The 57,671-nt window shown below is 50.2% G+C and carries 50 protein-coding genes (2 of these 50 running past the window's edge); 30 read left to right on the forward strand and 20 right to left on the reverse strand.

Annotation, left to right across the window (positions count from 1 at the left end; all coding sequences use genetic code 11):
* The 3 genes in view from INP78_RS11385 to hemA are tightly spaced (at most 47 nt apart) and all read right to left on the reverse strand, a layout consistent with a single transcriptional unit that may run on beyond the window.
* Positions 1-383 carry the 5' portion of a hypothetical protein gene (locus INP78_RS11385; protein ID WP_194742314.1) on the reverse strand. Its footprint begins 277 nt before the window's first position, so 383 of the gene's 660 nt are visible here — the first part of the coding sequence; its start codon is at positions 381-383; its stop codon lies off the left edge, out of view.
* Positions 384-397: 14 nt separating this feature from the next.
* Positions 398-1,480, reverse strand: coding sequence for a peptide chain release factor 1 (gene prfA, locus INP78_RS11390; RefSeq protein ID WP_194742315.1), 1,083 nt, complete (start codon positions 1,478-1,480; stop codon positions 398-400).
* Positions 1,481-1,527: 47 nt separating this feature from the next.
* Positions 1,528-2,787 (reverse strand): glutamyl-tRNA reductase, encoded by a 1,260-nt coding sequence (gene hemA, locus INP78_RS11395; protein ID WP_194742316.1) that lies wholly within the window; start codon positions 2,785-2,787, stop codon positions 1,528-1,530.
* 226 nt (positions 2,788-3,013) lie between these two features.
* Between hemA and rpe the strand changes: the two genes are divergently transcribed.
* From rpe to hemB, 8 genes are all read left to right on the forward strand, one after another.
* Positions 3,014-3,721, forward strand: a complete 708-nt coding sequence (rpe, locus tag INP78_RS11400; protein ID WP_194742317.1) for a ribulose-phosphate 3-epimerase — start codon at positions 3,014-3,016, stop codon at positions 3,719-3,721.
* A 149-nt stretch (positions 3,722-3,870) separates the two neighbouring features.
* On the forward strand, positions 3,871-4,584 hold the full coding sequence (locus INP78_RS11405; RefSeq protein ID WP_194742318.1) for a phosphoglycolate phosphatase: 714 nt from the start codon (positions 3,871-3,873) through the stop codon (positions 4,582-4,584).
* A gap of 157 nt (positions 4,585-4,741) precedes the next feature.
* Positions 4,742-6,250 carry an anthranilate synthase component I gene (trpE, locus tag INP78_RS11410; RefSeq protein WP_194742319.1) on the forward strand — a complete coding sequence of 503 codons (1,509 nt, stop codon included), beginning with the start codon at positions 4,742-4,744 and terminating at the stop codon, positions 6,248-6,250.
* 1 nt (position 6,251) lies between these two features.
* Positions 6,252-6,818 (forward strand): aminodeoxychorismate/anthranilate synthase component II, encoded by a 567-nt coding sequence (locus tag INP78_RS11415; RefSeq protein WP_194742320.1) that lies wholly within the window; start codon positions 6,252-6,254, stop codon positions 6,816-6,818.
* Entirely contained in the window at positions 6,818-7,843 is a 1,026-nt protein-coding gene (trpD, locus tag INP78_RS11420; RefSeq protein WP_194742321.1) for an anthranilate phosphoribosyltransferase, read from the forward strand. Before INP78_RS11415 ends, trpD begins: the two co-directional genes overlap by 1 nt.
* A complete protein-coding gene (locus INP78_RS11425) occupies positions 7,840-8,343 on the forward strand; it encodes a DUF3465 domain-containing protein (RefSeq protein ID WP_194742322.1) in 504 nt (167 codons plus the stop codon). The genes trpD and INP78_RS11425 overlap by 4 nt, the downstream gene beginning before the upstream one ends.
* 50 nt (positions 8,344-8,393) lie before the next feature.
* The gene (gene trpC, locus INP78_RS11430; RefSeq protein ID WP_194742323.1) at positions 8,394-9,182 is read left to right on the forward strand and encodes an indole-3-glycerol phosphate synthase TrpC; all 789 of its coding nucleotides are present in this window, start codon (positions 8,394-8,396) and stop codon (positions 9,180-9,182) included.
* Between the two features lie 12 nt (positions 9,183-9,194).
* A complete protein-coding gene (gene hemB, locus INP78_RS11435; RefSeq protein WP_194742324.1) occupies positions 9,195-10,190 on the forward strand; it encodes a porphobilinogen synthase in 996 nt (331 codons plus the stop codon).
* Positions 10,191-11,064: 874 nt separating this feature from the next.
* On the opposite strand, the gene INP78_RS11440 is transcribed toward hemB, so the two are convergent.
* Entirely contained in the window at positions 11,065-12,075 is a 1,011-nt protein-coding gene (locus INP78_RS11440; RefSeq protein ID WP_194742325.1) for a CDP-6-deoxy-delta-3,4-glucoseen reductase, read from the reverse strand.
* Between the two features lie 20 nt (positions 12,076-12,095).
* Positions 12,096-12,548, reverse strand: a complete 453-nt coding sequence (locus INP78_RS11445) for an FxsA family protein (RefSeq protein WP_194742326.1) — start codon at positions 12,546-12,548, stop codon at positions 12,096-12,098.
* A gap of 29 nt (positions 12,549-12,577) precedes the next feature.
* On the opposite strand from INP78_RS11445, the gene cutA reads away from it, so the two are divergent.
* The 8 genes from cutA to INP78_RS11485 all read left to right on the forward strand — a co-directional run bounded on the left by cutA (position 12,578) and on the right by INP78_RS11485 (position 19,619).
* Complete coding sequence (gene cutA / locus INP78_RS11450; protein ID WP_194742327.1) at positions 12,578-12,913, forward strand: divalent-cation tolerance protein CutA; 336 nt, start codon at positions 12,578-12,580, stop codon at positions 12,911-12,913.
* Between the two features lie 34 nt (positions 12,914-12,947).
* A complete protein-coding gene (gene dsbD / locus INP78_RS11455) occupies positions 12,948-14,744 on the forward strand; it encodes a protein-disulfide reductase DsbD (RefSeq protein WP_194742389.1) in 1,797 nt (598 codons plus the stop codon).
* On the forward strand, positions 14,737-15,270 hold the full coding sequence (locus INP78_RS11460; protein ID WP_194742328.1) for a TlpA disulfide reductase family protein: 534 nt from the start codon (positions 14,737-14,739) through the stop codon (positions 15,268-15,270). The genes dsbD and INP78_RS11460 overlap by 8 nt, the downstream gene beginning before the upstream one ends.
* Positions 15,271-15,464: 194 nt before the next feature.
* On the forward strand, positions 15,465-15,902 hold the full coding sequence (aroQ, locus tag INP78_RS11465; protein ID WP_194742329.1) for a type II 3-dehydroquinate dehydratase: 438 nt from the start codon (positions 15,465-15,467) through the stop codon (positions 15,900-15,902).
* A gap of 31 nt (positions 15,903-15,933) precedes the next feature.
* Entirely contained in the window at positions 15,934-16,395 is a 462-nt protein-coding gene (gene accB / locus INP78_RS11470) for an acetyl-CoA carboxylase biotin carboxyl carrier protein (RefSeq protein WP_194742330.1), read from the forward strand.
* Positions 16,396-16,519: 124 nt separating this feature from the next.
* Positions 16,520-17,869: an acetyl-CoA carboxylase biotin carboxylase subunit gene (accC, locus tag INP78_RS11475; RefSeq protein WP_194742331.1), complete on the forward strand. Its 1,350-nt coding sequence runs from the start codon at positions 16,520-16,522 to the stop codon at positions 17,867-17,869.
* 2 nt (positions 17,870-17,871) lie between these two features.
* Positions 17,872-18,774, forward strand: a complete 903-nt coding sequence (gene prmA / locus INP78_RS11480; RefSeq protein WP_194742390.1) for a 50S ribosomal protein L11 methyltransferase — start codon at positions 17,872-17,874, stop codon at positions 18,772-18,774.
* Positions 18,765-19,619, forward strand: a complete 855-nt coding sequence (locus INP78_RS11485; protein WP_194742332.1) for a DUF3426 domain-containing protein — start codon at positions 18,765-18,767, stop codon at positions 19,617-19,619. The genes prmA and INP78_RS11485 overlap by 10 nt, the downstream gene beginning before the upstream one ends.
* A gap of 11 nt (positions 19,620-19,630) precedes the next feature.
* On the opposite strand, the gene INP78_RS11490 is transcribed toward INP78_RS11485, so the two are convergent.
* Positions 19,631-20,536 carry a hydrogen peroxide-inducible genes activator gene (locus INP78_RS11490; protein WP_194742333.1) on the reverse strand — a complete coding sequence of 302 codons (906 nt, stop codon included), beginning with the start codon at positions 20,534-20,536 and terminating at the stop codon, positions 19,631-19,633.
* A 331-nt stretch (positions 20,537-20,867) separates the two neighbouring features.
* Here INP78_RS11490 and katG point away from each other — a divergent pair, with 331 nt between their 5' ends.
* The 4 genes from katG (at position 20,868) to mutY (ending at position 28,529) form a co-directional block, all read left to right on the forward strand.
* A complete protein-coding gene (gene katG, locus INP78_RS11495; RefSeq protein WP_194742334.1) occupies positions 20,868-23,054 on the forward strand; it encodes a catalase/peroxidase HPI in 2,187 nt (728 codons plus the stop codon).
* A 921-nt stretch (positions 23,055-23,975) separates the two neighbouring features.
* On the forward strand, positions 23,976-24,779 hold the full coding sequence (locus tag INP78_RS11500) for an undecaprenyl-diphosphate phosphatase (RefSeq protein WP_194742335.1): 804 nt from the start codon (positions 23,976-23,978) through the stop codon (positions 24,777-24,779).
* Positions 24,780-24,798: 19 nt separating this feature from the next.
* Complete coding sequence (locus INP78_RS11505; RefSeq protein ID WP_194742336.1) at positions 24,799-27,489, forward strand: AsmA family protein; 2,691 nt, start codon at positions 24,799-24,801, stop codon at positions 27,487-27,489.
* Positions 27,490-27,491: 2 nt separating this feature from the next.
* The gene (gene mutY / locus INP78_RS11510) at positions 27,492-28,529 is read left to right on the forward strand and encodes an A/G-specific adenine glycosylase (RefSeq protein ID WP_194742337.1); all 1,038 of its coding nucleotides are present in this window, start codon (positions 27,492-27,494) and stop codon (positions 28,527-28,529) included.
* A 10-nt stretch (positions 28,530-28,539) separates the two neighbouring features.
* On the opposite strand, the gene INP78_RS11515 is transcribed toward mutY, so the two are convergent.
* The gene (locus INP78_RS11515; protein WP_368667990.1) at positions 28,540-28,962 is read right to left on the reverse strand and encodes a hypothetical protein; all 423 of its coding nucleotides are present in this window, start codon (positions 28,960-28,962) and stop codon (positions 28,540-28,542) included.
* A 434-nt stretch (positions 28,963-29,396) separates the two neighbouring features.
* Between INP78_RS11515 and INP78_RS11520 the strand changes: the two genes are divergently transcribed.
* Together INP78_RS11520 and INP78_RS11525 are read left to right on the forward strand one after the other, a co-directional pair.
* A complete protein-coding gene (locus INP78_RS11520; RefSeq protein ID WP_194742339.1) occupies positions 29,397-30,629 on the forward strand; it encodes a porin in 1,233 nt (410 codons plus the stop codon).
* A 108-nt stretch (positions 30,630-30,737) separates the two neighbouring features.
* The gene (locus tag INP78_RS11525; RefSeq protein ID WP_194742340.1) at positions 30,738-31,412 is read left to right on the forward strand and encodes a DUF6445 family protein; all 675 of its coding nucleotides are present in this window, start codon (positions 30,738-30,740) and stop codon (positions 31,410-31,412) included.
* A 35-nt stretch (positions 31,413-31,447) separates the two neighbouring features.
* Here INP78_RS11525 and ntrC read toward each other — a convergent pair whose 3' ends face one another.
* The 4 genes from ntrC to glnA all read right to left on the reverse strand — a co-directional run bounded on the left by ntrC (position 31,448) and on the right by glnA (position 36,094).
* Positions 31,448-32,839, reverse strand: a complete 1,392-nt coding sequence (gene ntrC / locus INP78_RS11530; RefSeq protein ID WP_194742341.1) for a nitrogen regulation protein NR(I) — start codon at positions 32,837-32,839, stop codon at positions 31,448-31,450.
* A gap of 19 nt (positions 32,840-32,858) precedes the next feature.
* Positions 32,859-33,959, reverse strand: coding sequence for a nitrogen regulation protein NR(II) (gene glnL, locus INP78_RS11535; RefSeq protein WP_194742342.1), 1,101 nt, complete (start codon positions 33,957-33,959; stop codon positions 32,859-32,861).
* Positions 33,960-34,068: 109 nt separating this feature from the next.
* Positions 34,069-34,560: a DUF4124 domain-containing protein gene (locus tag INP78_RS11540; protein ID WP_194742343.1), complete on the reverse strand. Its 492-nt coding sequence runs from the start codon at positions 34,558-34,560 to the stop codon at positions 34,069-34,071.
* 124 nt (positions 34,561-34,684) lie between these two features.
* Positions 34,685-36,094 (reverse strand): type I glutamate--ammonia ligase, encoded by a 1,410-nt coding sequence (gene glnA / locus INP78_RS11545; protein ID WP_024930129.1) that lies wholly within the window; start codon positions 36,092-36,094, stop codon positions 34,685-34,687.
* A gap of 350 nt (positions 36,095-36,444) precedes the next feature.
* Between glnA and INP78_RS11550 the strand changes: the two genes are divergently transcribed.
* The 3 genes from INP78_RS11550 to mtgA are packed head-to-tail and all read left to right on the forward strand — an operon-like array spanning position 36,445 to position 38,457.
* Positions 36,445-36,894: a rhodanese-like domain-containing protein gene (locus INP78_RS11550; RefSeq protein ID WP_194742344.1), complete on the forward strand. Its 450-nt coding sequence runs from the start codon at positions 36,445-36,447 to the stop codon at positions 36,892-36,894.
* A gap of 42 nt (positions 36,895-36,936) precedes the next feature.
* Entirely contained in the window at positions 36,937-37,761 is an 825-nt protein-coding gene (gene aroE / locus INP78_RS11555; RefSeq protein ID WP_194742345.1) for a shikimate dehydrogenase, read from the forward strand.
* A 9-nt stretch (positions 37,762-37,770) separates the two neighbouring features.
* Positions 37,771-38,457, forward strand: a complete 687-nt coding sequence (gene mtgA / locus INP78_RS11560) for a monofunctional biosynthetic peptidoglycan transglycosylase (protein WP_194742346.1) — start codon at positions 37,771-37,773, stop codon at positions 38,455-38,457.
* A gap of 140 nt (positions 38,458-38,597) precedes the next feature.
* On the opposite strand, the gene uvrA is transcribed toward mtgA, so the two are convergent.
* Entirely contained in the window at positions 38,598-41,432 is a 2,835-nt protein-coding gene (uvrA, locus tag INP78_RS11565) for an excinuclease ABC subunit UvrA (RefSeq protein ID WP_194742347.1), read from the reverse strand.
* 77 nt (positions 41,433-41,509) lie between these two features.
* Between uvrA and INP78_RS11570 the strand changes: the two genes are divergently transcribed.
* Both INP78_RS11570 and INP78_RS11575 read left to right on the forward strand, forming a co-directional pair.
* Complete coding sequence (locus INP78_RS11570; RefSeq protein ID WP_194742348.1) at positions 41,510-42,901, forward strand: MFS transporter; 1,392 nt, start codon at positions 41,510-41,512, stop codon at positions 42,899-42,901.
* A 7-nt stretch (positions 42,902-42,908) separates the two neighbouring features.
* Complete coding sequence (locus INP78_RS11575) at positions 42,909-43,439, forward strand: single-stranded DNA-binding protein (RefSeq protein WP_194742349.1); 531 nt, start codon at positions 42,909-42,911, stop codon at positions 43,437-43,439.
* A 1,072-nt stretch (positions 43,440-44,511) separates the two neighbouring features.
* Here the strand turns inward: INP78_RS11575 and INP78_RS11580 are convergent.
* From INP78_RS11580 to INP78_RS11615, 8 genes are all read right to left on the reverse strand, one after another.
* Complete coding sequence (locus INP78_RS11580) at positions 44,512-46,032, reverse strand: thymidine phosphorylase family protein (RefSeq protein ID WP_194742350.1); 1,521 nt, start codon at positions 46,030-46,032, stop codon at positions 44,512-44,514.
* The gene (locus tag INP78_RS11585) at positions 46,029-47,387 is read right to left on the reverse strand and encodes an MBL fold metallo-hydrolase RNA specificity domain-containing protein (RefSeq protein ID WP_194742351.1); all 1,359 of its coding nucleotides are present in this window, start codon (positions 47,385-47,387) and stop codon (positions 46,029-46,031) included. Before INP78_RS11585 ends, INP78_RS11580 begins: the two co-directional genes overlap by 4 nt.
* A 29-nt stretch (positions 47,388-47,416) precedes the next feature.
* Positions 47,417-48,304 (reverse strand): ribose-phosphate pyrophosphokinase, encoded by an 888-nt coding sequence (locus INP78_RS11590; protein ID WP_194742352.1) that lies wholly within the window; start codon positions 48,302-48,304, stop codon positions 47,417-47,419.
* 23 nt (positions 48,305-48,327) lie between these two features.
* The gene (locus INP78_RS11595) at positions 48,328-49,341 is read right to left on the reverse strand and encodes a lipid A deacylase LpxR family protein (RefSeq protein WP_228522844.1); all 1,014 of its coding nucleotides are present in this window, start codon (positions 49,339-49,341) and stop codon (positions 48,328-48,330) included.
* Positions 49,342-49,404: 63 nt separating this feature from the next.
* Positions 49,405-50,535, reverse strand: coding sequence for an ABC transporter permease (locus INP78_RS11600; protein WP_194742354.1), 1,131 nt, complete (start codon positions 50,533-50,535; stop codon positions 49,405-49,407).
* A 1-nt stretch (position 50,536) separates the two neighbouring features.
* Positions 50,537-53,287, reverse strand: coding sequence for a ribosome-associated ATPase/putative transporter RbbA (gene rbbA / locus INP78_RS11605; RefSeq protein WP_194742355.1), 2,751 nt, complete (start codon positions 53,285-53,287; stop codon positions 50,537-50,539).
* A 3-nt stretch (positions 53,288-53,290) separates the two neighbouring features.
* Positions 53,291-54,385, reverse strand: a complete 1,095-nt coding sequence (locus INP78_RS11610) for an HlyD family secretion protein (RefSeq protein ID WP_228522845.1) — start codon at positions 54,383-54,385, stop codon at positions 53,291-53,293.
* Positions 54,386-54,395: 10 nt separating this feature from the next.
* On the reverse strand, positions 54,396-55,937 hold the full coding sequence (locus INP78_RS11615) for an efflux transporter outer membrane subunit (RefSeq protein ID WP_228522846.1): 1,542 nt from the start codon (positions 55,935-55,937) through the stop codon (positions 54,396-54,398).
* A 175-nt stretch (positions 55,938-56,112) separates the two neighbouring features.
* Between INP78_RS11615 and INP78_RS11620 the strand changes: the two genes are divergently transcribed.
* The 3 genes in view from INP78_RS11620 to gltS are tightly spaced (at most 37 nt apart) and all read left to right on the forward strand, a layout consistent with a single transcriptional unit that may run on beyond the window.
* The gene (locus INP78_RS11620; protein WP_194742357.1) at positions 56,113-56,484 is read left to right on the forward strand and encodes a TetR/AcrR family transcriptional regulator; all 372 of its coding nucleotides are present in this window, start codon (positions 56,113-56,115) and stop codon (positions 56,482-56,484) included.
* A 9-nt stretch (positions 56,485-56,493) separates the two neighbouring features.
* Positions 56,494-56,796: a hypothetical protein gene (locus INP78_RS11625; RefSeq protein WP_194742358.1), complete on the forward strand. Its 303-nt coding sequence runs from the start codon at positions 56,494-56,496 to the stop codon at positions 56,794-56,796.
* A gap of 37 nt (positions 56,797-56,833) precedes the next feature.
* On the forward strand, positions 56,834-57,671 hold the 5' portion of the coding sequence (gene gltS / locus INP78_RS11630) for a sodium/glutamate symporter (RefSeq protein ID WP_194742359.1). 401 nt of this gene lie beyond the right edge of the window; 838 of the gene's 1,239 nt are visible here — the first part of the coding sequence; it begins with the start codon at positions 56,834-56,836; the stop codon falls past the right edge of the window.

Below are 57,671 nucleotides of genomic sequence, written 5' to 3' on the forward strand. Positions count from 1 at the left end.
GTATGGAATTCTGCAGCTATGCCATGAGCAATTTTATTACGATAGCTGGAAGCTTTTGCATAATGCTTCATTAATTCATTGAATTGACCTAATTGGAAGTTGCGATGCCTATCGTGATAAATTTCTGCTGCTTTCTCCAGCGCCTCGCGTCTGCCATTTGTAGTTGATATAACTCCATATGCTCTTTGAGCCGCAGAGCTATTTGACTCAACAAGGTGGGCGAACACCATGCTTAGATTGGTTTCTGTTATCTCCCATGTGCTACATACTCGGCCAACACTGAGAAAAATTAACTCGCGATTTGGGCTGCCATGGTCTTTGAATTTGAAGATTGGATTAGGCCAGAATTCATCAATTAGTGGAATGTTAGGCGTGTCCATCATTGTCGCTCTCAAGGCTAGTTATCTTCACCCAGGCTCGCCAGCAAATCCGCTTGATACTCAGTCGCCAGCGCATTAATCAACTCGTCCATATCGCCTTCGGTGATGGCTTCAATCTTATAGAGCGTCAGGTTGATGCGATGGTCGGTAATGCGGCCTTGTGGGTAGTTGTAGGTGCGGATGCGTTCTGAGCGGTCACCGGAGCCAATCAGGTTGCGGCGCTCGGAGGCGATTTTGCTTTGTTGTTCGTCGACTTGTTTGGCCTTGATGCGCGCGGCCAGCACTTGCATGGCTTGCGCTTTGTTGGCGTGCTGGCTGCGGCCATCCTGGCATTCGACCACGATGCCGGTTGGCGCATGGGTAATACGCACGGCGGAGTCGGTTTTGTTGATGTGCTGACCACCAGCGCCAGAGGCGCGGAAGGTGTCAATCCGGATATCGGCCGGGTTGATTTCAACGTCACCCACTTCTTCTACCTCTGGCAAAATCGCGACCGTACAGGCTGAGGTGTGGATACGGCCCTGGGTTTCAGTATCTGGCACGCGTTGTACGCGGTGACCGCCAGATTCGAATTTGAGTTTTGAGTAAGCGCCATAACCAATGATTTTGGCAATGACTTCTTTATAGCCACCTACTTCGCCTTCGTTGGCAGAAACGACTTCCACTTTCCAGCCCTGGCGGTCGGCAAAGCGGGAGTACATGCGGAACAAGTCGCCAGCGAACAGGCCGGATTCGTCACCGCCGGTACCGGCGCGGATTTCCAGGAAGATGTTTTTATCGTCGTTAGGGTCTTTGGGCAACAACAGTTTCTGCAGTGTCAGCGCGACTTCTTCCAGGCGTTTTTTGCCAGTGTCGATTTCTTCCTGGGCAAACTCTTTCATCTCAGGGTCGGCCAGCATGGCATGCGCTTCTTTAATGTCAGACTCGGTTTGCGCATAGATGTGGTACTGCTCAACAATGGGGGTAATTTCCGTATGTTCCTGCATGATCTTACGGTAGTTATCCATGTTGTCAGTCACGCCTTCGCTACTGAGCAGGCGGTTGAGTTCTTCGAGGCGCTCGCTGAGGTTAGCGAGCTTTTGTAACATACTTGGTTTCATGTGGTTACCTAATCTTCAAAGCGTGCGCGGATGCCAAGCCTGAAAAGTTATTCTTTGATTTGAAAAAGTTGTTTCACGAGGTGCTCCATATGCGCATGTGCATCGCCGTGAGAGTTGTTGAGCGCATGGCTGGGACCATGCAAAAATTTATTGGTGAGTGCATTGCTCAGGGCTTCGAGGACTTTTTCCGGCGACTCGCCTTTTTGCAGTAATTTGAGTGCTTTTTCCAGCTCGGCTTTGCGCACAGCATCTACCTGGTCGCGCAGCGCTTTAATCGTCGGCACCGCTTCGCGCTGTTTGAGCCACTGCATAAAGTGCTCTACGCGCGAGTTAACGATGAGCTCGGCATTCACCGCCGCTTCCTGGCGGTTGCCCAGGCCTTCGGTCACCACTTGCGCCAGATCGTCGACCGAGTATAAAAACACATCGTCCAGCGCCGACACTTCGGGCTCAATGTCACGCGGCACGGCGAGGTCGACCATAAACATCGGCCGGTGTTTACGTGCTTTAATCGCGCGCTCTACCATGCCCAGGCCGACAATTGGCAATTGGCTGGCGGTGCTGGTGATGACGATATCAAATTCTTGAAAGCGCTCGGGCAGGTCGTTGAGCAAAATAGCTTGTACGTTTAAGCCCTGGCCGCGGATTTTTTCTGCCAGTTGTTCGCCGCGCTCCAGTGTGCGGTTGGCGACGGTGATTTTTTTTGGTTTTTGCGCGGCAAAGTGGTCGGCGCACAGCTCTATCATTTCACCAGCGCCAATAAACAGCACGCTTTGTGCGCTCAGGTCACCAAAAATACGCTGCGCCAGCTTAACTGCTGCTGCGGCCATCGAAATGGAACTGCCGCCAATGTCAGTATTGGTACGTACTTCTTTGGCTACTTCAAACGTGCGTTGGAACAATTTGTGCAGCATGGTGCCCAATGTGCCCGAGTCTTGCGCAATTTTGACCGACTGTTTGAACTGCCCCAAGATTTGCGCCTCGCCTAACACCATGCTGTCCAGGCCGCTGGCGACGCGGAACGCATGCTTGACTGCCTCGTGGCTGCTTAAGGTGTAGGTGTAAGGCAGGAGTTTGTCGGCTTCGAGGCGGTGATAGGCCGCCAGCCAGTCAATCACCACTTCGGGGCGGATAGACTGCACATAAATTTCGGTGCGGTTGCAGGTCGATAAAATCGCCACTTCTGCCACGTTGTGACGTGCCAGATCCGCCAGCGCATGCGGCAAGGTGTCGTTGTTAAACGCAACGTTCTCGCGGATGGCAATGGGGGCGGTGGTGTGGTTGACACCAATGGTATACAGTTGCATGGCGCTATTTTACCTGCGGGACAGGGTCAAAAGATAAACAAATCGGCGCTTGCAAACAGTTCATGAGCGTTTGGATGGAAATCCATGTCTAAAGTGCCGACATTTTCTTATATTCACGCGACACAAGCAAGAATCCTGTCAATTTGACACAAATTGGCGGTAAAATATTGGTTTTGCTAAATTTTTATTAGATTAATTCACGGAACTCAAGATACGGAACACCAGCATGGACAAAACTTTTCGCATTGCCCCAAGTATTCTTTCTGCCAACTTTGCCAAATTAGGCCAAGAAATCGAAAACGTCATTAAATCCGGCACCGACATCGTTCACTTTGACGTGATGGATAACCATTACGTGCCTAACCTGACCATTGGTCCATTGGTGTGTGATGCCATTCGTGATTTGTCTCACAATGCTGGCGCGCTGATTGACGTGCATCTGATGGTGAAACCAGTGGATCGTATCATTCCTGACTTTGCCAAAGCCGGTGCTGACATCATCACTTTCCACCCGGAAGCGTCTGACCATATCGACCGCAGCCTGGCTTTGATCCGTGACAGCGGTTGTAAGTCTGGCCTGGTATTCAACCCAGCCACACCATTGCACTACCTGGACTACGTGATGGACAAAGTCGACATGATTTTGCTGATGTCTGTGAACCCGGGCTTTGGTGGCCAGAAGTTTATTCCAGCGACATTGGACAAGCTGAAACAAGCACGTGCCCGTATTGATGCTTACTACGAACAAACTGGCCGTCAAATCTGGCTGGAAGTAGATGGCGGCGTGAATGCGAATAACATTGCAGAAATCGCGAAAGCTGGTGCTGATACGTTTGTGGCAGGTAGCGCGATTTTTGGTGCGCCTAAAGATACCGATCCTAACCGTTATGACACGGTTGTAGCGGCCATGCGTGCGTCTTTAGCCACTGTTTAAAAACAACATAATCCGTCACGATGCTTCGTTGCTGCTTAAAAAATCAGGACTTACCTACTACTTGTAGGCTGCGTCCTGCTTTTTTGCGCGCGACCAAGCTTCCAAATCGTGGCCTCGTTTAGGCTATGTTGTTTTTTGAGGTTTAAGTGATGCGGTTTCAAGTCAAAGTCGTGATGTTCGATCTGGACGGCACCCTGCTTGATACCGCGCCGCAAATTGCCGAAGCCGCCAACCGTATGCTGGCGGCTTTAGGCAAACCAATGTTGCCGCAAGCGCAAATCACTACTTATATTGGCGAAGGGGTGCAAAACCTGATCAAACGTTGTTTGGTTGGTAGTATGCATGGCGAACCTGATGCACAGGAATTTGCCCGTGCGCAACCGCTGTATCATGGTTTTTATGAGGCGAATGCGACCGACAGCCAGGCCTTTGCTGGCGTGTTGCCTGCGTTGCAACAATTGAAAAAACAAGGCTATCGTTTAGCCTGTGTCACCAACAAGCCAGAAAAATTCACCTTGCCTTTATTGCAGCATGCCGGATTGGCGGATTTTTTTGAAATCGTCGTCTCCGGCGACACCTTGCCTAAAAAGAAACCAGACCCGTTGCCGCTGTTGCATATTTGCCAAAAGCTAGGCACTTTGCCAGCCGAGGCACTGCTGGTAGGCGACTCTGAAACCGATATTCAGGCGGCACATGCTGCGGGGTGCTTTGTGGTGACTGTGCCTTATGGGTATAATCAAGGGCGTGCCATTGATGTGGCAACCGTGGATGCCACGGTGCAGCAACTCACCGAGGTGGTGAACTTGCTGGAGTTACCTGCTCTCTTAAGCGGGGATAACAAGAAATTTGTTCAGATATCATGATGTTTTGTGCTCATCATTCTTCCAGTTGGCCAGTATTAAGCTGGCGTCGTTCGTGGCGGGGCTAGTCCTACTCCCCGGCGCTGGTGCACGCCATTTGCACTGATCTGTCGTGAGGCTTGCCCACGACACATTCGACGATCAACCTGGAAAAAGCATCATGTTAAGCACCTTAAGCAAGACCGAATTTGACGCGCTGGCGGCGCAAGGCTACAACCGTATTCCGCTAGTGATGGAAACCTTTGCCGATTTAGATACGCCGCTGTCGTTGTATTTAAAACTGGCTAACCAACCCTACTCTTACCTGCTGGAAAGCGTACAAGGCGGCGAACGCTTTGGCCGTTATTCCATTATTGGCTTGCCAGCGACGACCCGCATTGTGGTGCGTGATGAGGCACTGCAAGTGATTCAAGGCGATCAGGTTTTAGAGTCGCACAATGACCAAAATCCGCTCGATTTTATCAAAGCCTACCAGGCGCGTTTTAAAACGCCACCCTACGATGGCTTGCCGCGATTCACCGGCGGTTTGGCGGGCTATTTCGGCTACGAGACCATTCAATATATTGAAAAGCGCCTGGGCAAAAACAAAAAACCGGACGCGATTGGCACACCAGACATCCTGCTGATGGTGTCGGAAGAAATTGCGGTGGTCGATAACTTGTCTGCCAAATTGTATTTTATTGTCTACGCCGACCCGACACAGCCAAACGCCTATGAAACGGCTTGTGCCCGCATGCACGCCTTGCTGGCAAAATTGCGCACACAAGTAGACATTCCTGCCGCGCTGCCGACCAGTAAAACGCAGGCATTGTCAGAGTTTGGCGAAGAAAACTTCAAAACGGCAGTGAAAAAAGCGCAGCAATATATTCTTGAAGGCGACATCATGCAGGTGGTGCTAAGCCAACGCATGACGCAAGACTTTGAAGCGTCGCCACTCAGTCTGTACCGCGCTTTGCGTAGTCTCAACCCATCACCCTATATGTTCTATTACGATATGGATGACCACCACGTGGTTGGCGCGTCGCCAGAAATTCTGGTGCGCCTCGAAGATACTACGGTCACCTCGCGCCCTATTGCGGGCACGCGTCCGCGCGGCAAAAACCGCGATCATGATTTAGCACTTGAAGCTGAGTTGCTGGCTGACCCGAAAGAGCGTGCTGAGCACGTACAATTGATGGATTTGGGCCGTAACGATGTCGGTCGTGTGGCGCTCACCGGCACTGTCAAGGTTACTGACAATATGACCATAGAGCGTTACTCGCACGTGATGCATATCGTCAGCAATGTAGAAGGCCAGCTCAAGCCCGGACTCGATGCGATTGATGTGCTTAAAGCCACCTTTACTGCAGGTACGGTGTCTGGTGCACCAAAAGTGCGGGCCATGGAAATCATTGAAGAGTTGGAACCGTCCAAGCGAGGTATCTACGCTGGTGCGGTGGGCTATTTAGGCTTTAACGGTGACATGGACGTGGCGATTGCGATTCGTACCGCTGTGATTAAAGACAAAAAACTCTATGTGCAAGCCGGGGCAGGGATTGTCGCCGACTCTGTGCCGCAAAGCGAATGGGACGAAACCCAGAATAAAGCCAAAGCCGTGATCCGCGCCGCTGAGCTGGTGCAAGCAGGCCTGGACAGCGAAGCCCAATCAAATACAGGAAAAGGAGCCTGATATGTTGTTGATGATTGATAACTACGACTCTTTTACCTACAACCTCGTGCAGTATTTTGGCGAGCTGGGGCAAGACGTCCATGTGCACAGAAATGATGAAATCACACTGGAACAAATTAAGGCAATGCAGCCGGAAAAAATCGTGATTTCTCCTGGGCCTTGTACGCCCAATGAAGCAGGCATTTCCGTACCGCTGATTCACGCGTTCGCTGGCAAGATTCCTTTGCTGGGCGTGTGTTTGGGTCACCAGAGCATAGGCCAGGCATTTGGTGGCAACATCATCAAGGCCAAAACGCTGATGCACGGTAAAACGTCATTGATACACCACACCAATACCGGCGTGTTCAGAAATCTGCCTAACCCTTATACCGCCACGCGTTACCACTCACTGGTGATCGAGCGCGAAACCATCCCGGATTGTCTGGAGATCACCGCCTGGACCGAAGATGGCGAGATTATGGGCGTTAAGCATAAAACATTGGCCGTCGAAGGCGTGCAGTTTCACCCGGAGTCGATTCTGACCGAGTATGGGCATGAGCTGCTGGACAACTTCCTGAAAGGCTATTGATGGCCATCATGCCCAAAATTGCGCTGCAAAGGCTGATTGATCACACCGATTTTACGCATGAAGAAATGCTGGAAATCATGCAGCAGATCATGAGCGGCGAGTTTACCCAGATCCAGATTGCGGGCTTTTTGTCCGCCTTGCGTGTTAAAGGTGAAACCGTCACTGAAATTGCCGCCGCTGCGCAGGTGATGCGTGAGCTCTCTAGCAAAGTGGTCATTGATGATACGCGTCATTTGATTGATACCTGTGGCACGGGCGGTGCGCCTAACAAGGTATTTAATGTCTCAACCGCGTCAGCCTTTGTTGCCGCAGGGGCAGGCGCAAAAATCGCCAAACATGGTGGCCGTGCAGCGTCTTCAAAAAGCGGCTCTGCCGATGTGCTCGAAGCCCTGGGTGTGAATATCGTATTGACGCCGGAGCAAGTGGTGCGTTGCGTGAACGAAGCGGGCATTGGCTTTATGTTTGCGCCTAACCACCATGCGGCTATGAAGTATGCTGCGCCTGTGCGCCGCGAGCTGGGTGTGCGTACCATGTTCAACCTATTAGGCCCGATGACCAACCCGGCGGGTGCCAAGCGCCAGGTGATGGGCGTGTTTCATCGCGACCTGGTGCCATTGCTGGCGCAAACCTTGCAGCAGCTGGGCAGCGAGCATGTGATGGTGGTGCATAGTGCCGATGAAATGGATGAAATCTCTTTCTCTGCCGACACCTATGTGGCGGAGCTTAAAAGCGGTCAAGTCAGTGAATACACCTTGAACCCGGCCCAGTTTGGCATGCCATTGCATGACATCAACAGTATCCGGGTTGAAAGCGCGCAGCATTCCAGTGAGATTATTCTGGGTTTGCTGTCGGGTGAAAAAGGCCCGGCCCGCGATATCGTCTTGCTCAACGCCGGTGCGGCCATTTATGTGTCTGGCCTGGCCAGTGATTTGCCATCGGGCATTGCGCAAGCGGCGCAGTCCATTGATTCAGGCGCGGCCTTGAATAAACTGCAACAACTCAAGGCCTTGAGCCAGGCGGCATGAAACGCTATGCATTGATGGCACTGTTCGGTTTGCTGGCGGCGTGCCAGCAGGCGTCGCAACAGAGTGTCAGCGGTGATGGTGCAAGCAATCGGCCACAGTCAACGGTTGAAGTTAAATCACAGGTTCAGACGCTGAGTCTTCAATCACTTTCTTCTGGGCTGTCATCGGAAGATAATGCAGCAGTCAAGCAGGCGTTTGCGCAAAAGCAAAGCCATGTCTGGCTAGAAGGTCACGGCGTAGTTAAAAAGCTGTTGCCTGACGATAATAAAGGTGCCCGGCACCAGCGTTTTTTAGTGAGTGTTTCGGCTGAGCAAACCTTGTTATTTGCGCATAATATTGACCTGGCACCACGGGTGGAAAATCTGCGTGTGGGCGATGAGGTGACATTTAAAGGGGAATATATTTACAACCCCAAAGGTGGCATCATGCATTGGACGCACCACGATCCGCAAGGGCGCCAGAGCGGCTGGATTAAACATCAAGAGCATACTTACCAGTAAGCGCGCATGCGCGCAGCCAGTAAGTGAAACGATAAACATGCGAGTACATTATGTCTGATATTTTAAATAAAATTTTAGCCACCAAGCGCGAAGAAATCGCCAAGGCACAAGCGCTCAAATCGCTGGATGCCATGCGTGAAGAAGCGCTGGACCAGCCAGATTGTCGTGACTTTATTGGCAATATTGTCGACAAAGTGGATGCCGATAAACCGGCGGTGATTGCTGAAATTAAAAAAGCCAGCCCGTCCAAAGGCATCATTCGTGCGGATTTTAACCCGGCCGAGATCGCCAAAAGCTATGAAAAAGGCGGTGCAGCCTGTTTGTCCGTACTGACCGATGAACAGTATTTCCAAGGCTCTGCCGCGTATTTAAAGAAAGCCCGTGCCGCTTGTAAACTGCCGGTGCTGCGCAAAGATTTCATGATCGATCCTTATCAGGTCTATGAAGCGCGCGCCATGGGCGCTGACTGCATTTTGCTGATTGTCGCCGCGCTGGAACTGGCGCAAATGCGCGAGTTGGAACTCACTGCCCACAATCTGGGCATGGCGGTGCTGGTAGAAGTGCATGACGCCGACGAACTGGAACTGGCCCTGCAGTTGGAAACACCTTTATTGGGCATTAATAACCGCAACCTTCGTACCTTCGATGTCACTTTGCAAACCACACTCGATCTGCTCGAAAAAACACCTGAAGACCGCTTTGTGGTCACTGAGTCAGGCATTTTCACGCCCGAAGATGTCGCCTTGATGCGCAGCCACAACGTTAACGGCTTTTTGGTCGGTGAAGCTTTTATGCGCCAGGATGATCCAGGCGCTGAACTGGCCAGAGTATTTGGCTAAAAAGGACTGACCATGAGTAATCAATTTCTCGCGATTCGCCCGCGTCGTATGCGTAAAGATGACTTTTCGCGCCGTTTGATGCGCGAAAATGTGCTGACCACTAACGACCTGATTTACCCGGTATTTGTACTGGAAGGCGAAGGGCAGATCGAGTCCGTCAGCTCCATGCCTGGCGTGCAACGTCAAAGCATTGATGTATTACTGAAAACCGCCGAAGAGTGCGTCAAACTGGGTATTCCGGCGCTGGCCTTATTCCCGGTTGTACCACAGCAATATAAAAGCCTGGATGCCAAAGAAGCCTACAACCCGGATGGCCTAGTGCCGCGCACGGTGCGTGCCCTCAAAAAAGCCTTCCCTGAGCTGGGCGTGATTACTGATGTTGCGCTAGATCCATACACCACGCACGGCCAGGATGGCCTCATTGACGATAGCGGCTATGTGCTTAATGATGAAACCGTTGAGGTGTTGGTTAAACAGGCTCTCTGCCACGCCGAAGCCGGTGCTGACATAGTCGCCCCGTCTGACATGATGGATGGCCGTATTGGCGCCATCCGCGATGCGCTGGAAGAGCAAGGCTATATTTACACACGCATACTCGCCTACTCCGCCAAATATGCTTCTGCGTTTTATGGCCCGTTCCGTGATGCGGTGGGTTCTGCAGGCAATTTGGGTAAGAGCAACAAATACAATTACCAAATGGACCCTGCCAACTCCGACGAAGCGTTGAAAGAAGTCGCGCTGGATCTGGAAGAAGGCGCCGATATGGTCATGGTGAAACCAGGCATGCCGTATCTGGACATCGTTCGTCGCGTTAAAGACGAGTTTGGCGTACCGACGTATGCTTATCATGTGAGCGGTGAATACGCCATGCTCAAGGCCGCTGCGCAGAATGGCTGGCTGGATGAGAGGGCTTGCGTGTTAGAGGCGATGCTTGGGTTTAAACGCGCAGGGGCGGATGGCGTGTTGACGTATTATGCGATGGATATTGCTAGGTGGTTGAAGGGCTAGTTTTAATTCGACTCTTTCTTGCCAGTTTTTCTGTGTCATTCCTGCGTCGGTCGGAATCCAGGCGTGGTGAGATAGAAATAAAAGGTTATTCTTTAGATTGGTCGTCTTACTCGTAGGGTGGGCATGCATGCCCACACGGTTGTGGTTGTTTGTGCTGTTTCTTTTCGCTTTTATAGCGAGTTACTTTTCTTTGCTTGCACAAAGAATAAGTAACCAAAAGAAATGCACCCTAGCTTCCGCTTTTATCCTGCGTTGCTCACCAAAACAAGCGGTCACGAAACTCGACCTGGCAGCTCACAAGATACGTGAGCTGCTGCGGGACTCGAACAGTCGCTCCCTTCATCCTTGTTTTGGCTGCGCTACTCGGCGCGGCAGATAGGGGCCCATAAAACCACACGCTTTTAATGCGGTGAGATTCTTTGCATTGCTTCCCGTGCGATCACCCTGAAAAAAGAAAATGGTTTTTAGTTACAGCTTTGAAGTGAAAAGCTTTCTAGCGCCCTGAATTTAATATCCCCCAACGAACGTAGCATCGTGGTGGGGGTTAACGGGCCCCTATCTGACGCGCCGAGTAGCGCAATCAGCGTGGGAGTATTCGGCCATTGGCTGTTTGAGTTCCGCAACAAGCCACGAAGTGTGTGGCTTTTCAGGGCGAGTTTCAATGGACGCCCACGCTGATGAGCAACGCAGGGAACAAGCGGAAGCTAGGGTGTCTTGTTCTTTGCCTTCTTTCTTATGGACAAGCATAAGAAAGAACGGTCGCCCAAAGACGAAAGAAATACTTTCATTAATCATCCGCCAAACATTCAAGATTGAAGACAGTCTTCGCAAGCAAAAATTACCTACACAGCCAAGAATGTGCTGAGCTAATCATTCACTTAGGCGCAAACGTAAACGCATCACTATAAAACTCTTCCTCCGGCAAACCTTGGGCCACAAACGTCTGTTTGGCAACGTCCACCATGCCCGGAGCGCCGCAGACATACACTTCAAATCCACTCAAGTCGGCATGATCTTCCAGCACGGCCTGATGCACCAGTCCGCGACGTCCATCCCAATCATCGCTATCATTGCCATCTGAAATCACCGGGATATATTGAATATTCGGCATAAACTGCGCCCAGCGCTGGCAGAGGTCGTCCATATACAAATCACCTGCCTGGCGCGCGCCACGGTAGAGGTACACCGGCCGGGTAATTTGATTGAAAATCATGTGTTCTATCATGCCTTTCACCGGGGCAAAACCCGTGCCACCGGCGACCATGATGATGGGTTTTTCATTTTGTTCACGTAGGAAAAAACTGCCTAAAGGCGCTTCGATACGCAGAATGGTTTTTACCGGCATTTCGTTAAAGACTTGCTCGGTGAAGTGACCGCCAGCAATCTTGCGGATGTGCAGTTCAATAAAGCCTTTTTCGTGCGGTGCATTGGCGATGGAGAAGGCGCGGCGGCGACCGTCTTTGAGCAGAAATTCGATATATTGCCCGGCCATAAAGGTGAGTTGCTCGGTGCCTGGTAATTGCAAATGCAGCACCATCACGTCATCGCCCAGTTGTTCTTTGTTTTGAACGCGTACAGGCAAAATGCGCGGCTTGATGCCCTGCACCATGTCGATCTGGCGGCATTCGATCACCAGGTCTTCCAGTGGTCTGGCGCAGCAAAATAGCGCCATGCCTGCGGCAAGTTCGGCGTCCGTTAAGGCGCTGCCCTGGTAGTCGTCATGCATGACCTTGCCGGTGAGTACTTTGCCCTTGCAGGCACCGCAGGCGCCGTTGCGGCAGCCATAAGGCAGGTTGATGCCGGCTTCGATGGCGGCTTCCAGCACGGTTTGGCTAGGGCGCACGTCAAAAGTGTGGCCGCTGTTTTCAATCAAGACATGGTTCATGATGTACGGTTTTCTATCGCTTAGTCTTTGCGTGGCAAATGCACCACATTGTCTGCTGGCCTGGGGTCTATGACCTCGGTAAACTCGCCTTCAATGACCTCATCGTTGGCGCTGGCATGGTAGTGCGCCTGCGTATGGCCAGCTTGACCCCGGCCAGCCTTGCCAGTGGGGATCAGCAGTAATAGCACAGCAAGCGCATCGCTGATCACCCCGGGGATAAGTAACAACACCCCGGCAAACATATTTCTGGCAGTTGAAAACATCGCCGAAACGGGATTGCCACTCGCGCCCATTTGCTGGAACATGCGCGCAGCAATCAGGTCTTTTTCGCTGCGGATAAGTTTCAGGCCCAGGTAGCCAATCGTGACCAAATAGACCAGCACCCACCAGCCATAGCGCTGACTGAGTTCGATCAGGACGGCTATCTCCAGAAACGGAAAAGCCAGTAGAATAGCAAAAATGAGAAAACGCATGTCAGAATCCTGTCTGTGAGTCAGCGCCCATGACGCCAAAAGAGGAAATTATAATCGTGTTTACGCATGTGCCGAACAGGACATGTGCCGAGCATATCGCGCAGACGCTGGTTACAGAGAAGTTGGCGGCATGTGTCAATATTTCAAGCCCCGTCACGTCTATCTACCACTGGCAGGGGCAAGTTGAGCGCGCTGAAGAGATAGGCCTGACCATCAAAACCACTCGTAAGGGATACGCTGCTTGCGAGACTAAGCTACGGATGCTGCATCCTTATGAACTTCCAGAGATTGTTGGCATCCATGTGAACGAGGGCTTGCCGGAATATCTGGCATGGGTGGCAACAGAAACAATGGGGCGGGAGTAAGTCGTTGATCAAGATTTGGTTAAGAAACTGGGCGATGCTGGCGGTATTACTGCTTGCGATGTCTCCTGTGCATGCGGCGTCACAGTTCTCAAAACTGTTTACTGAGGATAGTAGCGAGGACTTTTTGCCTGTGGATCAGGCCTTTAAGGTCGAGGCCGGGATGGTGGACGCCAGCCATGCACAGCTCAAGTTTGTGGTAGCGCCCGGGCATTATTTGTATCGCGAACGCATACAACTGGTATTGCCCGCTGGCGACACTGCAACCATTGCGCTGCCTGCTGGCGAAACCAAAAATGATCCTAACTTTGGTGAGCAGCAGGTGTTTCACCATGACACCCTGGCTGAGGTCACGTTTACTGGCACGGCGCCTGCTACCGTGCAGGTGCGCTATCAGGGCTGTAGTGAAAAGGGCTTGTGTTATCCGCCGCAAACCAAATCGTTGCCATTGGCCGCCGACTCTCCCATCGCTAATCAGCCGCTAGCAGCGCAGACGACGACTGATACCGGCGATGAGTTCTCAGGCAAGTTATTGTCTTCTGGCCGCTGGTGGCAGATTGTTGCTGGCTTTTTCGGGGCCGGTTTGTTGCTGGCATTGACCCCTTGTGTGTTCCCCATGATTCCTATTTTGTCAGGCATTATTGTTGGCAAAAATGCGCATGTGTCGCGTGGCAAGGCCTTTACCTTGTCATTGGCTTACACCTTGGGCATGTGTCTGACCTATACGCTGGCAGGTGTTGCGGCTGGTTTGTCCGGGCAGTTATTGAGTAGCGCCTTGCAAACCCCAGCCGCCCTGATTGCTGGTGCGCTGATTTTTGTGGTGCTGTCTTTTTCAATGTTTGGTTTTTATGAGTTGAAATTGCCTAGCGCGGTTGAGAATTACTTTTTTAACTGGAGCAACCGCTTTAAAGGCGGTCATTTGCTCAGTGACTTTCTCATGGGCGCTATTTCCGCGCTGATTATCAGCCCTTGTGTGGCCGCACCGTTAGCGGGTGCGCTGCTGTATATCAGCCAGACCCATGATGTCGCGCTGGGTGCGATGGCGTTGTTCTCACTGTCCTTGGGGATGGGTGTGCCATTATTATTGATTGGAGCCTCTGCGGGCACATTGCTGCCTAAAGCCGGTGAGTGGATGAATACAGTGCGGCGTCTGTTTGGTGTGCTGATGCTGGGCGTGGCGATTTGGGTGATCAGCCCGATTCTACCGGTGGCAGTACAATTGGTGCTATGGGCAGCGCTTTGCATTGTGCCTGCGATTTATTGGCGGGCAATCGATCCGCTACCGGCGATAGCGACCACCGCGCAGCGAGTGGGCAAAGGGTTTGCGGTCATTTTGCTGCTATACGGGATTGCTTTGCTCGCAGGTGCCTGGTCAGGGGCGCGCTCGCCGCTGCAGCCATTACAAAACCTGATGGCAAGTTCGTCCGCCAAGGTGCAGCCATTGGCATTCGAGCGCGTGCAGAGTGTGCAAGCCCTTGAGCAACGCCTAAAGGCCGCTAATGGCCAGCCAGTGATGCTGGATTTTTATGCCGACTGGTGTGTTTCCTGCAAGGAATACGAGCAGTTTGTATTTAGTGACCCCGCCGTCCGGGCTGAGTTGCAAGGCGTCTTGCTGTTGCAGGCTGATGTGACTGACAATCGTGCTGAAGATGCTGCGTTATTAAAACAATTTGCTTTGTTCGGGCCGCCAGGCATGGTCTTTTTCAATGCGCAGGGCAAGGCCATGCAGCCGGTTATCAAGGGTTACCAGGACGCTGAGCGTTTTGCGCGCACCGTCCGCGCACTTAAATTAAAGCCAGAATTAAAGCCCATGGAGGCATCACCACATGCGTAATGTTGCCCGTGTGGTCATGACGGTTTTATTGATGGTGGTGCTGGGCAGCGGCTTTCGCTGGCTGTATCTCAACCGCGATCAATGGATGGCAAGCGACTCGGCTTTGCCGAGTGCGGCGCAGATTGCCCCCTTATGGGCCGCCACGCTGTTTGATCACAGCGGCAAAGCCTACCCTTTAGCGCAATATCAGGGCAAGCCAGTGATATTGAACTTTTGGGCCACCTGGTGTGAGCCTTGCCGCGAAGAAATGCCGGAAATTTCTGCCCTCGCCAAGGCGCACCCTGAGATTGTTGTCCTGGGGTTGGCGATTGATGAAGCGGCGGCGGTGCACGAGTTTACTGAAAGCTCCCCGGTCAGCTACCCACTACTGATTGCCGAAAATGAAGGCATGCCTTTGGCAGAAACTTTGGGCAATCATAAGGGAGTATTACCTTATACGGTGATCATCTCCGCGCAAGGCGAGGTGACGCAGATTTTCTTTGGCCGTGTCAATCGCGAGATGCTGCAAAAAGCCCTCAATTTGTAGTGTGTTGGCGGCTTTTTTGGTGCCCGTACAATCTGTCAATCCCCGCTTGTTCGCGACATAACCACTTCAATTGTCTACTCAATTAGCGACTTTCAATTTTCTTTAAACTGCGAATTCCGCTGGACAAAATGCAATAACTTCGGCAAACTTCGACGCCATGAAGGTTGTATTTTTCTCCCTGAGAGGCATGTGAAATGGGCACCAAATCTATCCTGGTGATTCACGGACCCAATTTAAATATGCTGGGCACCCGTGAGCCGCAGCATTATGGCAGCCAAACGCTTGCAGACATTAATCAACGTTTGCAAGACTTGGCGCGCGCCGATCAGGTGCGCCTGGATACTTTTCAAAGTAATTCCGAAGCTGAGATTATCGAGAAAATACACGCACTTTCCGTGAACCACGTTGATTATGTCATCATTAATCCAGCCGCGTTCACACATACTTCCGTTGCCATTCGTGATGCTTTATCTGCGGTCAAGGTGCCGTTTATCGAAGTCCATTTATCGAACGTGCATGCGCGGGAGTCATTCCGGCACCACTCTTATTTCAGTGATATTGCGACCGCCGTCATCTGCGGCTTGGGCGCAGAGGGCTACTACGCCGCATATCGCTACATCCAACAACTCTAATAACATTTAAAACATTTACATCGAGGCTTTTATGGATTTACGTAAACTCAAAAAATTGATTGATCTGGTCGAGGAATCGGGGATTTCCGAGCTGGAACTGACCGAAGGCGAAGAAAAAGTACGTATCAGCCGTGCCATGGCACCAGGCGTCGCGCCTGTCACCCAGTATGTGGCTGCTCCAGCGCCTGTGGCAGCAGCACCGGCGCCTGCTGTAGCAGCGGCCGCAGCACCTGCGGCTGCCCCAGCGGAAGCACTGGATGGCAAAGTGGTTAAATCACCAATGGTGGGTACCTTCTACCGCGCGTCTTCACCGGATGCCAAAGCCTTTGTCGACGTTGGCAGCAGTGTCAGCACCGGGGACACCTTGTGCATTATCGAGGCAATGAAACTACTCAATGAAATTGAGAGCGAATTTGCCGGTACGATTAAAAAGATTTTTGTTGAAAACGGTCAGCCTGTCGAATACGGCGAACCTCTGTTCCTGATTGGTTAATCGCTATGTTTGAAAAAATTCTGATTGCCAACCGCGGCGACCAGCTGCCGGTGGGCAGCGCAGCAACGAAGTTAAATTGCGTCGTGGCTGAAAGCCACGCGGCTATTGAGACGCGGAGTGAATAATGTTTGAGAAGATACTGATTGCCAACCGCGGCGAGATCGCTTTGCGTGTGCAACGCGCCTGTCGTGAGTTGGGGATTAAAACGGTGGCGGTGCACTCTGAAGCCGACCGTGATGCCAAATATGTCAAACTGGCTGATGAGTCTGTGTGTATTGGCCCAGCACCGTCAGCAAAAAGTTATTTGAATATTCCGGCAGTAATCAGTGCCGCAGAAGTGACCGACGCCCAAGCGATACACCCTGGCTATGGTTTTTTGTCTGAGAACGCTGATTTTGCCGAACGTGTAGAGCAAAGTGGTTTTGTCTTTATCGGCCCGCGCGCCGAAACCATCCGCTTGATGGGCGACAAGGTTTCAGCCAAAGATGCCATGAAAAAAGCCGGTGTGCCTTGTGTGCCAGGTTCTGATGGCGCCTTGAACGATGACCCGGCCGAAATCATGAAAACGGCCAAGCGCATTGGTTACCCGGTCATTATTAAAGCCGCAGGTGGCGGCGGTGGCCGTGGTATGCGTGTGGTGCATACTGAAGCCGCGTTGCTCAATGCGGTGAATATGACCAAGGCCGAAGCGCAAAGCGCGTTTGGCAACCCCATGGTTTACATGGAAAAGTTCCTGGAAAATCCGCGCCATATCGAGATCCAGATTCTGGCTGACCAGCATGGCAATGCGGTTTACCTGGGTGACCGTGACTGCTCCATGCAGCGCCGTCATCAAAAAATCATTGAAGAAGCGCCTTCTCCATTGCTGCCTGAGCGCTTGCGCGACAAGATAGGCGAACGTTGTGCCGAGGCTTGCCGCAAGATTAAATACCGTGGTGCAGGCACGTTTGAGTTTTTGTACGAAAACGGCGAGTTCTATTTTATTGAAATGAACACACGCTTGCAGGTAGAACATACCGTGACCGAGATGATCACCGGTATCGATCTGGTGCAACAGCAAATCTTTATTGCCGCGGGCGAAAAATTGCCGTTCCGTCAGCGCGATATCGTGTTGAATGGCCACGCCATTGAGTGCCGTATTAACGCCGAAGATCCTTACACTTTCGTGCCGTCACCTGGTTTTATCAACCGTTTTCATATGCCTGGCGGCCCTGGCGTGCGCATGGATACGCATGTGTATGGCGGCTACACCGTGCCACCGCATTATGACTCCATGATTGGTAAATTGATCACACACGGCGCGACGCGCGAACAGGCAATTGCCAGAATGCGTGTGGCGTTGTCCGAGATGTATGTCGAAGGCATTAAAACCAATACTGCGCTGCATTCCGACCTGATGGCCGATTTGGCCTTCCAGCAAGGTGGTACCAGCATTCACTACCTGGAGCAGAAGCTGGGCATCAGCTCGAAATAATGTTGCATTGGCTGTTACTTAAAATTCAATCGACCGAACCTCAGGCCGAGGCGCTCAGTGACGTGCTCATGGAGCATGGCGCCTTGTCAGTGAGCATTGAAGATGCGCACGCTGATACCTTGTCAGAACAAGCGATTTTTGGTGAGCCTGGCGATCCACCACCGGGAATCTGGCAGCAAAATATTGTCACTGCCATGCTGGATGCTGAGACGGATGTGCAGGCCTTGCTGGCTAGTGTGCAATCCGAGTTGCAACTGGATGGCTTGAAATACCAGTTGGAGCAGATCGAGGAGCAGGACTGGGTGCGTGCGACACAAGCCCAGTTTGACCCCATACGGGTTACAGATCAGCTATGGATTGTGCCTTCCTGGCATGAAGCGCCGAACGCTGACGCGATTAATATTGTGCTGGATCCTGGCCTCGCATTTGGTACCGGCAGTCATCCGACCACTCATTTGTGCCTGAGCTGGTTAGCGCAATTGCCCAAACCGTTATTGGCTAAGGCACATGTGCTGGATTATGGCTGTGGCTCAGGGATTTTGGCCATTGCGGCAAAAAAGCTGGGCGCACAAAGTGCCACTGGCGTGGATATTGATACCCAGGCCGTGATTGCCAGCCGCGATAATGCGGCTAACAATCAGGTCGATGCCATTTTCTACGATTCTGCAGATTACCTGCACGAGCCGTTTGATATTGTGGTGGCTAATATTCTTTCCAGCGCGCTCATGGTGCTGGCGCCGGTGATTGCCGCATCTTGCAAAAGTGGCGGCAAAGTTGCATTATCGGGCATATTAGATAGCCAGCAGGACATCTTGCTGGCACATTACTCAGAGTGGTTTGAAATGGATGCCCCCATCCAGCAAGATGGATGGGTCTTGCTGACGGGAACCAGAAAATGTCCTTGATTACGGCCTGCCCGGCCTGCCAAACACAATTCGAAGTCACAGACGAGCAACTGCAGGCCTATGCAGGCAAGGTGCGCTGTGGCGAATGTGACCATGTGTTTGATGCCCGCTCACATTTGCTGGATGCGCCTGTTTCAGCCTTAACAGAGGCAAATACTACAGAAGCCACCAGCGATGCAGCGGTTTATTTCAAGGTAAGCGCCGAGGTAGCCAATGCCGACGTGCCCGCGGCGGTGCCTGATTTACTGTTGCCTGATGCGGTTTCCCTAGACTTGAGTGCTGACACGGACAGTGATACTGAGCCGCTTATTCCCGCATTCTTGCGCGACGTTTCTCTGGCCGATGAGCGCCCTGCTGTGATTGAAACGCCAGCCGGCCAGCGCCTGTTTATTGGGCTGTCAGGCCTGCTGGTGTTATTAGTCGTATGGCAATGGATATACTTCACACGCACCAGCCTGGCGGCCAATTATCCCCCTACCAAGCCGCTGTTGCAGGCCATGTGCCAGTCATTGCACTGTGAGGTGAGTCTGCCACGCGACCTTGCGCAGTTAACCATAGACGATGCCGATATTCAGGAACATAAAGAGCGTCAGGGCGTGTTGATTTTCTCCAGCGTGCTGATGAATCATGGTGCTGTGGCACAGGCTTATCCCAAAGTCGAGTTAACCTTGACCAATATGGCAGATGAGCCCGTTTTACGTAAAACGCTTAAGCCCGAAGACTATCTGCCCGCCTCGGTCAATCTTGACCAAGGCCTGGCACCGCAGCAAGAGCAGGCGGTTAAAGCCTTGCTCGGTGTGGATGAAAAACTGGTGACCGGGTTCCGTGTTGCCATTGCTTACTAACTAGCCAGGCATCATAGGCGCGCAATTTGCGCCTGCCCTGCGCCCACCTCTGTCATCACTTTTCCTAGCGTCTCAATCGCAGCCGTACGCACAAAACTTTTACGCCAGGCCAGGGCAATGCGGCGGCTAGGCGCGGGTTTGCTAAATGGAATCACACGTATCAGCGGATTTTGGTAACGGGCCGCCGTCGCCATGGCCGGCAATACCGTGATGCCCAAGTTGGATGCCACCATGTTGCGTATGGTTTCCAGCGAGTTACCTTGCAGTACCTCACCTTTGCGGTTTAACTCCGGGCATGCCTGGGTCACCTGATTGCTAAAGCAATGCCCGGTATTCAGCAGCAACACTTTCTCGCCACCTAATTCATCTGCACCCACTGTTTTGCGCGTTGCCCACGGGTGACTCGCAGGGACCACCACATTAAAGTCTTCGTCGTAAAGCGGGAGGATTTCTATGCCTGGCACATTGAATGGCAAAGCAATCACGGCCGCATCAATCACACCATTTTTCAACTGCTGTTCCAGGGTCGCCGTAATGTTTTCTTCGACCTCCAGTGGCATATGCGGGGCTGTCTTGATGAGTGGCGGAATAATTTCTGGCAGCAAATAAGGGCCGACGGAGTGAATCATGCCCAGTTTAAACAGGCCATTGAGCGGATCATTGCCATGCTTGGCCATGTCTTTAATTTTGGCGGCTTGTTCCAGCACAATATTGGCTTGCGCAATAATCTGCTCGCCAATGTCGGTTGGCGTGACCTCGTTGCGGTTGCGCTCAAATAACGAGACGCCTAATTCTTCTTCCAGCTTTTTAATGCCTAAACTCAAGGCTGGCTGCGTCACAAAACACTTTTCGGCTGCGCGGCGAAAATTACGTTCTTGTGCCACGGCTAATACAAACTTTAACTCTATCAGGGTCATGACAGTGCTTTCATCGAGAATATGTTGAATAGTGTAATTCTATTAATTTTATTAATCAATAATATCAAAACATACAATTATGCAAATTAGATTGCACTGCCTAGAATGCAAGTCATGTACTCACATTTCACAACCCACATTTCATACCTAGGGAGAACGCATGTTGGCATGGCTTTATAGCAAACAGCAGGAATTACAGGAAACATTGGCAGCTTATGCGGCCAGTTTTTAAGCAGGTGAAGGCAGGAGTGACTGCCCTAAACAACCACTATTACCGCAATAATCAAGAAGTAGTATATTGATGAGCACAACCACAAAAAGGAGCTAAGACATGGAGAATCAACAACACGCAAGCGGCAAGTGCCCTTTTGCCCATGGCGCAAACACTGCCAGCAGACAATCCAATACCAACTGGTGGCCGAATGCTTTAAATCTGGATATTTTGCATCAGCATGACCGCAAAACTAACCCGCTTGGCGAAGATTTTGACTATCGCGAAGCCGTCTCTACGCTGGATGTGGCGGCTGTGAAAAAAGACCTGCATGCATTAATGACTGACAGTCAGTCATGGTGGCCAGCAGATTGGGGTCATTACGGTGGCTTGATGATACGCCTGACCTGGCACGCCGCCGGGACCTATCGTGTGGCGGATGGGCGTGGTGGCGCAGGCACCGGCAACCAGCGTTTTGCACCGCTCAATAGCTGGCCTGATAACGTCAACCTCGATAAGGCACGTCGCCTGCTGTGGCCGATCAAGAAGAAATATGGCAACAAGCTGTCGTGGGCTGACTTGATTGCCTTGGCTGGTACCATTGCTTACGAGTCTATGGGACTAAAAACCTTTGGTTTTGCGTTTGGCCGCGAAGATATCTGGCATCCTGAAAAAGATATTTATTGGGGCAACGAAAAAGAGTGGCTGGCCAAAACCGGTAGTGAAGGCAGCCGTTATTCAGGCCAGCGTGACCTCGAAAATCCACTGGCTGCGGTGATGATGGGCCTGATTTACGTCAACCCGGAAGGGGTAGATGGCAACCCGGATCCGTTAAAAACCGCACGGGATATCCGCGAAACCTTTGCCCGTATGGCGATGAATGATGAAGAGACCGTGGCATTGACCGCCGGTGGTCACACCGTGGGTAAAGCACACGGTAACGGCCAGGCTAGCAATCTGGGGGCAGACCCAGAAGGCGCAGATGTGCATGAGCAAGGCACCGGCTGGAACAACACCACGACGCGCGGTGTTGGCCGGGATACGGTCACCAGCGGCATTGAAGGCGCCTGGACGACGCATCCGACGCGTTGGGATAACGGTTATTTCGCCATGTTGTTTAACCACGAATGGGCGCTGAGTAAGAGCCCGGCAGGCGCCTGGCAGTGGGAGCCCGTGAGCATTAAAGAGGAAGACAAACCGACCGATGTTGAAGACCCGTCGATTCGTTATAACCCGATCATGACCGATGCTGACATGGCCATGATTAAAGACCCGATTTATCGCAAAATCTCTGAGCGTTTCCGCGATGATCAGGCCTATTTCTCAGAAGTGTTTGCGCGTGCCTGGTTCAAGCTGACGCACCGCGATATGGGCCCTAAAGCACGTTATATCGGCCCGGATGTGCCGCAAGAAGACCTGATTTGGCAAGACCCGGTGCCCGCAGGCAATGCTGGCCTGAGTGACGCAGACATTACGGCCCTGAAAACGCAAATTCTGGTCAGTGGTCTGACCACCGCTGAACTGGTTGCCACCGCCTGGGACAGCGCACGTACCTTCCGTGCGTCGGATTACCGCGGTGGTGCTAACGGCGCACGTATTCGTCTTGCGCCACAAAAAGACTGGGCAGGCAATGAGCCCGCCAGATTGCAAAAAGTGCTGGCTGTGCTCCAAGGTATCCAGCAGGCTTTTGGCAAACCGGTCAGCCTGGCTGACCTGATTGTCTTGGGTGGTTCCGCTGCCGTTGAGCAAGCGGCCAAGGCAGCAGGTGTCGCAATAAACGTGCCGTTTGCCGCCGGACGTGGCGATGCCAGCGAAGCACAAACCGATGCCGAGTCTTTTGACGTGCTGGAGCCCGTGCATGATGGCTACCGTAACTGGCTCAAAGCCGACTACGTGCCCACGCCAGAAGAAATGCTGCTGGACCGCACACAACTCATGGGTCTCACCGCACCAGAAATGACGGTGCTGATAGGCGGCCTACGTGTGCTGGATACCAACCATGGTGGCAGCAAACACGGTGTGTTTACCGATAAACCAGGCGTGCTCAGTAACGACTTTTTCGTCAACCTGACTGATATGCGTTACACCTGGGTGCCCACAGGTAAAAACCTGTATGAAGTGCGTGACCGCAGCACGGGTGCTGTGAAATGGACGGCGACACGCGTTGACCTGGTGTTTGGGTCTAACTCAATACTGCGTTCTTATGCCGAGGTGTATGCGCAAGACGATGCCAAACAAAAATTTGTGCAGGATTTTGTGGCCGCCTGGACCAAGGTCATGAATGCGGATCGGTTTGATTTGAAGTAATCGCTGTTTGTTATAAAGCTAAAGCGCCTTGAGTAATCAAGGCGCTTTTTTATTGACGAATGTTTTTAGAGTTAGATAGGACAATCATTCCTGTACTTCTCTGCTTCGATATTTATAACCTATCATGCGTCATTCCGGCGTAGGCCGGAATTCAGGCAAGGAGAAATAGCAATAAAAGGTTATTCTTTAGATTCGTAGTCTTACTCGTAGGGTGGGCATGGTTGCCCACGCGGGTTTTGTGGTTGTTTGTTGGGTTGCTTTTCGCCTTTTCGGCGAGTTACTTTTCTTTGCTTGCACAAAGAATAAGTAACCAAAAGAAAGTGCACCCCAGCTTCCGCTTGTTTCCTGTGCTACTCGGCTTGCCGGGCGGCCATCGAAACTCGCCCTAGCGGCTTGCACACTGCGCAAGCCACCGCGGAACTCGAACAGCCGATGGCCGAAGGCCCCCGTCAATCCTGCGTTGCTCGGCGCGTCAGATGGGGACCCCGGACACCATGCGACTGCAACCATTAGTGAACTGAAAAGAAAAGAGTCTGGTTTTTTAACCGTCCAACTTTCACGCTGGTACTTAAATGAGAATAGTCCCATTCATCACGCTGAGTAGCGGAAACAAAATAAGAGTAGAGGGAGCGACTGTCTGAGCTCCGCAACAAGCCACGAAGTGTGTGGCTTGTCAGGGCGAGTTTCGTGACCGGCTTATTTTGTTGAGCAACGCAAGGGAGCCGAAGGCCGTGATGGCTGGGTGCCCTCTTCTTTGGTTACTTTCTGAGGGGCAAGCATCAGAAAGTGACTCGCCGAGAGGCGAAAAAGTACATCACAACAAAGAACAACCTTTATGACCAAATATTTCACGGTATGACTAATCCTGCTAATTTCCCCAACATCCCGCAAGTCCTTTGCAGTGTCTGCTAGAATACAGCCATGGATATTTATTTGATGCTGAAGGCCGTGATCATGGGCCTGGTCGAAGGCGCGACCGAGTTTATTCCTGTCAGTAGTACTGGACATCTGATCATCACCGGGGAGTGGCTGGATTTTCTCTCTAAAGATAAACGCGATGTGTTTGAAATCATCATCCAGCTAGGGGCCATTCTGGCCGTGTGTGTGGAATACCGCCAGCGCCTGTGGAATACCGTTCAGCGCATTCAAACCGACACTAATGCTCAGCATTTTGTGCGTAACCTGATCATCGCTTTTTTGCCTGCGGCGTTAATCGGGCTGGCATTTCATCATCAAATTAAAGAGCATTTGTTTTCCTCTTTCACCGTTGGCATTGCGCTGGTGGTGGGTGGCGTGCTGATTTTGCTGATTGAAAAATTTGCACCTGCAGGCCAAACACGTGATGTAGACCAGATTTCTGCCAAACAGGCGTTGCAAATCGGGTTTGCTCAAGCGCTGGCCTTGGTTCCTGGCATGTCACGTTCAGGGGCCACCATTCTGGGTGGCATGTGTTTTGGCTTGAGCCGTCAAACAGCTACCGAATTTTCATTCTTTTTGGCGCTGCCGATTATGTTTGCGGCGACCGGGCTGGATTTGTTCCAGGCGCGTGATTTGCTGTCTGCTGATGATGCATTGATCTTTTTGATTGGTTTTGTGGTCTCATTTTTGTCTGCGCTGGTGGTGATTCGCGCGTTGATCCGCTTTGTGGCCCAGCATTCATTTGCGGTGTTTGCCTGGTACCGAATTGTGTTTGGCATTCTGATATTGGCCTTTTTTGCACATTAACTTGTTTAGGGTGTGACACATGAATCGTGCGCTGTTTAAAAAAATCGCGTTGGTGATCGCTGCTATTCTGGCAGTGCTGGTCTTATTGGTGGTTTACCTGGCGGTGACCTTTAACCCCAACGATTACAAGCCAACGGTGATTCAGTTGGTGAAAGACAAGAAACAGCGCACGCTGGATATCAAAGGTGACATCAAGCTCAGTTTCTGGCCCAAAATTGGCGCCGATTTAGGCGAGATTACGTTGTCTGAGCATCAATCTGAAAAGCAGTTTGCTGCCATTAAAAGCGCCAAAGTGGCCTTGGCCGTGTTGCCTTTGCTTAAAAAAGAAATTGTCGTGGATACGGTTTACCTGGATGGCGCCCAGGTGAATGTGATTCAGCACGCCGATGGCAGCTTTAACTTTGACGATTTGCTGAGTAAGGAAGAGGAAGAGTCACAGCAGATTAATTTTGATGTGCAGGGCGTCAAAATCACCAACACGCAAGCCAGTTTTAGTAACGAAGGCACGGGTGCCAAATATAGCGTAGACCAGTTTAACCTGACCACCGGCCAGGTGGCGTTGAAAAAGCCGTTTGATGTGGCGACGGACTTTCACCTGACGGCCAATCAGCCTGTGGTGGATGCCAAAGCCGCCATCAAGGCCAATATCATGGCCGATCCAGAAGGCAAACATTTTGTCGTCAAGGGCCTGGATGCGCAATTAAAAGGCGTCTTGCTTGACGGTCAGGATGTCACGGTGACTGCACAAGGTTCTGTCGATGTGGATGCAGCAAAAACAGCGCTGGATGTGTCGGGCTTGAAATTGGCCATGCAAGGTGATTTTAAAGGCGTGCAGCGTGATGTCAGCGTGCAGGCGCCGGCCTTGAAAGTGAATCCGACATTAATCAGCAGCGACAAAGTATTGCTCTCGCTTAAGCAAAAAGATGCCAATGGCGACGTCAATTTGGCCGTGGAATTGGCTGAGTTGAAAGGCAATCAGCAGGCAGTAGAAAGCAAAGGCATTACGGCTGATGTGAACGTGAATGCTGGTGCGCGCAAGGTGGAAGGTCACTTTGCGTCGCCAGTGAAGGCTAATCTGGCTGACCTGATTTTTGAAGTCCCTGCGCTGGCTGGCAAGTTTGATATTAAAGACCCTGCCCTACCGAATGGTGCCATGCAGGGCCAGTTCAAACTGGCAGCTAATGCCAATGTAAAGCAAGAGCAGGTCAAAACCACCTTTGATTTAACGCTGGCAGAAACCAAACTGAATGGCGATGTGAGTGTGGCCGGTTTCAGCACACCACGTATCGGTTTTAAAGTGCACGCCGATACCTTGAATTTAAATGCGCTGTTGGGTAATGCGGGTGGTAAAAAAGAAGCTGCGGCTGCCAGCACCAAAGCCAGTAGCAAGGCCGATAAACCAGCAGACTTGAGCGCGTTAAAAACCTTGTTCCTTGATGGCAGCATCAATATTGGCAAGATTCTCTACAGCCCTTATACCTTGAGTGGCCTGAATGTGGGTATTAAAGCTGACGGCCAAAAACTTGCTTTGCAAGGGCTGGATGTCAAACTGGATGACTCTCGTATACAAGGCAATGTCGGTATTAGCCAGTTTAATAAACCGCTGTACACGTTTGATCTCAATATCGATAAGCTAGACCTTAACCGTTACTTACCTGCCACAGAGGCCAAGGCTGGGGACAGCAAACCTGCCGAAAAAGCGGCTGATAAAGGTGAGCAGCCTATCGATTTGTCTGCCCTCAAAGCCTTGAATGCGCAGGGCAATATCCGTATCGGCTGGTTGAAATATGGCAAAACGGAGGCCAAGAACCTGAACGTTGGCTTGAAAGCACAAGATGGCCTGGCTAGCCTGGATCCGCTTAATGTCGATGTGTATCAAGGCACAGTGCGTGGCGCAGTCAAAGTGGATGCACGTGCCACACCTGCGGTGACTATTCAGCAGAGCCTGCAAAATATCGCCGTCGGGCCATTACTGGTCGACACCATTAATAACGATATGCTGTCCGGCAACGGTAATGTGAACTTGAACGTGACGGCACAAGGCAATACGGTGACCGCGCTAAAAAAGTCACTGGGCGGCTCGGTTGATTTGCGTATGGCCGATGGCGCTGTGAAAGGCTTTGACCTGGCCGGAATGATACGCGATGCCAAAGGCAAGCTGAACCTGCTTAAAGGGGAGTCGAATGCCAGTGCCGATAACAGCAAGAAAACAGATTTCAGCGAATTGACGGCGACTTTTAATATTAAAAACGGTGTTGCCCACAATGACGATCTTGCCATGAAAGCGCCTGTTTTTCGCCTGACCAAAGGGGAAAGCAAGGGCGATATTGATATTGGTAAAGAGCAGATTAATTACCTGGCCAAGCCCACCCTGGTGAATTCACTCAAAGGCCAGGGCGGTAAAGATGCCGAGCAACTGGGTAGTATCGGTATTCCTGTGAAGGTCACCGGTACGTTTGCAGCCCCTAAATTTGGGGTGGATATGGCAGCCTTGGGGCAAGCCTTGGCTAAATCAGTGGCGCTGGATGCACTCACTGAAAAACTCGGCGGCACGAAAGCGGATGCTTTAAAAGGCTTGCTCAACGGCAAGTCATCAAGCGATAGTGCTGGCGGAGATGCTGCAAAATCCCAGAGTGGCACGACAACAGAGCCAGCAAAACCTGCCGATCAGCTCAAACAAAAGGCTTTGAAAAAGCTGTTGAATTTTTAGCTGTGAGTGTGTTTGCCGAAAAGTTAATCGCCTGGCAACAGGTGCATGGCCGCCATGATTTGCCATGGCAACAAACGCGTGACCCTTATGCCGTTTGGGTATCTGAAATCATGTTGCAGCAAACGCAGGTCTCGGCTGTGATTGGCTACTATGATCGCTTTATGCAGCGTTTTCCCACCATCGCTAGCCTGGCCGAAGCCGAGCAAGACGAGGTCATGCGGCATTGGAGTGGTTTGGGTTATTACTCACGCGCCCGCAACCTGCATCATGCTGCGCAGACGATTATGCGTGAGCATAGTGGTATTTTTCCAACAGATTTCGATGCTATCCAAACACTCAAGGGCATAGGCCGCTCAACCGCTGCTGCGATTAGTGTGTTTGCTTTTAATCAGCGGCAGACCATACTTGATGGTAATGTGAAGCGCGTATTGGCCCGGCTTTATGCGGTTGATGGCTGGCCAGGTTTGCCCGAGGTTGAAAAAAAACTTTGGCAAATCGCGGAAGATTTGTTGCCTGACACAGGCTTGCCAGCCTATGTGCAGGGGCTGATGGATTTTGGTGCAACCTTGTGCACGCGCAGCAAGCCAGGCTGCGATAGCTGCCCTATGCAGAGCCAATGTCAGGCCTATCAGCAACAACGCGTGGCGCAATTACCCGCTTCTAAACCTCGCAAAGCATTGCCAGAAAAACAAGTCACCATGCTCATGATTGTGGATGCGGGCGAGATTTTGCTGGAGCGACGCCCTAATCAGGGTATTTGGGGTGGGTTATGGAGTTTGCCTGAACTATCGCCTACGCAAATAGCGGTGCCGCATGTGCAGGATAGGCTGGGCTTGGAAACAGAGTCACTAGAAGTGTTGCCAGTGTTATGGCATACCTTTACGCACTTCAAACTTGAAATTACGCCGCAACCATTACAACTGACTGGGCGCCGACCTGCCCTCCCGCCTAATATGCAGTGGCTGACATTTTCTGATGCGATTTCAGCCGCGCTGCCAACGCCAGTTCGCACCTTAATTAAAGCGTTCAAACAGACTTAAGGGGGTAAGTTTAGAGATTTGCGAGTCGAAAAACGTGGCTTGCCAACTCTGCCTGATTGATCTTAAGGTGTTTTAGTAAGGACGTTGCACTGTCAGGCTTAACCAGTGCTTTGGTATAAATCACCGGTAATTCAAAAATAGCAATTTCTCGTTCAACAATATTCAGGTTCGTATGCGCAGAGCCTTGAATCACATCCATGAGTTTGTCATACACATTGTCAGTCACGCGGGTATAAGGGAATAAAATCCAGAAGTCAGTGCCTTCCCTGCCGACCAAGTCTGACCGTCTAAACGAGCGCTGCAAATCATGTGTTAAGGACGATAGTTGGCGTAAAGCCTCAGGCGCACCGTAAGCCTCGCCCAGACTGTTGTCGTCACCATAAGCAATTCTGACTAACGCGACGTTAAAGTCATCAGAATGTCTGATCAGCACTTGGCAAATCCAGTCTAATGTATCTATAAATCGACTACACAACTGAATGTCAGAAATCATGAGAAGCCCCGGTTAGAATGTGCATATAAAGGAATACAGTCCAAAGAAAGACACTGTTAAACATTGCTATGCTAGCAGAAACTTTTAGATAAATTCAGTTTGAACAGCTTGATAAAACTACTCCTTTTCATAACCTTGCAATTGATCGAACTAGTCAGACTGTTGCAATTCTGCAACAAATTAAACTTGCGCTAAGCAATTTGACGTATTCACTTGCGCCGCAACCCCTGCATTTGCAAGAATTGCTCTGACCTTGTTGGAAATGCTTTCAGTGATTCCGCAGGAGTTATCGAGGTTGAGCGTTTTAAGCGCTCGATCCTTCAAAAGGCAATATCCTTACACAAGTTGTGAAAACAACATTTTTGGAGATTCGTATGAATACTAAATTGAACGTTGCAGTTGCAGCAGCTCTGTTCGCTGCCGCTACTGGCGCACAAGCTGGCATCACTATCCCAGCTGGTGACTGGACTCTGGACATCGGTGGCGTTGTTAACGCTTACTACACACACACTACTTACAGTGGTGACAATACTGGTAACACAGCTCCATTGGGCTTGGGTACTGGTAACCAAAACAGCAGCGCAAACATCACAACTGGTTTGCTGCCAAACTACCTGAGCGTTTCTGGTAAAACACGTCAGAACGATCTGGACGTTGGTTTCACAATAAGCATCAACCCAGGTGCTTCAACGACTAGTTCAGGCATTCAGAACCAAAACGGCAACAACCAAGAAAACCGTCAAGCATTCCTGACATTTGGTGATGCTTCTTGGGGTTCTGTCAAGCTGGGTAAAGATCTGGGCATTTACGCTTCAGATGCTATCTTGAACGACATGACATTGTTGGGTGTTGGTGGTGGTGCTGGTAACTTGGCTGGCAACACAACAACTTTGGGCCGTATCGGTACAGGTTTCATGTACGCTGACTGGAAGTCCCAGATTGCATACACTTCACCAAACTGGAATGGCTTCCAATTTACAGCTGGTTTGACACAAGCTTGGAATGCAACACAATCTACAGCTGGTGTTCTTGCTACTAGCGCAACTAGCACCGCACGTGGCGAAGGCCAAACTGCGTACGAAGGTAAAGCTTCTTACGAGTGGACTGGCGATGTAGCAGGTAAAGTTTGGGCATCTGCTATCTCACAAAAAGTTGAGTTCGCTGGTGCATTGGGTAGCGAGCGCGCCTATGGCTGGGACTTGGGTACAACAGTTAAGGTTGCTGATTTTGCTTTGACAGGTTACTACGGTCAAGGTAAAGGTATTGGTCAAACATTCCAATTGCGTGATGGCTTTGATGCAACTGGTAAACGTCGCGATTCTGACCAATGGTACGTGCAAGGTACATACGCTATTCCTGGCGTAGGTACTAAATTGGGCGTTTCTTACGGTGAGTCAACATTGGATGCAAACTCAGTTGACAAAGCAGTTTGGAAAGAAGTTCAAGATTCTATGTGGACTGTAGGTGCATACCACCCACTGACCAAGCACCTGAACTTGGTTGCTGAATACTCACAAACTCAGCGTGACGTAGATTCAAGCGTTGCTGCTAACGATTTAAAAGCAAAAGCAAAAACCATCTCTCTGGGTGCGATCCTGTTCTTCTAATTTAACTGCAGTTTAACTGCTTAAATTAAAAGTCGGGAAAAACGGCAACTTCGGTTGCCGTTTTTTTATCTATAAAAGCGCTTAGCTATTGATTGCGATTAATTAATTATGAATTTATATCCAATAACGGTTGTTGATAATTTTTATAACGATCCAGATGAGATTAGAAAATTTGCACTGAGCCAAAAATATCAATTTAGACATGAACTAAAAGATGAATTGCCGTTCGTTTTTCCAGGTAGTCGAACTAAAGACTTATCTGTAATCAATAAGCCGTTATTTGAAAAGGTTGCCCGAAAAATATCGACACTCTTTCATAATCTTGAAAATGATCATTTCCGTTGGAGTATTACCACAAACTTCCAGAGCGTGGGTGAAGACTATGGTCAGGGGATTATTCATTATGACAATGCTATTTTTGCAGCAGTTTTGTTTCTCACACCAGACGCGCCACTTGAGTCAGGAACATCTCTTTTTAAGCCGAATAAGTCATTCGATCAAGAAAAATACGACGCAGCACATCTGGAAAACCACAAAAATTTTCTTCGTGGGGTCGTAAAAATGAATACGTCATATCATGCCATGTTTGATGAGATCGTTAGGGTGAATAATGTTTACAATACTTTGATACTTTATGAGGGGCACCATTTTCATGCCGCAAATGCTTTCTTTGGTCAGGGCTTAAAAGATGCTCGGCTAACGCAGGTATTTTTTGTGAATAAAATTGATGCACAAAAGCACAGTTCTTTCCCTGTTTGGCGTAGTCAACAGATCAAAGCTTAATAGCTAAGCGCACTTCTGTTATTTAATAAAACCAGTTAATCATCAATCCCCAATTCCTGTATTTTGCGGGTGAGTGTGTTCCTCCCCATGCCCAACTGATTCGCCGCTTCAATACGGCGGCCATCAGTATGCGCCAAAGCACGCGTGATAAGAATCCGCTCAAACTCTTTGGTTTTGACATCGAGGATATTGGTTTCACCGCGATTAAGCGCGTCGGTGACTTCTTGGGCTAATGCCTCTTGCCATGAGCCGCCGGTGCTGTGTTTGCCAGTATCTTCTTTCAGTTCTGGTGGCAGGTCATTCACATCGACGTTCTGTCCGGGCGCCATCACTGTCAGCCAGTGACAGACGTTTTCCAGTTGGCGCACGTTGCCGCTCCAATTCACCGACATCAGGTATTTGATAGCCGCTTGGGATAACTGTTTAGGCTCTACACCCAGCTGCTGAGCGCTGTGGGCTAGAAAATGCTTGGTCAGCAAGGGGATATCCTCCCTGCGCTCGCGCAGGGGCGGCAGGCGCAGGCGGATGACGTTTAAACGGTGGAATAAGTCTTCACGGAACAGGCCTTGTTTGACGCGTTCTTCCAGGTCCTGGTGGGTGGCTGCAATGACGCGCACATTGACTTTGATGGGCTGGTGACCGCCGACCCGGTAAAACTGGCCATCCGATAGTACGCGCAATAAGCGTGTTTGCAAGTCCGCTGGCATATCGCCGATCTCGTCTAAAAATAAGGTGCCATTGTCTGCCTGCTCAAAGCGCCCTCTTCTGGCCGCAGCCGCGCCAGTAAATGCGCCGCGTTCGTGACCAAACAATTCGGATTCAAGCAAATCCTTGGGAATCGCTGCGGTGTTAATGGCGATAAATGGTTTATCTGCGCGAGGGCTATGTCTATGCAGTGCGCTCGCTACCAGCTCTTTACCACTGCCAGATTCACCATTGATGAGTACCGTGGAATGCGAACGGCTCAAGCGGCCAATGGCGCGGAAAACCTCTTGCATGGCTGGTGCCTGGCCGATAATTTCAGGGGACGGCCCGGTATCTTCAACCGCTTCAACCGATTGGCGCATGCTCTCTTCAACGGCGCGCTTGATAATTTCAATCGCTTGGTCAACATCAAAAGGTTTGGCTAAATATTCAAAAGCGCCACCCTGAAACGCTGCCACGGCACTTTCCAGATCGGAGTACGCTGTCATGATAATGACGGGGATATCTGGGAATCGCTGTTTGACCTCTGAAAGAAAGTCGAGCCCAGAACCGTTAGGCATGCGAATGTCACTGACAATCACTTGTGGTTGCTCACGGTTCAAAGCATTGAGTGCTTCGGCTGGCGACGAGAAGGTTTTAAATTCAAAGTCAGTGCGTGCCAGTGCTTTTTCAAACACCCAGCGGATGGATTTGTCGTCGTCTAGGATCCAGATTGGCTTCATAGCTATTTCTCGTCAATTATTATGCTGATGATTTTAATTGCGTACTCTCAATGGGTAGCAATATATGGAAAATGGTTTTACCCGGCTGCGAATCGCAATCTATCATGCCATGGTGTTGTGTAATAAAGGTCTGTGCCAGCGCCAGCCCCAAGCCAGTGCCACCTTCGCGGCCAGAGACCAGCGGGTAGAAAATACGCTCTTTAATGCCAGCCGGGATGCCAGGGCCATTATCAATAATCTCCAGATGGATGCCGACACGGTAGCGTTTTCTAGCCAGTGTAATCTGGCGCTCGGCGCGCGTGCGAAAGGTAATGCTGGCATTTTCAGTCTGGCTTTGTTGCATGGCTTGTGCCGCGTTGCGGGCGATGTTTAACACGGCCTGAATCAGTTTTTCGCGGTCACCGATCAGCTCCGGCAGGCTGGTGTCGTAGTCGCGGATCACGCGGATGTGGTTGGGCGACTCTGCCAGCAGCAGGCTGCGCACACGTTCCAGCACCTCATGAATGTTGGTTGGTTCGTATTTAGGCACGCGGTGCGGGGCTAGCAACCTGTCCATCAGGCTGTGCAGTCGGTCGGCCTCTTTAATGATGACTTGTGTGTATTCCTTGAGGCTGGGCTGCGGCAGCTCAAACTCCAGCAATTGCGCTGCACCACGCAAGCCACCTAAAGGGTTGCGAATTTCGTGTGCCAGGTTGCGCAATAACTCTGAGTTTGCTTGTTGTTGAATCAGCATGCGTTCTTCACGCGCAATGCGCAATTGCTGGTCCATCTGCACAAATTCCAGGATCAGCATGTCTTCTGGCGTTTGGTTAAACGTGGTTGAAATAGGCGTGACGGTGCAAGTCACAGCTGTGGTATGCCCGCGTTGCGTGGTCAGTGTGAACTCGTGCTCGCGGAACGGCCCTTGTGTCTGGATGGCATTGGTCACGGCCATTTGCAGGATCTCGCAATTCACGAATACATCGTGAATGTGCAGGCCGTGAATTTGGTTGGCGCTAAACGCGAACAGTATCTCTGCACTCGAGTTTGCATAGGTGACTTCCAACTGGTTATTGAGCAGAATCACTGCCGTAGCAATGTGCTCTAAACCGCTAAACCCGTGGGGAGATTTTTGAACCATATCCTAAGCTTGTTAAAAAGAGTGAATCACGCCCTGTTTTAAAGCAAAAGCCAAGCCAATTCTAACCCACTGGTTAAAAATGGCTTAAAGAGTTGCCAAAATGGTGCGCTTAAAGATTGAGTTCTTTGTTTAGCAGTTCAATATTGCGCTCATGTGCCTGCATTTCGGCTTCGATGATACGCAGTTTTTCATCATATTTGGCGACGTTCCTAAAGGTTTTTCCATTCGCGCCTCTATAGACTTCTGGCGTATTCTGCGCTTCTTCGTAGAGCTGTTTAGCATGCTCAAGTGCTTGTTTTTCTTGCTCTAATTCATTCATGAGCACTTCGCGGCGTTTTTGATCGCGCTGATTTTGTGTCTGGTTATCTACCTTGGGGAAGTTGGCTGGCGTAGGTGTTTTTGCCGTCGGTTTTTTTTCGCGGACGGCAGGTGGTGGTTCTGCGGTTTTCGGCCCGCTGATGACCAATTCAGCTTTGCTATGACCTTCTGGCTTGATGTTGGTGTAGGTTGTTACGCCATTACTGTCGGTATATTTATAAATATCCGCGGTAGCATGATTGCATATCAGCGCAAAAGCAAAAATGTAAAAAAACCTTTTCATGGCAATAGTTTAGAGTAGATTGTTGAGGTTATCAACGGCTCTGCGACCGAAAAAGTTGACGATGAGGCGTGCACATAAAAAACAGGGCAGCCTGAGCTGCCCTGTTTTGGTGCGTCTCTTGCGATTAGCAGGAGTAGTACAAGCCAAACTCAACTGGGTGTGGTGTTTGACGCAATTTAGTGACTTCTTCCATTTTCAATGCAATGTAAGAGTCAATCCAGTCGTCAGTGAATACACCGCCGCGTGTCAAGAATTCGCGGTCTTTGTCCAGATACTCAAGCGCTTGCTCGAGTGAAGAGCACACGGTTGGGATCAATGCATCTTCTTCTGGTGGCAGATGGTACAAGTCTTTAGTTGCTGGTTCACCTGGGTGAATCTTGTTCTGAACGCCGTCCAGGCCAGCCATCAGCAAAGCTGAGAAAGCCAGGTAAGGGTTGGCAATCGGGTCTGGGAAACGCGCTTCAACACGGCGTGCTTTGTCTGAATGCACGAATGGAATACGGATCGCTGCAGAACGGTTTTTAGCAGAGTAAGCCAGTTTTACTGGTGCTTCGTAATGTGGAACCAAACGCTTGTAAGAGTTGGTGCCTGGGTTGGTGATCGCGTTCAATGCGCGAGCGTGTTTGATGATGCCGCCGATGTAGTACAGGGCGAAATCGCTCAAACCAGCGTAGCCGTTACCTGCAAACAAGTTTTTGCCATCTTTCCATACGGATTGGTGTACGTGCATACCAGAACCGTTATCGCCAAACATTGGTTTAGGCATAAAAGTCGCAGTTTTGCCGTAAGCGTGAGCAGTGTTTGTCACTACGTATTTCAGGATTTGTGTCCAGTCAGCGCGTTGTACCAAGGTGGCAAATTTAGTACCGATTTCACATTGGCCAGCAGTCGCCACTTCGTGGTGATGCACTTCAACAGGCACGCCCAACTCTTCCAGTGTCATCACCATAGCAGAACGGATGTCGTGCAATGAGTCGACTGGTGGTACTGGGAAGTAACCGCCTTTCACGCCTGGACGGTGGCCTGTGTTGCCGCCTTCGAATTTTTCACCTGATGACCAAGCTGCTTCTTCGGAGTTGATCTTAACGAAGCTACCACCCATGGTGGCATCCCATTGTACGCTGTCAAAAATGAAGAACTCTGGCTCAGGACCGAAGTAGGCTGTGTCGCCCAGGCCGCTGGATTTCAGGTAGGCTTCTGCGCGTTTTGCCAGGCTACGTGGGTCACGGTCATAACCTTTACCATCTGTAGGGTCAACAACGTCACAGGTCAAAACCAATGTTGGCTCGTCAAAAAACGGGTCAATGTATGCAGTGCTTGCATCAGGCATCAGTTGCATGTCAGAGGCTTGAATGCCTTTCCATCCAGCGATGGAAGAGCCGTCAAATGCATGGCCTTCAGTAAATTTATCTTCGTCGAAGTGAGAAACTGGCACAGTCACGTGCTGCTCTTTACCTCTGGTATCGGTAAAACGGAAATCAACAAATTTGATGTCGTTTTCTGCAACCAATTTCATTACGTTTGCAACGGACATTACATTCTCCTCAATGATCAAGGTCTAAATTTTAAGTTGCACACGCAAAAAGCGGGGCATGTTGCGGATGTCCCGTAACGTGAGCAAGTGTCAAACAATGGATAGTTGGAATTCAGTCGGATGACAGAATCCCAGGAAATCTCAATGTGTAATATTAGCAGGAAGCATGCCACGCCAAAATAACCATTTTGCATGGTTAAGGGGTATCTTACATAAAATTATAAAAACACTATGCACCATTGATGTGCAATGCAACAAATTGAGCACCAAAATTGTGCATGGTGATTTTGCCTGGCTTTCGCAGGTATACTCGCCGTTTTGGTATATGTGTTTAAGAATGAAGGTGTGATTTGGACAGCGTAGAAAATATCTTAACCCAGGCTCAGGCCCGCGCCTCACAAACCGGTTTGTCATATGCAGGTGCAGTGACGCCACAAGAGGCTTATGCGCTGATTAGCCAGGATAGCAATGCGGTATTGGTCGATGTGCGCTCACGCGCCGAGCTGGAGCTGGTAGGCCGCGTGCCGGTTGCGACACATGTCGAGTGGGCGTTTTACCCGGGCATGGTGGCAAACGCTGATTTTGCTGCACAATTGCAAGCGCAAGTGGATAAATCGCGCACAGTGATTTTTATGTGCCGTACCGGCGGACGTAGCCATAATGCTGCGTTGCTGGCGCAGCAATTGGGCTATGGCAACGCTTACAATATGATTGAAGGCTTTGAAGGCCAGGCCAATGCGCTAAAGCAAAGAACCTTAATTGACGGCTGGAAGCATGCTGGCCTGCCGTGGACCAATTAATCGGCGCCTCGCATTTCATTACAAATCACATCAGACCCGCGTATGACCGTTGAAAAGTATGCAGTGATTGGTCATCCAATCGAACATAGCAAATCCCCCCTCATTCACCAGGCATTTGCGCGGCAATGTAATAAATCCATTGTTTACGAGAAAGTGCTGGCGCCTTTGGATGGGTTTGCTGCAACGGTGGCACGCTTGCAAGCCGATGGCTACCTGGGTGCCAATGTGACGGTACCATTCAAGTTTGAGGCATTTGATGCTTGCCAGGATTTATCTGCACGCGCGCAAGCTGCTGGTGCGGTAAATACGCTGAGTTTTAAAGCAGCGCAGTTGCTTGGTGACAATACGGACGGTTGCGGCCTGGTCAACGACATCCTCAAGCATCAGCAAACATCATTGGCAGGTAAAACCATCTTATTGCTCGGTGCGGGTGGTGCGGCGCAAGGCGTGGTGTTGCCTTTGCTTGAGCAGCAGCCATCGCAATTGACCATTGCCAATCGCAGCCTGGATAAAGCGCAGCTGATGGCAGCAAGATTTGCTGCAGATGCCGCCCGTACGCAAACCGCATTGCAGGTGCAAACGTTTGCAGATTTATCGCAAGGCTATGACGTGGTGATTAATGCCACTTCGGCCGGATTGACTGATAGTGCCTTGCAAATGCCAGCGCTGGTGTTCCAGCAAAACACGCTGGCCTACGACATGATGTATGGCCGCGACACGCCATTTATGCAGCAGGCACGTGCAGCCGGTGCGCGGGTGGCAGATGGTTTGGGTATGCTGGTTGAGCAAGCGGCTGAAGCATTTTATCTCTGGCACGGCGTGCGCCCAGAGACCGCACCCGTTATCCAGTCTTTCCGTCAAATCTAGACTTTCCCGATGAAGCAAGCCATCAAACTGTTTTTTGGCATCCTGTTGCTGTGGGTGTTGTTGTACCAGGTATGGGTGCTATTACATATTTTGTGGTGGGTTGAGCATAACCCAACCTCAACCGCTTTTATGGAGGCGCGGCTTGATGTCATTCAAGAGAGCCATCCGGATGCAAAGTTGCAGCAGCAATGGGTGCCTTATGCCAAAATTAGCACCCATTTAAAACGGGCGGTCATTGCGGCCGAGGACAGTAAATTTGTCGATCATCAGGGGTTTGACTGGGTCGGTATAGAAACTGCCTTCGAGAAAAACCTTAAAAAAGGCAAGATTGTTGCGGGTGGCTCGACGATTAGCCAGCAACTGGCCAAAAACTTGTTTTTATCCGGACACCGTACGCCCTGGCGCAAAGCACAAGAAGCCGTGATTACCTTTATGCTGGAAAAAATACTCAGCAAGCGCCGTATTCTGGAGATTTACCTGAATGTCATCGAATGGGGCGACGGCGTATTTGGCGCCGAGGCTGCCTCACGCCATTATTTTCATGGTAGCGCCAAGTCACTAGGCCCTGCGCAGGCTGCCAGGCTGGCCGCCATGATCCCTAATCCACGTTTTTATGATGTGCATCGCAGTACGCGTTATTTAAGCCGTCATGCGGGCACCATACAGGCGCGTATGCGATTAGTGAAAATACCCTGATTTTAAGGGCTTGTTTCAGCTATTAAGCCATCACACCGCCACATACAATGTTTGACATAAATATATGTATGTGGCTAAACCACATCCGTATTGGATGCACCATCGATTCGGTGCATCAGGGGACAGGTTGCATGTTGACCTTAGCCCTTAACAGCGAGATGTTTCAACAAGGGTGTGAGGTAACGGCCAGTATAACTGGCCGTATTTTTTGCCAGTTCCTCAGGCGCACCCACGCCAACCACCACGCCACCACCATCACCGCCTTCAGGTCCCATATCAATCAGCCAGTCCGCGGTTTTAATCACGTCCAGGTTGTGTTCGATAATCACCACAGTGTTGCCAGAGTCGCGCAGTCTGTGAATCACATCCAGCAATAATTGAATATCGGCAAAGTGCAAGCCGGTGGTCGGTTCGTCCAGAATATACAGTGTGCGGCCGGTATCACGCTTACTCAGTTCCAGTGACAGTTTGACGCGTTGCGCCTCGCCACCAGACAGTGTCGTTGCCGATTGCCCCAGGGTAATATAGCCCAGGCCCACGTCGAGCAAGGTTTTCAGTTTGCGCTCAATGACAGGTTGCGCGTTAAAGAACTGATGTGCTTGTTCCACCGTCATTTCCAGCACCTGATGGATGTTTTTGCCCTTAAACTGAATTTCCAGCGTTTCACGGTTGTAGCGTTGACCTTTGCACACATCACATGGCACATACACGTCGGGCAAAAAGTGCATTTCTACACGCAGCACGCCGTCGCCCTGGCAGGCCTCGCAGCGGCCTCCTTTGACGTTAAATGAATAACGGCCAGGGCCGTAACCACGGGCGCGGCTTTCGGGCACGCTGGCGAATAAATCGCGAATAGGCGTGAACAAGCCGGTATAGGTCGCCGGGTTAGAGCGCGGGGTGCGGCCAATCGGGCTCTGGTCTACATCGACCACTTTATCAAAAAACTCCAAGCCGTCGATGCTGTCATGCGGCGCCGCTTCGGTTGTGCTGCCATATAGGTGCGTGGCAACCACGCGATAAAGCGTATCGTTAATCAGCGTGGATTTACCGCTGCCAGACACGCCAGTGACGCAAGTAAGCAGGCCAACCGGGATCTCGATGCTGACGTTTTTCAGGTTGTTGCCAGTGGCGTTATGGAGTTTGAGCCAACGTGCCGGGTCAGGGCGCGTGCGCGGCAGCTTGAAGGTAATCTGTTTTTTGCCGCTGATATATTGCCCGGTCAGTGAGTTAGGGTCGGCCTCAATGTGTGCGGGCGTGCCAAAGGAGACAATATTGCCGCCATGTTCGCCAGCCCCTGGGCCGATGTCGACAATAAAGTCGGCCAATTGAATCGCATCCTGGTCATGTTCGACCACAATCACGCTATTGCCGATATCGCGCAGACGCTTCAGCGTTTCCAGTAAGCGATCATTGTCGCGCTGGTGCAAGCCAATCGAAGGCTCGTCCAATACATACATGACGCCAGTCAGGCCGCTGCCGATTTGTGACGCCAGGCGGATACGCTGCGCTTCGCCGCCAGACAAGGTCTCAGCTGAGCGCGACAGTGACAAATAATCCAGGCCTACATTGGTCAAGAATTTAAGGCGGTTTTCAATCTCTTTGACGATTTTGTCAGCAATTGCCAGCTTTTGGCCGCTGAGTTGCAGCGTTTCAAAGAAATGCAGCGCCTGTTTCAGTGGCACTTCACAAATCTGGTGGATATTGCGGTCGCCGACTTTGACGTGGCGCGCTTCTCTGCGCAAACGTGTGCCTGCGCAATCGGGGCAACTGGTCGCGTTGATATATTTGGCCAGTTCGTCGCGTACGGCTGTCGAGTCGCTCTCGCGGTAACGGCGCTGCAGGTTGTTGATAATGCCTTCAAAGGTGTGCGATTTGCTGAAAAACGTACCGCGCTCATTGAGGTATTTAAACGTAATTTGTTCGCGACCGGAGCCAAACAGCAAAATTTGCTGGGTTTCTTCTGGCAGGTTTTCAAAGGGCGCTTCGAGGTCAAACGCGTAATGCTGGCTCAGGCTGGCCAACATCTGGAAGTAAAACTGGTTGCGTTTGTCCCAACCTTTAATCGCGCCGCTGGCAAGCGACAAATGTGGAAAAGCCACTACGCGTTTCGGGTCAAAAAACGTGACCTGGCCCAGGCCGTCACATTTGGGGCAAGCGCCCATCGGGTTGTTAAAGCTGAATAAACGCGGCTCCAGTTCCACCAATGAGTAGTCACACACCGGGCAGGAGAACTTGGCTGAGAACAAGTGTTCTTTTTCGGTGTCCATTTCCAGGGCAATGGCTTTGCCGTCGGCCAGACGCAGTGCCGTTTCAAATGACTCAGCAATACGCTGCTTCATGTCTTCGCGCACTTTGAGGCGGTCTACCACTACATCCACGCTGTGTTTAGTGGTTTTGGCCAGTTGCGGTAGCTCGTCCATTTCATAGACTTTGCCATCAATACGCAAACGCACAAAGCCTTGTGCTTTCAGGGTGTCGAATAAGTCTAGCTGCTCGCCTTTGCGGTTAGAGACCACAGGCGCCAGAATCATCAGCTTGGTGTCTTCTGGCAGCTTGAGGATGCTGTCTACCATCTGGCTGACGGTTTGCGCTTCGAGCTTGATGCCATGGTCCGGACATTCCGGGTCTCCGGCACGCGCATACAGCAAACGCAAGTAGTCGTGAATTTCAGTCACGGTGCCGACGGTTGAGCGTGGGTTGTGTGAGGTGGATTTTTGTTCGATGGAAATCGCGGGTGATAAACCTTCAATCAGATCGACGTCAGGTTTGTCCATGCGGGCCAAAAACTGGCGGGCATAGGCCGATAAACTTTCGACGTAGCGGCGCTGTCCTTCTGCATACAGAGTATCAAAGGCCAGTGAAGATTTTCCCGAGCCGGAGAGACCTGTGATCACCACCAACTGGTTGCGCGGAATATCGAGATTGATGTTCTTCAGGTTATGGGTGCGCGCCCCGCGAATTTTGATAAATTCCATGATACTTTCACGAACAGACAGCCAACCTGATAATATACGCAATTATTCAAAATTAAGCCAAGTTTTCTTACAGATTCATGCAGTTCTCCGAAAAAATGACCCAAATAGAAACACGCGCCACCGCGGCCTTGGCTTCTATTTATGGGCTGCGTATGCTGGGCATGTTTTTGATCCTGCCCATTTTTGCAATTTATGCCGAAAAGCTGCAGGGCGGTGATAACCATGCACTGATCGGCCTGGCGCTGGGTGCCTACGGCTTTATGCAGGTGATTTTCCAGTTGCCGTTTGGCATGGCGTCTGACCGTTTTGGCCGCAAAAAATTGATTTACCTGGGCTTGATCATGTTTGCGGTGGGCAGTGTGTTTGCCGCCACCGCGCAAGATATTTACATGGTCATCGTGGGTCGTGCCATTCAGGGCGCAGGCGCAATTTCTGCGGTGGTCACCGCGCTGGTGGCAGACTCCACACGTGAAGAGCACCGCACGCAGGCCATGGCCATGATAGGCGCCACCATAGGCGTCACGTTCGCCGTGTCATTAGTGGCGGGGCCAATTTTAAACCAATGGATAGGCGTGTCAGGCATTTTCTGGCTGACGGCCGTGTTGTCGATATTGGCGATTGCGGTGGTGAAATTTGCCGTGCCCGAGCCGTTGCATGCGCATTTTCACTCCGATGCACAGGCGGCCCCTGCCAAAATACGTGAAGTGTTGCGTGACACTCAATTATTACGCCTGAATTTTGGCACCTTTTGCCTGCATGGGGCGCAAATGGCCATGTTTATGGTGGTGCCGTTTGCCATCAAAAATAGCACCGGTATGAACGAAAACACGCATTGGCAAATCTACCTGCCGGTGTTGGTGCTGTCGTTTATCCTCATGGTGCCAGCGATTATTTATGCCGAGAAAAAGGCTAAATTAAAACCCGTCTTCATCAGTGCCGTGGGGTTGATGCTGCTGACGCAAATTGCTTTTATGTACAGCCTGAATAGCTTGTGGGGCATTGTCGCAACCTTGTTCTCTTACTTTGTCGCATTTAATGTGCTCGAAGCCTCGTTGCCATCACTGATCTCCAAAATGGCCCCGGCAGCGGCCAAAGGCACGGCGATGGGTATCCACAATACCGCGCAATCATTTGGCATGTTTTTAGGTGCTGCGCTGGGTGGCTGGTTATCACATAGTTATGGCAGCTCTACTGTATTTGTGTTCTGTGCGGCCCTGATGGTGATCTGGTTTGGCATGGCATTAGGTATGCAAGCGCCGCCCAGTGTCAAAACCAAAATGTTCCATATACAAGGGTATAATGACGAGCAAGCCGCCAAACTGGTGCAAGATGTACGCGCCATGGAAGGCGTGTACGAAGTCGTCGCCATTCCTTCTGAAACCATGCTCATGGTAAAGTTGGAAAATCAGCGCAGCAAAGCATTTCAGGCGGCATTGTCGCAAGCAATCATGAATCGAATAGGGGAGTAGTGACACCATGGCATCAGTCAACAAAGTGATTTTGATGGGTAATCTGGGGCGTGACCCAGAAGTGCGCTATATGCCAAACGGTGAGGCCGTGGCTAACTTCAGCATCGCCACCACCGAAAACTGGAAAGACAAATCCGGCGTGCGCCAGGAAAAAACCGAATGGCACAATATTGTCATGTATCGCCGCTTGGCTGAAATCGCCGGTGAATACCTGAAAAAAGGCCGCCCGGTGTATGTTGAAGGCCGTTTGCAAACCCGCAAATGGGAAAAAGACGGCGTGACGCGCTACAGCACAGAGATAGTGGCCGACCAGATGCAAATGCTGGGCACCGGCCGCGAAGGTGGCAGTGCGCCTTATGAAGGCGGCGATATGGACCAAGGTGGTGGTATGGACGATTACAACCAGGCACCGGCCCGCCAGCAGCCAGCCATGGGTAGCGGTAATGCAGGTGGTGGCAACCGTAATGCCTTCCAACCAGCACCAGCGAGCAAGCCAGCAGGCAATTTTGACGATTTTGATGACGATATCCCGTTTTAGAGTCGACTAAAACCTATAATGTAAATAACTTCCTGGAGCCAATTGATTTGGCTCCATTTTTTTGTTTACATGATCTTCATGTTAGGCATACTATTTTAATAGATAGCTCACTTGGAGGCTTGAAAATATCTAGGCTAGCCGGGGCGATTCATACAATGAGTTTATCTACAGAGCTTGTAGTAAGATCCATCGCTCAATTCTCCTTATTCTTCTTCAGCATTATTAACGATTTCTGTGGTTTAGCGTAAATTTTCCAACACCATTCTTGGCATGCAGACTGCATCGATTGGTATTAACATAAACATAGCCTAAAACTTCTATTTCGCAACTTGCACAATTGCGCTAACCGATGGATTTGAAAGATAACAGCATGCATGGCATCAAATGGTGGGAAAAGACGGTCGAGTATCGGTGTGGCGATCGTACCTAAATCAACGGGAAGATTAACAGTGAGTAATATCCAGTTCTGTGAACTAGAGGAAGCACCGATCATTGAGCATATGAATCCTGCTTTGCGTCATTTAGTGGATATACCATTCTGATTGGATTCGTTGGATTATTGGCTAAGATCAAGTAAGCACGCGGGTCTATGAGAATTTTACTGACATAACTTCGGGAAGTTCTCTGATGTTGCGAGTGCAATTAGGCCTATAAAATCGTTACATGTAATGCTGATGGAGAGTCAGGCATGAAGCGTAATGATTATATGAAGGCTTATAACCTAAGGCTTTAGGGGCATACATACAGAGAAATCGCTAAAGCACTTAAATCAGCCCAAGTGCCGCACACGTCTATGTGCGAATGAAGGATGCGATGGAGACATCCAACATGAAATGGTCGATCGATATTCCTGGGCGAATCGCTATATCTCTGCATAGGGCTGGATTTAGCAGTAGAGCAGAGTTACTGCATGCCTTGAAGCACGACCAGCGTCGTCTTCTCCGATGTAGAGGGATAAGTCACGTTAGTTTGGAGATACTTAAGAAATTGTGTCTGTCTGGTAAGTGACGGCACGACTCAATGCGACATCGGTGACAATCGCTACCCAAATTTAGTAAAAGCCTCTCAGGGCTTAAGGCTCTAACTTAACTATGTCACCTGCATCACGAATGTATGCCAATGCATAATCCATTTCTGCACGTGTCTGTGCATGAATATGCAGCAATACTTGTCCCTTGAGAACCTCATCTCCCAATCTAATATTCAGATGTGCACCAGCTAATGATCGTTCCGGCGCTCCAGCAAGCTTGGCAGCCCTAGATAGTTTACGATTATCTATATGGACAACTCTTCCTGAGCTTGATGCTATTAACGGTTCAATATACTCAGCTTGACCTGGCTCCCGTATACCTCCTTGAGCTAGACAAATACTCTTAAACTTTTCCCATGCTCGCCCGCTATCTATTGTTTTCAATGCCAATTGCTGGCCTGTTCCTTCTGGAGTAACGCCTCCAATCTCAAGTACGGCTCCAGCGACTAACGCTGCTCGCTCTCGTAAATCAAGCGGGGCATGTGACTCTCGCCTTAATACTGCGAGAACATCACGCGCTTCTAGCGTAGGTCCGATTCCTCGGCCGATCGGCTGACTACCATCGGTGAACAAGCACCTTACAAACAACCCAAATGCTGAAGCAGTCTCTGTAAGTCGTGAAGCTAGATGTTGGGCGGCCTCTTGAGTACGAATCTTAGCTGTAGATCCTATAGGGATATCAATAATGACATGTGTGGAGCCCGCGGCAATCTTTTTGGATAGAATTGATGCAATCAATTGACCTTCAGTATCGATATCTAACTCATGTTCTATACGGATAAAGATATCGTCAGCCGGACTAAGATGCATCGCGCCTCCCCATGCCAGACAGCCTCCTTCTTTTTCTATTACGTCTTGCAATTTGGCGATATCCAGATCAACTGGCGTCAGTACCTCCATCGTATCAGCTGTACCAGCAGGGGACGTAATCGCCCTAGATGAGGTTTTCGGCATTGTCAGTCCATGAGCGGCAGCGATAGCTACCACAATAGGTGTTGTACGATTCCCGGGTAACCCACCGATGCAATGCTTATCAACTACAATAGATTGATTCCACTTCAGGCGTTTGCCAACATCAACCATAGCGCGCGTGAGATGAATGGTTTCCTGACTATCCATGGGTAGAACTGCTGTAGCTGTCAGGAATGCCGAAAGGACTACATCGGTATATCTACCATCTACTACATCCTTTACGATATCCTGCAGCTCAGAATAATCTAGCCTATGTCCATGGATCCGACGGCGGATACTTGTCAATGAATTCAGTACAGGCGGATGCCGGACTTGCACATGAGATCCTTCATCGATTTCAAGTGCTATCCAAGCCGCCTCTGAAAGAGCAACTTGGCCAACCTGCAAAAGATCACTGTCTATCTGATAAAGCAAAGCTTGAATCTCTCGGGAGCCTGCTGTAATCAAAACCTGAGATCTTGGTGCTAATCCTTCTGAGTGACAGACATGGCAATCTGTACGCATAATGGCGATTGGTTGATGCTGCGCGTGCAAGTGCATGCGAACCGCTTCTAATGTAGTTGAAGTTTGTGCTTTGACTTGAACGGTCATAGAACATACTCCTGACCTGACAATGGCACACAAGCATTCCATCCGAGATCACGTTTTATACGCTCCCTCAGCGCTTCAGATGCATCAGGCTCTCCATGGACGATGAATACCTTCGTTGGAGGTCGGTAGAACCCTGATAACCATCGCAATAATTCATCGCTATCTGCATGGGCTGATAGCATTGGCAGATCGGCAACCTCTGCGTTCACAGGAATCCATTCACCGAATATCTTCACTTCCTTTGCACCTTCAATGAGTTTACGGCCTCGTGTACCCGCTGCCTGAAAACCAGAGAACAACAAAGTATTCCGATGGTCAGGTCCAAATGCAGCGATGTGATGCAGCACTCGACCTCCTGTCGCCATCCCGCTAGCAGAAAGTATGACTTTAGGATAATGATTAGCGGTAAGTGCTTTTGACTCCTCGACATCCTGAACGTAAGTAACTTCGGACAAAGCCGCATGATATTCATCGAATGAGAGTCGATGATCGTTAGGGTATCTTTGCAAGAGTTCAGTTGCACTGGTTGCCATCGGACTATCTAAAAAAACCGGCACATTCTGCAATCGTCCGCTCTTCCGCAACAGCCACAAGTCGTATATCAGCGACTGAGCCCGTCCTACCGCAAAAGCAGGTATAACAACGGTTCCACCTCGTCGTACGGTACGCTCAATAGTTTTTCCTAATGCGTCGATCGCATCGGATCGATCATGATGTCGGTTGCCATAAGTCGACTCTATGACAATATAATCGGCTTTTTCTACTGACTCCGGGTCTGGCATGATTCGATCATCATAACGTCCGAGGTCTCCGGAGAAGATTATGCGCTTACCTCCAATATCTATTTGGACAGTGGAAGCACCCAGGATATGACCTGCTCGCCTTAATAAGAATCGCCCATCTCCAGGCAATTCATTCGACTGATGCAAAGGAACCGTTTTAAAAAACTCAAGCGTACGTTCAGCATCCCGCACCCCATATAAAGGAAGTGCAGGCTTATGCTTTGATGAACCTTTCCGGTTGGCAAATTCAGCATCTTTTTCTTGTAGCCATGCACTATCTAACAAGATGAGTTCGGCTAGATCTCGGGTAGCCGCAGTAGAGAATATTTTTCCTCGAAATCCATCTTTGACGAGCTTCGGAAGGTATCCACAATGATCAAGATGCGCGTGCGTCAGAATGACTGCGTCAATATCTTCAGCATTTATAGCTAACGGCTGCCAATTAAGTTCTCTGAGATTCTTTAAACCTTGAAATAAACCACAATCGATCAAGATACGGGTATTTCCATAGGTTAAAAGATGTTTAGAACCGGTTACAGTTCCTGCTCCGCCAAGGCTAGTTAATGAAAGCATATTGTGCATAATCCTTTTAGTGTTCTTAATCAGTCTTTCAAACCTTTAACAATCGCTTCCGCGAACAACGGGGTAAGCTTGATCCCGTTACTCAAATGTGGGACTGCTTCCGTGGAGGTAATCCTTGAAAATAAAGGGACCAACTCGTTCCATGCGTCATCTGCAAAAAGTGCATGTACTACTACACACTCTGGTTTCCGTAAACCTTGAGCAACAAGTTTCCGAGCCGCCACAGCAAGGGTCTTGCCGGAAGATGCGATGTCATCAACCAATACTGGCGTACGATCCATAAATTCTGATAGATCAGGTACTTCGATATCGACACTCCGATCACCAAACCGCGTCTTATGTAACACTTTATGGGGAGCACCGATTCTCTTTGCTATCGCGCCAGCCCATTGCTCACTCTCTTCATCCGGTCCAATGATCAGAGGATCCTTGATATTCTGTGCGATCCAATCTGCTAACAAAGGAGCGGCATGCAGAGTCGCTGTGGGAATCGTATATAAACCAGAAAGCTGAGGATGACGATGGAGATGGGGGTCGATAGTGACCATGCTATCAAACACCCCTGAGATCAACTTCGCAAATGATAATGAAGTGACACACTCGCCTTCATGGAAGCGTTTATCCTGTCGCATATAAGCTAGATAGGGAGCGATCAGATTCACCTCGCTGGCACCAAGATCACGAGCCGTCTCTGCAGCAAATATCAAGGATAGGAATTGAGGGTCGGGTTGAGACAATGTACATACCAGATCGACAGGTCTTCCGCTGGGGTTTCCATGCAGACGTACATAACTTTCACCATCAGGGAATCGACGTGCCTCGACCCGTCCCAATTCGCTATCGCATTGAGAGGCAAGTCTGGTCGCGAATATCTCATTCCCAGGAAGTGGTAAGACTAATCTTTGCATGCTCTATCTTTCTCCTTTTATCATCAGAAACTCCTGCCGATCGTGATCGAGCCGTACACGGGCGCATCATCTTGGCCGGAGAATTCGCGGGTACGATAATATTTCGCTACTGCCAAACGCCATTGATCTTTATAGAATGCGAAGCCATAACCCAGATCAGCCACGACTGCTTTCTTATCGACACTATGGCTTGAACTAAAGGTATTTCCATCCAGAGTAATATCGTGCAATACCCACCTTGCATCGAAAGCGGCAAAAAAGTGACCGTTCCATTGACCGTCACCTGCAGCATGCACTGGTGCGGTATTCTCTCCTGCTGGTCGTAGTGGTGCGGTCCCAAAATCATCAGGTAGGTGCCAACCGAAGCGCCACTCACCCCCAAAGTTCGCATAGGTAGCAAAATTGCCCAGACTACCGCCCCAATGCCTTATGTAATCCCAACTCCAACCGGAATAGAGAGGAGAACTCACCACACGTTTACGACGTTCATGCAAAAGCTGTACAACGGGTTCATTGCGTAGTTGATGATCCCATCCATAGAATTTGTCTACTCCGATGAGGTCATGCCACCAGTTTTGGGTATGCTCTGCACCAGATGCCGGACCTACCACACCGAAACGTATCTGCGAGGTCCGAAGGTGATCTTCGCTACGGGCGTTGTAACCTATGCTAAAAAGTAGAGCGCCTGCATAAGGACGATCATTCCGGATGAGATCTCTCCGCTCATTGTCTGTCGGTGTGTACATTACCTGACCAATACCCAAGGTCATGTTTTGCTCGTCGAAGCCGTCAGGCTGTAATCTAGCCAAAAACTGATTCAGCCTCTGAACCAGAGTGGGAAGGCATGGATCGTTAATATAATCGGTCAGGTTGGGAGAGACCCAGCTGACTAGGAATCCATTGGTATAACCTTGATCCTGACCTTTACCGCCGAACATGTCGTTGTCTACACGCAGATTCACAGTGCCAGACGAATTGATTGGAGATTCACCAGAGCATGTGACACCTGCTGCTAGCGAGACAGACTGGTAGCTCATAAGACATATCCAGCAAGAGAGGATACGAAAGATTGAAAATGCTCTGATCATAGGCAGTCTCTACTAAGCCATTTGTGCAATGGTTTTGCGGAACCTTGCTAGAGATAGTGAGAACAGGACTCCGCCTATCAAGGCTAGACAAAGAAATGGTTTCCACACGACTTCTATGCCGGCACCACGATATAGAATGGCCTGACCAAGCTCAACGAAATGTGTGGTCGGGGCGGCCAGCATGAGTGTCTGAACCAGCTCAGGCATACTCTCTCGTGGGGTGTTGCCACCAGAAAGCATATCTAGTGGCATGAGCGTCAACATGAGCAGCATGCCGAATTGAGGCATGTTTCGGGCGAGTGTCGCAAGGAATATTCCCATCGACGTTGTTGCGAAAAGGTGCAGCGTAGTACCTACGAAGAATAAAGGTAGCGACCCCTCAATTGGGATACCTAAAAATCCCCGGATCATAAAATTCATAGACAGGATGGATGCGATTAAGACTACAAGTCCCATCGACCATATTTTGGATAACATGATCTCCGTCGGTGTGACGGGCATGACTAGCAGATGTTCGACAGTGCCATGTTCACGTTCACGGATGAGCGCTGCTCCAGTCAACACGATAGATAACATCGTGATGTGATTGACGATCTGCATGAGTGCTGCAAACCATGACTTATTCAAAGAAGGATTGAAGCGCATGCGGACTACGGTATCTATGGGTAATGCAGTAGCGCCGCGATAACGTTGTACAAACTCACTGATCTCACCCATGACGATCTGTTGTATGGAGCCATTACCGGTGAATGCCTGACTCATGCGCGTTGCATCGATATTGAGTTGGAGTTCCGGCGATCTTCCTGCCAATACGTTTTGCTGGAACTTGGGTGGAATCACCAATACGAATGTATATTTACCCTCATCCATTACTTTATCCACTTCAGGCAGTTGGATCAGTTGGGGTGGATTGAAATAGGGGGGATAAAAAGCTGAGACGATACGTTGGGATAGAGCCGAAACGTCTTCATCCACGATCGCTATCGGCGCATTCTGAAGGGTCTCCGGCTGAGATGTGGATGATAGGTACAGTGAGTAGGTGAACACGTACACTATCAATACGAGCATCATTGGATCGCGCCAAAGACTCCAGATCTCCTTCACGCCCAAACGATAGATATTATCTAAATGTTTGCTCTTCATCTCAATGCTCCTGCTTTCTTACAAGAAGGATAGAGACAGAGATGATGACAAGGGAAGATATCGCAATCGGTAGGATCGAAGCTGCAATATCATTGAAATGAAGTGCTTTGCTGAATATACCTCGACTGATTAAAACCATGTGACTTACCGGGTAGACCTCTCCTATGATTCTTGAGAAGCCTTGCATCGATGAGACAGGATTGATGATGCCGGAATACTGAATCGCAGGGATCATTGTGCCGATCATGGTAAAGAACATCGCTGCGATCTGGCTTTTAGTCACAGAAGAAGCGAGCAGTCCCATACCTGTAGCAGAGAAGCTGAAAACGAGTGCTGCCAGACTCAACGTGATAAAACTGCCTGTGATCGGTACTCCAAATATCGTGATCGCAAGCAATACCATTAAAAGGAAATTGACCATGGCCAATGCCACGTATGGCAATTGCTTGCCAAGAATGAATTCCATCCGAGTCACGGGAGTCACGTAAAGATTGATGATTGACCCGGTCTCCTTCTCACGGACGACAGCAAGTGCAGTCAACATAGCGGGTAACATCAAGAGCAACATAGGAATGACTGCAGGGACGATTGCAGGCAGACTGCGCACATCAGGATTGTATCGGTAGCGGGTCTCGAAGCTTGCTGTTAATGGCGGTGTCCCTCCATTACGCTCGACTTGTTGAGTGCTCAACCAGTGTTGATGCATTCCTTGCACATAGCCATTGATGGTTTCGGCACGCTGAGGCATAGCCCCATCAATCCATATCCCGATCTGGACCTCATTACCCTTGAGAGCTTTCTGAGCAAATCCTGTGGGAATCTCTATCGCGAGTGATAGCTCTCCACTTCGCATGCGTTTATCAAGTTCGTCGTAATCACTGATAGCAGGTTGCTCGACAAAATATCGTGATCCTGAAAGTTGTAGAGCGTAATCCCGACTCAAGGAGGTCTGATCCCGATCAAGGATCGCATAGCGCAAATCCTCAACGTCCATGCTGATGCCAAAACCGATGGCGAACATCAGAATGATTGACCCACCAAGGGCAAGAGCAGCTCTGATTGGATCGCGTTGTAGCTCAAGCGTCTCACGCCACAGATAACTAATCATCCGCCGAAGACTGAAGATCGAATGCCGGGTGGGATTTGTTTGGTTCATGGAAGGTGACGGGGCAGGCTTCTCCTCTGCCTCAGGTGAGGATGGGACTGCATTGCCGCCGCCGGCATCGATCAGGTATCCGATGAAAGCCTCTTCAAGCGTGCTGGCATGACGCTTTTTTACTAGTGATGCAGGTGTATCGCTATCTAGTACTTTCCCCGCATGCATCATCGACATGCGATCACATCTCTCAGCCTCATTCATGAAGTGAGTCGAAATGAATATGGTGACTTTATCTCGTCTGGATAACTCGATCAAAAGTTGCCAGAAGGCATCGCGTGCGACCGGATCCACTCCAGAGGTCGGCTCATCAAGAATGAGTAACTCTGGCTTGTGGACCATTGCTACAGCCAAAGAAAGGCGTTGTCGTATGCCTAATGGAAGACTATCCGGTATCTGACTCATGCAATCACCAAGACCGAAGCGTTCTGCCATTTCGCGAATACGATAAGGGATCACGTTCTCAGGGACATGGAATAATCTGGCATGCAAGACTAAGTTCTGCTCTACGGTCAGCTCCCCATACAGGGAGAAAGCCTGAGACATGTAACCTACACGACGACGCGTATCGATATCATTTGGATCGACTTCATGACCGAATAGCCAAGCTTTGCCATCACTGGCTGGTAGTAATCCGGTAAGCATCTTCATGGTGGTCGTCTTGCCACAGCCGTTGGAACCCAAGAAACCGAATATCTCACCGCGGCGAATGCGGAATGAGACTTTGTCGACAGCCACAAAATCGCCAAATCGCATCGTGAGGTCTTTTGCCTCGATCGCAATATCATCTGCGTCCACATTTAGAGGAGGAATCTCCACCGATCTGTAGTCGCGTTTTTTGTCGATCGGGAGTAAGGCGATGAATGCAGACTCCAGTGAGTTTGTCGAAGTCTGGGCTAATAATTCGGCAGGTGTACCAGTAGCCAGGATCTTGCCTTCATCCATGGCAATCAGCCAATCAAAGTCTTGAGCCTCATCCATATAGGCGGTGGCTACAATGACGCTCATACTTGGACGTTGGCGTCTCATCCGTGTGATCAGATCCCAGAACTGTGCCCGCGCCAATGGATCCACACCGGTCGTAGGTTCATCAAGGATCAATAGGTCAGGGTCATGTATCAAGGCGCAGCAAAGCCCGAGTTTTTGCTTCATGCCTCCGGACAATTTTCCAGCGGGACGGGATAGAAATTTCTGTAGTCCAGTCGCATGTGTCAGATCATCGATACGACGACGACGCTCTCTAGCGTCATGTCCGAATAGTCGTGCGAAGAACTGGAGATTCTCCTCGACCGAAAGTGTCGGATAAAGATTACGGCCTAGACCTTGTGGCATGTAAGCGATGCGTGGGCAAACGATGTCCCGATGTTTAGGATCCCGTATATCTCCACCCAGAACTTCTACAGTACCCTCCTGGACTTTACGGGCTCCAGCGATCAGAGATAGCAAGCTGGATTTACCCACGCCATCAGGACCAATCAAACCAACCACACATCCTGAGGGGATATCCTGATCCAGTCCATCGATCGCGATCACCTCTTTATAGTTGAGGCGCACCCCCTGAAGTCGGATAACCGGTTGTGATGTTCCGGGCACCATAGGTTATTCAGGCTTTGTTTGCAGGGAAGGATTGATCTTCAGGGATTCTGGCCATTCAGCCTTGTGATCTACTCTCAACCACGCGACCCCTGGGACACCGGTTTTTACTTGTTCCAGATGTTGGCGAAGAAGATCAGGAGATATCTGGGCACGTACGCGAAACATCAGTTTTTGACGTTCACTCGCTGTTTCCACGGTCTTCGGCGTGAATTGAGCCTGACTAGCCACAAAAGAGACTTTTGCTGGGATGATGACGCCTGGTATCGCATCCAGTACAAGACGGACTTCGCTGCCTAGTGCGATCCTGCCAGCCACTGTTTCAGGTACGAAGAAGGTCATAGATACATCAGATAGATCTAACATATTGATGACACGGCCACCTGCACCAAGGACCTCCCCAGGTTGAGCTACTCTGATCTGCACACGTCCATCACGTGGAGCTTTCAATTCGCTATCGGATATCTCGGCAGCTATCCGGCTGATCGTTGCCTTGGCCGCATTAGCGCGCGCCTCTGAACCAGTCCATTGCGCCTTTGCAGCCACTACAGCAGATTCAGCGGCAATGGTCTGAGCTTTTGCTGCGGTTACTGCTGCTTCAGCGCTGCGTGTACGCGCTTTGTCATCGTCCAATTCTTGCAATGATGCTGCACCCTCATGACTCAAGGTCTCTGAGCGAGTCAGACGTCTATGAGCCGCATCGAGCTCAGCTTCGCGTTGGGCTACCTGTGCTTTGACTGCCGCCACATCACTCTCGCGTAGACTGATTTGGGCCTTAGCTGCTGCAATCGCATGCAATGCCTCCTGATGCCCTGCTACTGCCTCTTCATATTGAGCTTGCAAGGTGGTGATCTGCATATTCGCCAATGTTTGGCCAGCCTGAACGAAATCACCCTCTCTTACCATAACCGACTCGACTCGTCCTGGCAGCTTTGTTGAGACATCCACTTCTGTTGCCTCAATACGACCATTCCCGCTAACAAAGCCCTCCATCGATTCACTGGCTTTATACAATGACCAGCCATACCAACCGCCGATGATGGCTAGAACAATGATTGCCAGAATGGTGAGTTGTTTATTTGATGGTGTTGGAAATGCCATAGATTTGACCTTAAGGTGTAGAGGTGGTGATAGGGTCATTTTGACCATTGATTGGGAGGTCTATCGCGCCTCCACCAAGTGCGGTGTATAGCGCGATGTGACTCGACAATAGATTGCGTCGCATCTGAACCAATTGTTGCTGGACCTCCAGCAATTCACGCTGGGCATCTAGAACTTCAAGATAAGTCGCGGCACCGTTGTCATATCTAAGTTGTGCTAATCTGGCTCTAACGGATTGCGCCTCTAGGGATTGGCGTTGAATGGCGATTTGTTCGGTTAGCCATTTTTTTGAAGCCAATGCATCAGATACTTCACGGAATGCAACCTGAATCGTCCGTTCGTATTCAGCTATGGCCATATTGCTACGAACTTGAGCAAGATCAAGGCTAGCCTGCCTGCGCCCCGCATCAAAGATAGGCAGGGATATCGTTGGTACAAAGGACCATGCCCGACTGCCATGGTCGAACAAACCGTCTAGCTCAGAACTAGCGGTACCAAAGCTTCCTACCAATGTGATTCGCGGGAAGAAAGCAGCTCGGGCTGCCCGAATGTTCGCTTGCCTGCTTTTAAGGCGATATTCTGCAGCAACGATGTCTGGACGGACGGCCAGCAGATCAGATGGCAGTCCCACACGTAATGGTGCAAAGACTGCATCATCACGTAATCGGGTGTTGGACATCGGAGATAACTCAATAGGGACACCTATGAGTTGAGATATGGCGTGAGCCTGTATGGCACGAGCCTGTTGCAATTGCGCTCCCAGACTCCGCGCCTGTAACAGAAGCGTTTCGACCTGACTCAATTCCAGTTTGGAAACGGAGCCCACTTCGTTACGGCGCCGAAAGATCCTTGCCGACTCTTCACGGGTAGCGATCGTTTCGCTTGCCAACGCTATCCTCTCGTCGAGTTCGCGGAGTCTTAGATAAGCGTTCGCAACTTCTGAGATAAGGGAGATGCGAGTAGCACGCTGTGCTGCTTCTGTCGCAAGGTACTCCTGAAGGGCTGCATCCTTGAGATTTCGTACTCTTCCCCAAAGATCCAACTCCCATGTATTCAGGCCTACATAAGCCTCATAATCCCCCGTGACCAATGAGCGACCGGTCGGGTTAAGATCACCTGGCAATCGGCTTCGTGCCGCTTGTGCACCTAAGCCGATCGATGGGAATAGTTCCGCACGCTGTATCCCATAAGAAGCTCTTGACTCTTGAACACGTAAGAGTGCTAGACGGAGATCCTTATTGTTGGTGAGCGCTGAATCGATGAGTGAGGTAAGTTGGGAGTCTACAAAATAGTCTCGCCACTGCAAGTCCTTTGCCGAGACGCCATCAGCGTCGTTGAAGGAAACATCCGCAGGCCATGATCTGGTGACCGATAGATCAGGAACTGATGGTTTCTCATGCAACGTGGAGCAGCCTGTAAGAACAGCAGCTAGTGCAACGTAATTAAGAAACCTGCTCATCATAGGCTTATGTACACCATCCATTAATGGATGTGGTTTGCCATTAAGTGACTGTTTCTCCACATCCTGAGTTCGAGATCCATAAAGCTGCATTTGATTCCCAACAGTAAAACTGACGCAATTTAAACGATTAATCTATCGTTAGTGAGTTTCAGTTTATCACAAACGATAGATTAATCGTTATAATCAAAACAAGTATCGCCTAAGAGTCATGTGCGCAAACTTTCCGTGTTAACGTGTACTCCCCATTAGATTTGGAATCCATTGAATGCCTCAGGTTTTAGAGAAATCACATCTTAAAAAGCGTACACGTCTTGCGCCGGAAGTACGTAAGCAGCTGATCCTTGATGCGGCACTGACTGAGTTCAGTGAGCGTGGATATGACGGTGCCAGTACGACATTGATCGCCAAAAGGGCTGGCTTGGCACAGGCGGGTATATATGCGCACTTCAAAAGCAAGGAAGACATATTAGGCGCATTACTTTTTGAGGTACTCATGCCTCGTTGGGCTCCGTGGCTCGATCCAGAGCGACCTTTGGATGAGAAGGCTTTAGACCAATGGATCGATAATACCCATGATTCGATAGCTGATCCCAAATTTCAGGCTGTGATTCGAATCTTGATCTCAGATGGGTTCTGATTCCCGAAAATGATCAAAGAGTGGCACAAAAATGTCATAAGGCCTTATTTCGCGGCACAGCAACAAGCCGCAGACAAGCTAGTCAGTGAAGAGAAGATGCAGTCGAATGTGCTGACAGACGTTTTCCTGATGGCAATATCACCAGTGGTTCATGTCCTCATGATGCATCTGGTTCTTGGCACTGAAGAGGATGGAGCGAAAGAAGAGATTCAGACTTTACGAGAGGCGCATAGAAGGATGTTCAAAGAGTTGATCGGAAGCAGGCTGGCAAATAATGGTTCTGCAAATGACTCCAATGGCGGTAACACCTAGAGCTCGATATGGGTCACTCCGGTAAAGACTGATGTCTATGAGTTCAGTGATCAACAATATCTATGGACACTCTTTGGCATTGAGTGGATTTGTTAGTTTAACCATCGCCATTCTGTTGTTGTTTATTGGTAAAGGTGTCGTCGCCAGAACCGCTTTGATGAGGGAATACGGTATACCAGAGTCTATGGTTGGCGGATTACTTTGTGCGATCCTAGTATGTGTATTGCATTACACGATCAGTTTAGATACCTCTTTTGAACTGGATGCCCGGGATGATCTTCTACTTTATTTCTTTGCGGCACTTGGATTAAGTTCGAATATCCGGCAGCTACCTAGCGGTGGTAAGTATCTTGTGCTGCTGCTTTTTCTATCAACGATCTTCATTATTTTGCAGAATTCCTTGGGAATGATGATGGCATCTTTATTTGGTATGGATCCACATGCCGGATTATTGGTGGGTTCCATCTCTCTTACTGGTGGAGTGGGTACTACGCTTGCATGGGCCCCGCATTTCGAGGGACAACTTGGTATCGATTCTGCAAGTGAGTTAGGAATCGCAGCTAACATGGTCGGTATGGTTTCTGCCTGCTTCATCGGTGGACCGATTGCCAGTTGGTTGATGCGGCGTCATTCGGTCAAACCATCAGCAGATTCAGAACTGGAAGTGGGGAAGCTTTTCAAAAAAGAACTGACTAGCCAGCTCGATTATTACGGAGTGCTGTTAGCTATTTTCTGGCTGAATATCGCTCTTATCTTGGGATCTAGCATCAGTGAATTGATCAAATTGACTGACCTGAATCTTCCAGGATTCGTTGGCTGCTTGATAGCCGGGACATTACTTCGATCTATCGGTGACTTATTGCTTCCTAATGGAG

The organism is Methylophilus sp. 14 (assembly GCF_015354345.1).
Classification (GTDB): Bacteria; Pseudomonadota; Gammaproteobacteria; order Burkholderiales; family Methylophilaceae; genus Methylophilus.

Excerpts from the sequence above, each read along its gene's own strand:
- prfA (WP_194742315.1), bottom strand. The coding sequence starts at position 1,480 with ATGAAACCAAGTATGTTACAAAAGCTCGCTAACCTCAGCGAGCGCCTC.
- hemA (WP_194742316.1), bottom strand. The coding sequence starts at position 2,787 with ATGCAACTGTATACCATTGGTGTCAACCACACCACCGCCCCCATTGCC.
- rpe (WP_194742317.1), top strand. The coding sequence starts at position 3,014 with ATGGACAAAACTTTTCGCATTGCCCCAAGTATTCTTTCTGCCAACTTT.
- INP78_RS11405 (WP_194742318.1), top strand. The coding sequence starts at position 3,871 with ATGCGGTTTCAAGTCAAAGTCGTGATGTTCGATCTGGACGGCACCCTG.
- trpE (WP_194742319.1), top strand. The coding sequence starts at position 4,742 with ATGTTAAGCACCTTAAGCAAGACCGAATTTGACGCGCTGGCGGCGCAA.
- INP78_RS11415 (WP_194742320.1), top strand. The coding sequence starts at position 6,252 with ATGTTGTTGATGATTGATAACTACGACTCTTTTACCTACAACCTCGTG.
- trpD (WP_194742321.1), top strand. The coding sequence starts at position 6,818 with ATGGCCATCATGCCCAAAATTGCGCTGCAAAGGCTGATTGATCACACC.
- INP78_RS11425 (WP_194742322.1), top strand. The coding sequence starts at position 7,840 with ATGAAACGCTATGCATTGATGGCACTGTTCGGTTTGCTGGCGGCGTGC.
- trpC (WP_194742323.1), top strand. The coding sequence starts at position 8,394 with ATGTCTGATATTTTAAATAAAATTTTAGCCACCAAGCGCGAAGAAATC.
- hemB (WP_194742324.1), top strand. The coding sequence starts at position 9,195 with ATGAGTAATCAATTTCTCGCGATTCGCCCGCGTCGTATGCGTAAAGAT.
- INP78_RS11440 (WP_194742325.1), bottom strand. The coding sequence starts at position 12,075 with ATGAACCATGTCTTGATTGAAAACAGCGGCCACACTTTTGACGTGCGC.
- INP78_RS11445 (WP_194742326.1), bottom strand. The coding sequence starts at position 12,548 with ATGCGTTTTCTCATTTTTGCTATTCTACTGGCTTTTCCGTTTCTGGAG.
- cutA (WP_194742327.1), top strand. The coding sequence starts at position 12,578 with ATGACGCCAAAAGAGGAAATTATAATCGTGTTTACGCATGTGCCGAAC.
- dsbD (WP_194742389.1), top strand. The coding sequence starts at position 12,948 with ATGCTGGCGGTATTACTGCTTGCGATGTCTCCTGTGCATGCGGCGTCA.
- INP78_RS11460 (WP_194742328.1), top strand. The coding sequence starts at position 14,737 with ATGCGTAATGTTGCCCGTGTGGTCATGACGGTTTTATTGATGGTGGTG.
- aroQ (WP_194742329.1), top strand. The coding sequence starts at position 15,465 with ATGGGCACCAAATCTATCCTGGTGATTCACGGACCCAATTTAAATATG.
- accB (WP_194742330.1), top strand. The coding sequence starts at position 15,934 with ATGGATTTACGTAAACTCAAAAAATTGATTGATCTGGTCGAGGAATCG.
- accC (WP_194742331.1), top strand. The coding sequence starts at position 16,520 with ATGTTTGAGAAGATACTGATTGCCAACCGCGGCGAGATCGCTTTGCGT.
- INP78_RS11485 (WP_194742332.1), top strand. The coding sequence starts at position 18,765 with ATGTCCTTGATTACGGCCTGCCCGGCCTGCCAAACACAATTCGAAGTC.
- INP78_RS11490 (WP_194742333.1), bottom strand. The coding sequence starts at position 20,536 with ATGACCCTGATAGAGTTAAAGTTTGTATTAGCCGTGGCACAAGAACGT.
- katG (WP_194742334.1), top strand. The coding sequence starts at position 20,868 with ATGGAGAATCAACAACACGCAAGCGGCAAGTGCCCTTTTGCCCATGGC.
- INP78_RS11500 (WP_194742335.1), top strand. The coding sequence starts at position 23,976 with ATGGATATTTATTTGATGCTGAAGGCCGTGATCATGGGCCTGGTCGAA.
- INP78_RS11505 (WP_194742336.1), top strand. The coding sequence starts at position 24,799 with ATGAATCGTGCGCTGTTTAAAAAAATCGCGTTGGTGATCGCTGCTATT.
- INP78_RS11520 (WP_194742339.1), top strand. The coding sequence starts at position 29,397 with ATGAATACTAAATTGAACGTTGCAGTTGCAGCAGCTCTGTTCGCTGCC.
- INP78_RS11525 (WP_194742340.1), top strand. The coding sequence starts at position 30,738 with ATGAATTTATATCCAATAACGGTTGTTGATAATTTTTATAACGATCCA.
- ntrC (WP_194742341.1), bottom strand. The coding sequence starts at position 32,839 with ATGAAGCCAATCTGGATCCTAGACGACGACAAATCCATCCGCTGGGTG.
- glnL (WP_194742342.1), bottom strand. The coding sequence starts at position 33,959 with ATGGTTCAAAAATCTCCCCACGGGTTTAGCGGTTTAGAGCACATTGCT.
- INP78_RS11540 (WP_194742343.1), bottom strand. The coding sequence starts at position 34,560 with ATGAAAAGGTTTTTTTACATTTTTGCTTTTGCGCTGATATGCAATCAT.
- glnA (WP_024930129.1), bottom strand. The coding sequence starts at position 36,094 with ATGTCCGTTGCAAACGTAATGAAATTGGTTGCAGAAAACGACATCAAA.
- aroE (WP_194742345.1), top strand. The coding sequence starts at position 36,937 with ATGACCGTTGAAAAGTATGCAGTGATTGGTCATCCAATCGAACATAGC.
- mtgA (WP_194742346.1), top strand. The coding sequence starts at position 37,771 with ATGAAGCAAGCCATCAAACTGTTTTTTGGCATCCTGTTGCTGTGGGTG.
- uvrA (WP_194742347.1), bottom strand. The coding sequence starts at position 41,432 with ATGGAATTTATCAAAATTCGCGGGGCGCGCACCCATAACCTGAAGAAC.
- INP78_RS11570 (WP_194742348.1), top strand. The coding sequence starts at position 41,510 with ATGCAGTTCTCCGAAAAAATGACCCAAATAGAAACACGCGCCACCGCG.
- INP78_RS11575 (WP_194742349.1), top strand. The coding sequence starts at position 42,909 with ATGGCATCAGTCAACAAAGTGATTTTGATGGGTAATCTGGGGCGTGAC.
- INP78_RS11580 (WP_194742350.1), bottom strand. The coding sequence starts at position 46,032 with ATGACCGTTCAAGTCAAAGCACAAACTTCAACTACATTAGAAGCGGTT.
- INP78_RS11585 (WP_194742351.1), bottom strand. The coding sequence starts at position 47,387 with ATGCTTTCATTAACTAGCCTTGGCGGAGCAGGAACTGTAACCGGTTCT.
- INP78_RS11590 (WP_194742352.1), bottom strand. The coding sequence starts at position 48,304 with ATGCAAAGATTAGTCTTACCACTTCCTGGGAATGAGATATTCGCGACC.
- INP78_RS11595 (WP_228522844.1), bottom strand. The coding sequence starts at position 49,341 with ATGAGCTACCAGTCTGTCTCGCTAGCAGCAGGTGTCACATGCTCTGGT.
- INP78_RS11600 (WP_194742354.1), bottom strand. The coding sequence starts at position 50,535 with ATGAAGAGCAAACATTTAGATAATATCTATCGTTTGGGCGTGAAGGAG.
- rbbA (WP_194742355.1), bottom strand. The coding sequence starts at position 53,287 with ATGGTGCCCGGAACATCACAACCGGTTATCCGACTTCAGGGGGTGCGC.
- INP78_RS11610 (WP_228522845.1), bottom strand. The coding sequence starts at position 54,385 with ATGGCATTTCCAACACCATCAAATAAACAACTCACCATTCTGGCAATC.
- INP78_RS11615 (WP_228522846.1), bottom strand. The coding sequence starts at position 55,937 with ATGCAGCTTTATGGATCTCGAACTCAGGATGTGGAGAAACAGTCACTT.
- INP78_RS11620 (WP_194742357.1), top strand. The coding sequence starts at position 56,113 with ATGCCTCAGGTTTTAGAGAAATCACATCTTAAAAAGCGTACACGTCTT.
- INP78_RS11625 (WP_194742358.1), top strand. The coding sequence starts at position 56,494 with ATGATCAAAGAGTGGCACAAAAATGTCATAAGGCCTTATTTCGCGGCA.